Here is a 57,671-nt window from a genome sequence, read left to right as displayed (position 1 = left end):
TAAGTGTGCAAATGAGAGGGTGCCAAAATGTTTGCAATCTTCAAGAAGCAAAATAGCCCGCTCTAAAGCAGGAAGTTTTTTATCAAGAATTTGTTTGCGGCGTAATTGTAAATTTTCAATGGCACTAAAATACAATTTATTATTAGCTAGTGCTTTTTGTGTAAGCTGTTTGAGTGCTTGCTTTAGTTGATTTATTTCATGTGCAGAAAATTGCCCTTGTTGCGTAAGGCGCTTTTCCCAGCGTTTAAAATTAAGATCATAGCAAGTAGGTACCACGTCAAACTCTACTTTATCATGCAAATGTGGATGCAGCTCCAGCCAGTTTAGGTAGAAATCTACTAAACGGGCTGCTAATTCATTATCTAATTCAGCGGGAATAAAGGAATTAAAACTTGCTCGAATATCAACATAAGGATGACCCGCAAAAGTGATGAGCAACGGTTGCGGACGCACGTCCCTATAGCCAAATTGAGCGCGTTGCGTTGCCCACACATCATCCATAATTAAATAGCGATACAGTCCCAGTGCCAAACAGCCAGGATTGGTGCCAATAATTTCTGCCGGGTTCCAGTCAGGCATAATACCGAAAAAGGCTTTTTTGCCTACGATGAATGGAGAGGAAGCTTGTAATGCTTGGAAGCGTTCTTGCGCTACGTTAATGAAACTTTCGACCTCTTTATCTGTGATATTCCATTGGGCATGATTAACGGCGATGGGCCGAACTTGCAGGATATGGACGCAATCTTCTTCACTGATTGCAAATTCAATATCCAACGAATCATATTCAAGCAATTCTTCAATCTCAACAAGTGCCGGTATAAGATTATGCATTTCCGGGGGTAAATTTTCATTTTGATAGGAATAATTGCGATGCAAGATTAAAGTTTTATGCTCTTGGCTGGAGCCGCTGGTGATGGATTCGGTGCTTTTGGAAGAGTCATCATAGTTGATAACAAAATAAGGAGCTCCGTAAGCCAGTGTTCTTGTAAAAGCAACGCCGCTTGCTTTTACGTTTAAAACCATAGGCTGCACCAAAACCTGATTGGCTAAATTGTCATCGGGATAAGAGGCAATAACACTTTCCACTGCTTTCTGCAGCGATCTTGCATCATTTGCACTAACGTTAAGTACGCTGGTATATGCTCCCGCATTCGCCGTGGCGAACCCGTCCTCAGACAAAGCACTACTTCGCACTACCAAATGTTGGTTGGAAAAAGCTGCGTAAATTTGTTCGAGTATTTTCTTTGCCTGTTGCTGCCATTCGACCACCGTGAAGCTAACCTGATCTTCAATACGGCTTTTTGTTACTAAATCACGTAACCGATGCAGGGTTTGTGCTTTGGTACCCAGAACAAAATGGACTAAGTCCTGTCCTTCATTAAGTTCTGCCCAATCTCCGGCTACATCAACGGCGCGGACATTAAAGCCGCGCATGCGCAAGACTTCTATTAATTGTGAGAGATTGGCATGGCGAAAGCGATGGAGTAAATCTTTGCTATTCTCATGTAGATAATGGATGACGCGGGCGGAAAATTTGGCCAAGCCAATAAACTCTGCTTCAGCCAAATCCGGCTCAATATCAGGACCCAAGCGGGTCACGTTATTGCCATGAAGATTTAATTTTTCGCAGCGTATTAAATCCTTGTCGGTGCGGCCAAAAAATCGCTTGCGCCAACGGGTATCAGCTGCCACGACGATGTCGGCATCAATTTCAGCCAATTGGTTTACAGCTGAATCGTGAAATAAAATATCAGCATATGAAACAAAATAATTAAAATGATCATCAAGCGGTGCTTGCAAAAAAGAAGCAGCGGCTCCCGTGTCTTGCCACTCGGGGTTCACTATGTAATGAAAGCCTGGATAGCGTTGCGCAATTTCTTCAATTTGATACCCTCCCACAAAATAGATTTCGGGATGGAGAGGGCGAACCGCATGTAGTATCCAGTCAAGCACTCTGCCTTGTTTGGAGGCACCGCGTAATGCGGTGTGCTGTTCTCCTTGATAGGGCTGGCCTGCGCCTAGCACAATGACCCGGTTTAATAAAGTATTGGTTATTTTTTTACTAAGGGATGAAATTCTTACGTCCTGTTTTGTATCCAGTGTGTCGTCGTGATGCATCATCCGTCTCCTCTCATCACCAGCATGTTGTTAAGGGCAAACCGTAATGGAAAATGGTTTTTTTTGTATTTTTATAGTAATTAATGTCGGGTCTTTTAATTGCAACAACCAGTGGGAGCCTAAGTCCTGAAATTCTTCTATATTTCTTGGCTGACCGGAATAATTTAAAGAAAAACCCAAGAAAGCATTTTTGCCGTGGATCGTTGTTTCTGTGGTGGGGGCTGGTGCCAATTTTAAGTAATCTGTGGCAACCCAACCTTTTAATTGTTCTCCGTTGTACCCACAATATAACTCGGTCTGCATTGGTACAGATGAAAACCATTCACCCCAAGTTTCCTGCCCTGCAATTAGGGATGCAAGTTTTCCCTGTTCAAGGTTAACTTTAAGCTCAGGGCTAAAATGCAAGATACTGGTATAAGTATGTGGCTGTGTTGCTTGCATTACATCGATAACAATAAATTGCTCACGCGGTTTAAGCAGCAAAAGTCTTTTGTGAGCAACCTGAAAATCATGATAAAGCACCGGATTATAAGCACACATGGCTTGCCAGCCTGCCGCTGAAGCCACACCAAGAATACCACTGCCGTAAGCCGAAGCTCGCAGTTTGGTGTTAAAATCCTTGCCATCGACAAGCAATACATTATGTCCCCATACGGATTCCACATAACGCCGTTCGCTATCTCTTTTTTCATAACTATAGCGTCCTGCTTCTGTAAGGATGGTTTGTCCGGATTCAACCAATACAAACGACAAATCGTCCGATTGTTTATGCGCGGGGCTATGGTGCCCTGCGGTTAAAAATAAATACGTTGATTCATCTTTGTAAATCCCATAACCGGCAAGAAATGCTTGTAAGCCATAAGCCGCGTTTTCAGGAGATAACCAAGCCGGCGGGCGCGATTTTTTTGAGTCCCCCACATGCAGAAAAAAGCCCTGCGGGGTAACCAGCCATGGAGAAATTGAAGCTACTTTATTTTTAAATTCTTCAAGTTCTGGAAGGCGTGGTTCATTTGCATGCTTGGCTAAATCAAGCATTTTAAAAATCCATTTTGAAACTAGAAAATGGTAACCAGGCGAGTGTTCCAGATGGATTCCTTCTGGGCTGTACTGGCTTTTTATACCCGTTAAAAAGCGAGTAAATGCAGTATTGCGCCATGCTTGTGCTTCAGGTAGAAAAGAAAGATAAACGCTGCAGACGTAAAGGCCAACGTCTTGCGCAAGGCCATGATTATGGCCGACCCGATAAAATTTGTCTGAGGTCAAATAATCTGCATGCTCGCGTATCGAGTTTAAAAAGGTTTCAGCTTGTGGAACGGAAAGGAGCGATTCGGACGCGAGGATGCGAAAAAGATAAGCAAGGACTTGAATTCTATCTCCGACAATTTTATCCGACCAGGCAAAAACAGGAAGTTTGTTTATCCGGGGGGAATTTTGCGCAATCCAATCCAGGGCAATATTTGCGCACGTGCGCAACAAATTGGTATCTTGGCTTTGTATGCCTACTCCCAAAAATTTCAAGCTGTGTAGGAGGGAGCTCCAGGAACGGTTGGAAAAGGGATCTTGATGCCAATTTATGGGGGGTATTAAGGTAATAAATTCTCCCAAAGTTGGGTATATCAAGAAACGGTTATTTTGGAATTCGTTTCTTAATTCTTTCGTACTTTTATGAATATGACCAGATAACAAGTTGCCGTTAGGCTTATTTCCCTGCAGTGAGGTAAGCAAGGCTTTTGTATCGGCATAAGGAAGTGATTCTTCATTGGGATACACGCTCTTGGCTTGTGAAACGGTGTGTGCTGTAGCTACAGAATACTCTGCCAATTTTTTTTGTATGCGTGCTACTTCATCGGCAAAAATTGGATTTTTGTTAAATAAACACGTATTTTTTTGTGAATCAGACGCTACAAAATATTGCCACGCTTCTTTTTTGTCAGCTAAGCCTGCCCATTGTGCAAACGAGTATCGGTATTCGTTTGAGGAAACAAATTCATTAAAATTAACGATGCGAATGCGTTCCGGGAAGCGCTCAGTATATGTCGCCACATATTCATGCACTTGCCGATAACGCCTGGAGAAGGCTTCAGCAGTACGGGTAAAGTTTTTATTATGCAGCTTATTGTCAATAAACTGATCGCGGGGATCTCGCATGACGGCCGCCACCCTCATATTCGAGAAAAAATTAAGCATTTCCAGGCGGTAAGCCGGTAAAATATTATCCAAAGCCACAATATCTGTAGAATTTGGCATACGTGAATAGCAGCACGCATCGATAAACGCTTCTGCAAAGTCGCCTATGGCTTTACGCTCAAAATTATGGGAAATTACATTTTCAATGAAGTGTCCCACTGCGCATGCGTATTTTTCTCCCCCATTGATAAGAAATAATCGGGCATTTTTAGAATGCTTGATTTGCGTACGATCTTCACAGGCGGTGATGCCAAAAAAGCAATAGCGGAAGGCATTGCGAAGTTCTTGAAGAGTTAGCAGAGGAGAAGTGGTTTCCTGCATAGGCATAAAATTATTGGCTTCGCCAAAAATTAACCCATGCAAGCCATATTTACCATTGATGTGCATGAATTCTCCGTGAATAGCCTGCACATTTTCAAAATTTCTATAATAGTCAAATATAGCGCTGGAACCCGACCAGCCAGCGCCTGCTGCCAACAATTTATGCAATGTTTGCGTGGAACAGGCAGTGGTTTTTGCATCGAGAATTTTTTGCGGGGGATTTGCGGTGTACAAAGATTCAATAAGATGCAGCCAAATTGCAGATTCTGCTCCTATTCCTATTTTTGTCATGATATCTCGAAAGATATGGAGCGCCTCATTTAAATTTCCAGTTTCGGCCATGAGATACGCTTCATTCGCTTTTTTTGCCAATGCCGGAAATCGAATTTGTTTTTCCATTTGTCTTAAAGTCTTGCCATCAATGTTCATCGTTTTGCCCCATTTAAAACCAGACTAATTAAGCAGGCTCAGTGACATTCGTTTTCACCTCTTCCTGGAATGATGGTCCGCTCGTTATAGGGGAAAGAATATTTGCTGCAAGTTCGCCTATGCTTTTCCAGGTCCTATTTTCTTTTACCCAAATTCGCCCCTGTTTGCCCAAGTTTTTGCGTAATTCGGGGGAGTTAATTAAATGAACCAGCGTATCGGCCAAGTGACTAATATTTCCTTTTTCAAAAACCAGTCCGGTTTTTTCATGTTGTATCATTTCAATTAGGGCACGTACGCTGGAGACAACCACTGCTTTCTCCATCGCCAAGGCTTCCAGAGGCTTCATAGGAGAAACCATCTCGCATACAGTCCAAGGTTTCCTGGGGAAGGGGGCAATATCAATCAAGGAGTAGTATTTTTCTACTTCTTCATGCGGAACCCGCCCTGGCATAATCAGCCATTCGCTAAATTCGCCGTCTTCCGCGCTTTGCATGATTTTTTCAGTAATTGGACCGCGGTCGTTTCCTGAAGTATTTTCATTTCCCACCAGCAACAGACGGAATTGCACACCGCGCGACTTAAGGATGCCGCATGCTGCAGCCAAATCTTCCAGTCCCTCATAATCCACAAATGTTCCTACATACCCGATAACTGGCATGCTAGCAGGAATATTAAGCTTCTGCGCTAATTCCGTGTCTTTTTGGCATGGTACAAAACGAGCAGGATCGCAGGAGTTGGGGAGCAAGCCTAATTTTTCAGGAGCGACTCCCTCATTGAGTAATTTTTCCCGCATGGGTTCTGTCAGTGTAAAAACAAAGTCGGCATTTTTTGCGGTTGCGCTTTCCAGGGTGGTTTGCACATGGAAAGAAGCTGTTTCGCTAAATGTGTTCTCGCGCGATAGCCGCGTAATTTCCCACCAGCCGCGCACTTCATAAATAAACGGTATGCCCAAAGTTCTTGCCGCAATCAATGCTGGCAGTGCAACACGGTGATTGGATGCAGCAATGACCACGCTGGGATGATATTTTTTGAATTGTTCAATCAAGACTTCGGCAGACTGAGCAATATAATCAACAAAAGATTTATTTTTCGGACTGGGAGAAAGAGTGCGTACATAGGTGATGGAATCAATCGTATCTATCAAATTTATTTCGTTTGCATCCAGAGTGTTGTTAACATCCAGCGGATAGCCAGGACGTGTTAATACGATGACTTGATAGCCTGCAGCCGCAAGCCCGCCTGCTACCCCGTGCGAACGGGTTGCATACCCTCCTGAGGAATAGGGCAGCGAGTTATGCAAAATATAACAAACCCTATTTTTAATGGGAGTAATCGCCATTGCCCTATGCGCAGGTATTAATTTAAGCGTGGCAAGTTGATAGGAAGGTGATTTTTTTAAGGCTGCAAGTTTTTTTAACTCGCCTTCTTCTGAAGAATTTGCCAATAATTTATCCAGTTGCATAATGGTGTCACATGCTACATCCAATTTCATAGCGCGCTGTGCCGCCCAAAAAAGACCTCTTAAAGAGCTGGCGCCGTAATCCAGTGTAACCGCAAGTGTTGCCAATTCGACTTCTGCCTCTTTCAAATCGGCTTCCCAGAGCACTTTTCCAACTTGTAAGAGTGAAAGTGCAATTTTTTTATTTTCAATTTCCTGCGCACGCAACAAATCCAACATGGCAGTGGAGCCACCTTTTTGATATGTTTCAATTAATGTTTCCGGCGCAAAAGCAGCGGCTGCATTACTTGTTCGCGCATTAGGATTGCCCAAACGTCTTTCTTGCATGAAAATTTCTTCAATTTTCATTTGTTCAGAAGCGGAATATTCAATATCTTCAGGAAGATTTTTTAAAATAGCCGCGGCTTGCATGGTTTCTCCGCAAGCGTGTAAACGAAATGCAAGCCATTTTGCCCGAAATGGCTTAGGATCAAGCTCATAAGCCATTTTTGCTGCTGAAGCTGCATCTGCAGGATGGGCTGCGATTAACTGTTTTGCGAGCCTGGTATAACTGTTTGCCGCCCCAACTGCTGGTAAGTTCAATACGGAAAGTGCTTCTTGAAAACCGCTCAAGCCCGCAAGCTTATATGCATCGAACAATTTTTCCGCATCTAAATCTTGCAGTTTTTGTAATTCAGCTTCGCTGTAATTTGCAGAATTTTTATTTTTTCTGGGGAATAAAAAACTCCTAAATTTGGCTTTAGGAGCTGCTGCTTGAGATTTATGCGTAAGCAAATGTTGCTTTTGTAAAAGAGTAAAATTTAAGCTTTGCTTAATTTGTTCCAGAGCAAGCTGCGCCTGTGTCTTGGCTATTGCTTTCTCAAGCTTGGTCAATTTTATTTTGACCTCATTTGCTTCATTTTGGTTTTGCGTCTGCTGCACATGCAAATTTGCTATCTGCTGCTCCAGTTGTAATATTTTATTGCAATTTTGCGCATGATTTTGCTGATTCTCTTGCTTGATTTTTGCTAACTGCTCTTCAATTTCCGTCTTGATGTCTGCCAATTGATGCTCGGATTCAGCCCATTGCTTTGCAAAGCAGGCGGCATAATCACCAATTGCCTGGCTGTTTTCTTCAACAGTTTGTTTCACAGAAAAAATATCTTGCTGTAACGCTCTTGTGTTTTCTAAAGTAAAACGTTGAGCCGCTGTAGCGACTTCCTCAAGCTCATGGTGGATGTTGGTTTTGAAATTTTGTATATCATCCTGCACGCTTAAAAATTTTTGCGTATTTTGCTCGGCAAGGAGTTGAGTTTGTTGTAATGTATTTTTAACAGTTTGTTTCACAGAAAAAATATCTTGCTGCAACACTTCTGTGTTTTCCAAAGTAAAACGTTGGGCGGCTGCAGTTACTGCAGCAACCTCATTGTGAACGCTGGTTCTAAAATCTTGTATGTCATCCTGCACGCTTAAAAATTTTTGCGTGTTTTGTTCGGCAAGGAGTTGAGTCTGCCGCAATCTGTCCTCAATTTGTTGCATGTTGTTTTTGAGGTTGGTTAGGGCATCGCGTTCCTTTTCCAGGGTGGAAATTTTTAATAAATGTTCTTCATGTTGTTGCTTGGCATTGGCAGCCACATCCGATACATGCTGTTTAAGTTCTGTTATTACCTTAAAGCTTTCCAAGGCTTGTTTGTGGACATGTTCATTGGCTTGACTGAGCTTAAATTCAAGCTGTGTGATATTTTCCTGTAATATTTTTTGCTGGGCTTCAGAAGTTGCTTTTATACCATCGTATTGTTTTTTTATTCTATTTCTTAGGTTATCCAGCAAAAATTTTGTAGCAAAAACGCCAAATGATTTGGCCGAGAATTGTAATTGTGCGATGGATAAGGGACGCGTTAAACTTGTTTTAAGCCAATCAGTGGTTTTTTCTTTTAAAATTTTAATTTCTTCTAGCAAGTTGGTTTGTTGTGCATTGAAAAGCATTTGCTGCACTAGCTCAGCCGCTTTTTCAGGATTGATTAAGGACAGGTTTAAACAGTAGCTAGAAGCTTTAAGCAAGTCGAACAACCCAGGCATCTTGTACCCATGGGTTTCAAAATAAGTCCCATATACTTGCTTCCCAACAACAAGTCCTAAGATAATTGCATGGAATCTCGATGCCAATATTTGATCGGTGCAATTTAATTTGTCTAAATAATCTTGCACGGATAAAGGCCGATACATTTCAATTTGTTCGGCAAAGCCTGCTTTTGCAAGGTTTTCAAAAAGCAGCTCGGCTAACTCCTGATCAGCGATAGTTTGGATAAAAATGATTAATTTATTGTTTTTATTGTTTAAATACAGGCGCCCTACTTGAAATGCAAACTGATAAGCCAGGGTATTCTCCTGTTGCGTAGAATTTTTTGCTGTATTGACTAAGCGAATTCCCCAGTTTTCTGAACGCATGACCAAACCTAATGTTTTACCTTGTTTCTTAGCTGTTGGGTTTGGTGCTGTAAAATTTAGAAAAAAAGCAGGATCCAATAACTCCGGCGTCATTGTTGCATTAAAAGATGAAGTAAGCAGCTTGGTGGAGAATGTGTCTCGTGTTGCGGAGGAATCTGCTAGACTAAGCAGCGATTTCATAACATTTACAGATTCCACATCTTCAAAAGGACCGAATGTGGAAGGCATGATGACGCATTTTTTGCCAGTGGCTTTGGCTGCCAATGCAGGGAATGTTCTACAAAAAAAACTTTTTAAATTATCGATACTTTTATAGCGGAACAAATGTTCACCTGCGCTGAGTACGATCATATCGGCATCTGCGGCTTCACAGTCTTTTAAAAAAGCTTCCGGCTCATACAAATAGGAAAGCCCCTTTTCACTTGAAAAACTGCAGTTCGTGAAACTAACGACACCATTCTGATTAAATGAAGAGCGGGCCAGATTCATAAATTCATTTTTTGCGGCATCAAGGAATACAATATGAAATTTGGCATGAGGATAAATTTCTAACAGCAAGTTAATTTGTCCCTGGTTAATTGCCAAATCACCGATATTACTTGCTACATGACCATATAGAATTGCAATTTTCATAATATCCTCTGCCATTAAGCGTGCTCTGGGATCGAGTTTGCGGGTGCAAGGGTAGAAGCATGGGACCATTCGAGGTGCTGCAGGATGCGTTTGGATGCCAAACCATCCCCATAGGGGTTGCTTGCTTTGCACATGGCCGCATAGGATTCCTCACAATCGAGCAATTTATTAACTTGCTCGATAATTATTTCGGAATTTGTACCCACGAGTTTTGCAAACCCTGAGTGGATGCCTTCCATGCGTTCGGTTTTTTCACGCATGACTAGGACCGGAGTTGAAAACGTACTTGCTTCTTCCTGGATGCCGCCGGAATCCGTTAAAATTAATTTGCTCTTATTCAAAAGATAAACGATAGATAAATAATCCAGCGGTTCTGTTAGCACCACTTGTTTAATGGTTCCCAGGTAGCCAAAAACAGCATTTTTTACCGCGGGATTAAGATGGACTGGAAAAATAAATTGTATATCTTTCCTTGTTTCTGCAAGAAATTTCACGGCACGGCAAATTTGCTGTAACCCGAATTGATGGTTTTCTCTACGGTGTGCGGTTAAAAGGATTATATTTTTGCTTTCATCTAAAAATGCAAGGCGGTCGCTAATTTGTTCGCTGATGCGAATGTCCGTATCAATTTTATTTTTGGCATAGAGGAGCGCATCAATTACCGTATTGCCTGTATTGATGATTTGTTGCGCAGGGATGTTTTCCTTTAACAGATTCTGCTTGGATAGTTCGGTGGGTGCGAAGTGCAATTGCGAAAATGTTGCAATCAATTTGCGGTTCACTTCTTCTGGGAAAGGATGATAATTATCAAAAGAACGTAACCCTGCTTCTACATGCGCTACTTTGACTTGATTATAAAATCCTACCAGCCCTCCGGCAAAAGCGCTTAACGTATCGCCTTGAACCAATATCCAATCTGGTTTTTCACGGGAAATAATCGAATCAAGTTGTGACAAAATAGCTGCGCTAATCTGTGCGAGGTTGCCCTGGCTTTTTTCCATCACATTCAAGTCCACATCACTTTTAATGTCAAAAAGGTCAAAAGCTTGCTGCAGCATTTCCTTATGTTGTCCTGTATTACAGACAAAGACGCTAAAATGTTTGCTTTTTTTCGCCAAATTTATAACCGGGGCTAGCTTAATCGCTTCAGGACGTGTTCCAATGATAAAAAATAGCTTCATAAAATATTCCTTTTTTAGCTGATTCCATGTGCGCTTTTAAAGAAGCGTGGAGCGTTATCTATAGATTTTGGCGCAGGACAATACCCCCTTGGTGAAGAACTTGATTTGTAGGGTAGTCAGGATGTTGGATTTGTTGCCTTGATAATACGACATATTCGCGTTAATCCCTGTACACAATTCGTCCCTGACCGATTATCGTACTATCTTTCGCTAATTTCAATATAAATGAAAGTTAAATCAAGCGATTAGATTTCTCAAGCAAGATGCGGAAATCTTCGCTTAATTTTTGCCCTATATGATTCCATGTATGTTTCTGCAACACATAGGCATAGGCATTTTCCGCAAGGATCTGCCTGAGCGTCGGATTACGGGCGATATTAATTAAACTATCCGCCAGCGAAACAGAGTCTCCTGCTTGGTGTATCAACGCAGTTAAGCCGTGTGTTGCCATTTCCTCCAAGGCGGCAACATTTGAAATGAGCAAAGGGATCTTCATCGCCATTGCTTCCAAAGGCTTAAGAGGTGATACAAGCTGACAGACCTTGTAAGGTTTGCGAGGTAAACAAATTACATCAAACAAGGATAAATAGCGTTGCACTTCATTTGTGTTAACTGCTCCAGTGAAATGGACATAATCTTGCAAAGCCCCGGCTTGAACCTGCAATTTTAACCGAGGTAATGCCTCTCCGTTCCCCACAATGATCAGGCGTATATTTGGAATGGTTTGTTTGGCCAGGTTAATGGCGCTGATTAAATCATCCAATCCTTCATAGCCGACGATGGAGCCTGCATAACCTACTGTAAAATTATTTGTCAATCCTAAATCATGACTTAAGGAGGTATCTCGGGGTAAGGGGGAAAATTTTTGGATATCTACGGCGTTCGGAGCCAGGGAAATTTTATGTGCTGCAACGCCTCTTTCAATTAATTCATTGCATAAAGGACGATTTAGGGTAAGCACCAAATCAGCGTTACTGGCAACCCATGTCTCAAGTTGTTTCATCAAGCTAAAGCGCTCTGACCCTTCCCAGCCGGGTATTTTGGACGCTGCGGTATATTCCCATAATCCACGTACTTCATAGACAAAAGGAAGACCCAATTTTTTCGCTGCTATCAAGGCAGGCAGTGCAGTTTCATAATTCGATGCGGCTTGGATTAGTTGCGGTTTTGTTTTTTTTGCTGCGGCCAAAATTTTTTGCGCAGCTGCAAGGATATATTGACGTAAGGGAGTGGTTCTTCGGTTTGGCCCTGACAAGGCATGATAGGATATGTTATCTACGGTGTGCATTTTATCCTTAATTTTAACACAATCCGTGCGGTCTTTGGGATAGCCCGGGCGGGTTATGCAAACCATGTTCCATCCGGCTGCGGCTAAGCCTTGCACCATTCCGTGTGTTCTTAATGTATAGCCGCTTGTATGATGAGGAAGAGAGCTTGCGGCAACGTAAAGGATGGTTTTTTTGCACGTCATAAATTTAGGCTTGATATTTTTTTTAAATGCGAACCGTGAGGATGATAGACTTTCCCATTCCGCCCTAATTAACATCATTTTTTTGTAATCGATGATGTTTAATTTTGTTTTTATAGCATCTAGCAACTTTAGGGGAGTTGAAAGGTCTCCAATTTGGTAGAGCAGAAACGCCAGCGATTTTATGCGCATCGGTTTCGGGTGCAAAGCCAGTGCTTGCATGATTAACGGTTTAATTTGAACCCCATCGTGAGGCAGGGCAATTCTGCAAAGATAAATCAGCGCAACAATACGCAAATCTTTTTCAATATTTTCCTGTGAGCTTATAAATTTCCCGGCAGTTTTTAATCCTTTAGAGAAGTAAAGCGCAGCCAGCTCAGGTTTTATTTTCTCAAAAGATGCTTTAAGTTGCTGTTTTGCTTTTTTATGATGAAACTTGCTGAACACAACGGAAAAGTGGTGTGGGAACAGCTTAATCAGGAGGCCTAGTTGGCTAAAAATGGCTGAAAAAACAACCCGGGTTGGCGATAATAATGTTATTTTCCAAAAATTTTCTGTATCCATGAGCAGGAGATAAATTTTTAATGGTTAATCTAGCAGAGAATTAACAAATGTAAACGCAATAATTAATTCAGCAGCATATGCTTGTAACTAAGAGGATTTAAGTAATCCAATTTGCAATAACAAGATAAAACTAACCAGGAAAACGCCGCACACCAGCCAGCAATAGCTGACCAACTCTCCCCCGGGAAGCTCTTCTCTAAAAACATTCAATAAAACAGAACCCGCTAAAAATGCCACCATAAAGGCGACGACGACTGCATTGACCGGTTCGAAAATCACCGAGCATAACCAGCCGAGTAACAAAAAAAGAATCAGGATAAAACGACCGACATGATTAAATTCAGTGGCATGCAAGCGGGAAAATTTTTTATCGGTTAATACAAAGTTTAACGCCATGGAAAAGGTGAATAATGCTGTGGCGCTTAAACTGACTTGTGCACGTAATGACATGGTATAAGTGATAAGGAAATTATAAAGGCAAAACATGAATAAGTGTAAGGCATATACAAGGCCGCGGGTTTGCAAGTATTTAGAGCGTTCGGCAGCCAATTCCATACCGTAGTAAATCAAAAAGCCCGCCAATGCCACCAGGTAAATCATCAATTCTGAAAAAGGGGTAAGCCAGTGGCTTTGGATTAAAAATTTGCCCATAGGTTCATTGTACTCAACCAGGTTAGGCAGCATATGCAAGAAAACATAGGCAATGGCTGTTCCTCCGGCAAATGAAATAAAAGCCTTGCCATTGCCGGGCAGATGCCTGGCAAACCAAGGGCTCAGATAATGAAAGAGAACCAAGATTAAGGTAGATAGAAAAGCAACCAGCAGGTGAATTTTAGATATCCAAATCACGAAAAATCCTTGCAAGTTTCCAACTTGTTTATACATTATCATTTGTGTGCAGGATAAAATAGCGTCATGCCCATGTCAGTGGGCATGATGAATGCAATAATAAATATTATGGCTAGGCGGCGTTAGATTTAAGCCATTGCTTCCATGCTGCAATGTCATATTCACCGTATTGCTTGCCGCTGATGCGTTTTAAAAGCTTATATGCCATATCATGATTGTTGGGTTGTTTTAATTGCAACATTTGCAATAATGGTTCACTGGCTTCACGGCGAATAAATTGTTTTGCTGCAGGCAAGTGTGCGGCATGGTAGAGGACGAGTAAAGATTTGTTGCGATCCGTTGTAATGGGCGAAGATAGTAAATTGATAAAGGGAGAGATGTTAATATTATAAATGCGAGCTTTTGCCATAGCGCTGCCAATTACCCGAATGGCATTATTTTTTACCAGACTGTCATTGTCTTCTACATAGGGCATCAATTCGGAAAGAATAAAATAGGGATCGCTCATGTGCCCAACGAGAAAAATCGCTGCGCCTCGCCTTTCTGCATCCGGATCATTTTTGATCGTGGTTAAGATGAAATCCTTTTGCTGCCTGGCTCCCTGGTTAAATTTAGTTAGATAAGCTTTTAGCTGCGGATGCTTGAAGTTTTCAATACAATGAAAAACCGGGCAATTATTGGGCTTAATATCTTCTTTTTGAATCTTTTTATCATTGAATAATGTTGCAAGAATCCGTTGATATTCTATCATTTCTGCAATGACATCTTGGGCTTGTTTGGATCTCGTATACGGTTTTCCTGTTTTTTGCGGCAGGAATTTCATGCGCTCAGGATGAGCTGCAGAAACCACCTCAAGCGTGGTATACAATTCCTTGTTTGGGATATAAAAAATAGTTGTTGCTTCCGCAAAGAGAAGATGTTCGCGCTGTTTAATGTGATTAAGCAATGCGGTGCGTTTTTTCTGCAATTTTTTTAATGCGGGAGGCTCTGGTATTTCTTCCATCACGGAAAAATCTTTACCCTGCGCTCGCACTATGGCTTCAATTTCGGCATTGATTGCTGTTTCAACTTCGCTGATTTGTTTGCCATAGCGCTGTAGTAATAGCTTGCTTCGTTCTACCTCTACTCCATAAACATCGACAATGGCGTGAGCAAAAATATTGAAATTTAGCAGGCAGCCCATAAAAAATAATCCCAATTGCTTCATATTTGTTCCTTCGATAATCCCAAAAGAACCCCGCCAGAAGCGGGGTTTACTGGTTATATATCCCACTTGCCATCCATACTCATGGATGCACTGTTGCTATTTACTATGGCAGTGCCGGATTGGAATAATGTCCAATATAAACCTTGTTCTTGCCTTCCTCCGGCTACTTGCTGCAAATCTTCATATGCCAGCACAGTTGCTGTTTGATATGCCAAAACGCGCTCTTTTTTATTATTGTTCATACTATTTTCCTTTGCTATTCGCAGCGGCACTTTCCATAGGCAGCTAACGAGGTTGGTTTAAATGTTGTCCTTAACGTATTAATCAGTGGTAGGCTTCTTGTTGAAGTTTGGTAAAAAGCCGAGCTTCATTTAAAAAAACATGCTTTTGTGCTTGTTCTGTAAGTTGCTGCTCAATCCCATGTTGGTAATCCATTAAATAGTGTTTGCACTGCGAGGGTGACCAGACAAAATTTTGTTTTTTTGCTAAAAGAAATTGCACAAATACATCCAGCATCGGTATGTAAGGGTTGCATTCCTCCGCCCATAAAAACTGTCCTTGCTCGTTGATTTCTAAAAAAATGTATTGATTATCTTCCGTTACAATAAAATCCATGGAGCCGAAGACCAGCCCCAGGCTTTGCATGAATTGGCGGATCTGCTGAATGAGCTTTTGCGGCAAAACATAATGTTCCGTGCGCATTTCTCCGCTTGGAATAGCCCGCCAATCGTATTGGCCTTTAGGATGTTCTTGTGAAAACAATTTGACGGCCATAATGTAGTGTCCAAAGCAAGTGACGCGTAATTCATACTGCTTACGGATTGCCCGCTGGTATATGCCTGGGGTGCTTCTTAGCACATCTTCAGCAGGTAAAGCTGCAGCATTGATGCGCGTGGTATACGTGGCTTTAAGGGAAGCTTCATCGAACCAAAAATTGGCGCATAAAGGTTTATAAATCACGCCATGACGTGTATGTTCCATTAAAAAAGCATGCACATCTTTAGGGTTATTGGAAAATAAAGTAGGAGGGATGCTCATCCCGCATTGTGCTGCTTTCTTAAGTTGCAGAATTTTAGAATTTGCGGCGGCAGCGGCATCCTTGGGATTTACCCACCAGGCATGGGGAGCAATATGTCGGGTCCAAGCTTCATGAAAAGCAAGGTTTTCTCGACAAATAAACCGGTAATCATCAGGATGGTTCATTTCTTTTGGGACAAAAGGTTTGCGGGCGCGACGCCACCATACTACCTCGTACTCTTCATCCGCTATGGTTTGGTAGGGGTCTGTAACTTTCCAGGAAGATTGCCTGTTATTGATTGAAATGGAGCTGGTTTGCTGGCTGGGTTGATCGGCCGTAAATATTAACCGCACCGCATGCCCCGTGTTTTTTAATGCAAGTTGCACGGCGACGGCATGAGCATCATCCGGCTCTGTAAAAATTAAAATATTCATTTCCATAAATTCCCGTGATTTTGGACTTGTAGGCCTAAACGGCTTTCCTTGTTAAGTACTTAATTTTCCTAATGTTAAGTAATTAACTGCGACATTTTTCAATAAATTAATTTTTTCTGCAATAGCCACCCAAAAAATTGTACGGTTTCACAACTAATTGAAATGAAAAGAATTTTACTTCGTGGATAAGTCATGATCCAATTGTTTCAAATAAATCAATGGTGCTTATTTTAAATTCATAGAATCAATTTTAATGACAGACTGTGTTTAAAAAGATAAAATGCCGCCCCTTTTTGTCATTTTTTGTACAAGTATGACCAGTTTTACCAATAAAAGAATAATAAAATTTTTGCGCAATTGGGGTTATGAAGCAGATGAAGAGCGGGATTTGGAATTTATTCAATCTATTCAGGATGAGGCAGGCAAGGAGAAACGCAAAAAGCTGACAAGGTTTTTTGTGGAAAAGATAATTACACTTTTCTTATCGACCGATAAAGAATTAAAAGTAACTCGTGTGCAAATGGCACGGCCGCGAAGAACGGGAGTTAATTATACTCCGTCTTCTCCCGTGAGCCCTGCAAAAACAAAGTCGCCTGTTGATAAGATTAAAAAGAAACCTACAAGCCAGCTGCTGGCTATTCTGGCCCAACCTGATCAGGGCATAAAGTATGCTGCCATTATCGAGCAGCACGGAAAAAACATGGATTCTCCTGCTGTTGAATTTCTGTTAGAGGAAATACCCGAAGAAAAAATCAGGAAAGCTGAAGAATTGACTTTGACTCCGAAAAGACGGCACGCATCCGGGCCACACGGGACACCTTATAAAAGGGTATTAAAGACTACTGTTGGTGATTTGTATCGACAGCAGGAAGAATCCGAGACAATTGTTCTTACCAATACGCCTGCCAAAACCCATTTGGAAAAAAAATTTCCCGGCTTACATGGCAAACCTAATCATTTCGAATTTATTGTAGAACGTCAGACTATCTTAGAGCGGCTGGATAAAAAAAGAGAATGTTCGCAAAAACAAGTTACTGGCTATTCGGCTGCTGATTTTTTTAAAGAATTAGGGGTAACGATAAAAAAGAAATTATTTGGCAGCCATTATCATTTATGTCACGTGCAGGGTTTTAGCCTGGGAGGCAAGCAAGCCAAAAATAACTTGCACGCAGGTTCGGAGGGAAGTAACTACACTCTTTTATTTTATGGGGAGGATCCGATGCGTAGGATGCTGTTGGATGAAGAATCAGGGATTAACACCATCAAGGTCCATGGCCAGGTGATTTACCATGAAGAGGTAGAAACCCCTAAAGAAATCATTTATACGATAACCTTGGACAATGGGAAAACGATAGAAAAAATTATCGAGCCCCTGAATTATCACAAACCTACCCTTTTTGATAACAAAGCGGCATTTGCTTTGTTTAAAGCCAATGCAAGGCAACTCTTTTCCGATGAGGAGGATACAGAAGATTTTCTGGATGTTGAGATGGAAAAATTAACATTTTCTGAATTCGAAGGGGAAATGAGGCAAAACCTTCCTATGCAATAGTCGATATTGGCTTATTTTGTTCGCAGCGTTTCATGCAGGAGCGGAAGTAAGTATATAATCGTTTTATTTATCAGCGTGAGTTTCCAATGGATGAGCCGAAGAGCAAATCGCAAAAAAAGCGCGAAGCAGATGCTTTACAAAAAGTTGGAGTTAAATTAATTGAATTCAATTTGGATAAATTGGATAAGCTACCTTTAACTCCGCAATTAAAGCAAGCCATCATCGCCGCCAAATCCATCCGTAGCCACGGAGCCAGCAGGCGGCAGGCCCAGCTAATTGGCAAATTGATGCGGGCGGCCGATCACGAAGCCATACTTGCAGCTTATGAAAAGCTGCAAGATGAAGAAAATGCACAAACTGCTTCTTTTCACCAAGCGGAAGAATGGCGTGCGCGTTTAATTGCAGGCGGGAATCAGGCATTAGCCGAATTCATCGACATTTATCATCCCGATGATGTGCAACAATTACGCCAGTTGATTAAAAAGGCAGTCAGTGATCAGGAAAATGAAAAAAATACGGGTGCCAGCAGGGCGTTGTTTCGTTATCTAAGGTTGTATTTACAATGAATTTTTCATTATTTGTCAGTTGCCCCAAAGGTTTGGAATATCTTTTGGAAGATGAATTAAAAGTATTGGGCCTTAAGGTGACGCAAGTCAGTCCGCAAGGGGTTTACGGGCAGGCAAATTTAAGCACAGTTTACCACTTGTGTTTATGGACACGCCTGGCCAACCGTATACAGCTTGTTTTATTTAGTGGACAAGCCCACAATGAGCAAGCTTTATATAAACTTTGTCATGATTTCCCCTGGCAAACGGTGTTTGCCGCGGATAAGACACTGGCAATTGAATTCCACGGTTCTTCTGCGCACATCCGCAATTCCATGTATGGTGCTCAGGTGGTTAAAGATGCCATTGTTGATCATTTCCGCCGCCTGCATGGAGGCCGGCCATCGGTGGATCGCGATAAACCACAAATTTTACTGCATGCCCACCTCAAGCATGACACGCTGACCGTAAGTTTTGATTTGACGGGATATAGTTTGCACCAGCGCGGTTATCGCACTCAAGCGGGAGCTGCCCCACTTAAAGAAAACATCGCGGCAGCCATGCTCATTCGTGCCAAGTGGCCGAAATTGGCTGACGAAGGATTTGCTTTGCATGATCCTTTTTGTGGCTCGGGCACGCTCGTTATAGAAGCTGCCATGATGGCCGCCCACATTGCCCCCGGATTGTTAAGAACGGATCAAGCACTGCAGCATTGGGCCATGCACCAGGCTTCCTTGTGGGAAAAAATGCGATTGCAAGCCCTGCAGCAAGTGAAACCTGTTTCCATAAAATTATTAGGTACAGACAGTAAACCGCAACTCATTGCCATGGCTCGTGCCAATGCAGAGCGGGCGGGGGTGTCCGGTTTGGTGGAATTTGCTGTTGAGCCATTGGCAGAATGCAAAGCTCCTGCCGGCACAGGATTAGTCATTTGCAATCCGCCTTATGGGGAGCGTATGGGGGATGCAACCCAATTAATCCCTTTGTATCAGCAGTTTGGGAAAGTGCTTTTCGAGTCTTACCCAGGTTGGCATGCGGCTTTTCTGACTTCAAATCCATTATTGGCTAAAGCTACCGGTTTGCGTGCAGATAAACAGTACACTTTGTATAACGGTGCACTTGAATGCAAGCTATATTCACTCACATTAACAAACAATCAATTAAAGGGTGCTGCGAGTGGAAAACTGTCGTCGGGTGCGCAAATGTTTGCAAATCGTTTGCAAAAAAATGTCGCTCATCTACAAAAATGGGCTAAACGCAATGAAATCCATTGCTATCGGGTCTATGATGCGGACTTGCCAGAATATGCGTTTGCGATTGATGTGTATGAAGAGCATGTGGTCTTGCAAGAATATGCAGCTCCTGCGTCTATTCCCGGGCATAAGGCAGAGCAGCGCGGTTTGGACGTTTTGCAAGTGGTTCCAGCTGTATTAGGTATAAAACCTGAGCATGTGGTGATTAAAAGACGTCAGCAGCAAAAAGGTGCAAATCAATATCAGAAAATGAATCAAACCGGGCGTAGCATGGTCGTGAGGGAAGGTCGGGCTAGGTTAAAAGTGAATTTATACGATTATCTGGATACGGGTTTATTTTTAGATCATCGCCCCTTGCGTTTGCGTTTTGCAGGGCTGCAGCCTGGAACCCGTTTTCTAAATTGCTTTTGTTATACTGCCACAGCCAGTGTGCATGCAGCCTTGGCTGGCGCTTTTACGACCAATGTGGATTTATCCAAAACTTATTTGCAATGGGCAGAAGATAATTTCAAATTAAATAAGCTGCCACTGGCCAGACATCAGTTTGTACAACAGGATTGTCTAAGCTGGATGAAAATAGCACGGGAGCGCTTCGACGTCATTTTTCTAGATCCGCCCAGTTTTTCCAATTCCAAACGCATGAGCACCACGTTGGACATCCAGCGTGATCATGAGGCATTAATTTCTTCTGCCATGCGCCTTCTACAAGAACGTGGAACATTGTATTTCTCCACTAATTTAAGGCAATTTAAGCTATCGCCGGCCATAAGTGAGCAATATAAAGTACAAGATATCAGTGCGGATACGATCGATGTGGATTTCAAACGCAACAAGCGCATTCATCATTGTTTTATCATCCGGCATCAAGGCAAGGCCCATGAAGGGTAAATTATTTATTTGATTGTTTTATGAGCCGACCTATTTGCCAATATGTTGAGTACAAGTAAAACTTAAGTCTTTTTCGCCAGGTTCGCTGCTATGATTTTTATATCATTTCGGGGATGAGATGATGATTAAAATGATAGGGTCTTGTATTTTTTAAAAAAACAGACAAGAGTTTTACTCTATTCATTCACAAAGTTATCCACAGTACCATACGGAAGAAATTATCCGCAGTAACAAAAAAAATTGTTAAAAAACAATAAGATAATGATGAAACTGTTTTACATCTTAAAAAATTATTAAATTTATTCACAGATTGACAAATTGTTTTTTTTGCTAACAAATTTATAAAAAATAATTTTTTTGCAAACTTTTTGTTTATACTTATTACTTTTTTTAAAGCCAATCCAAAATATTAAGCCATGATGAGTGATATAATTGAGCGGAAATCGCTGACTGAATTTACCGAAAAAGCATATCTGGATTATTCCATGTATGTGATTTTGGACCGTGCGCTGCCGCATATTGCCGATGGTTTTAAACCCGTGCAGCGGCGGATTGTATATGCTATGTCGGAGCTTGGATTAAAAGCCACGGCAAAATATAAAAAATCAGCTCGAACGGTCGGAGATGTATTGGGTAAGTTTCACCCTCATGGCGATTCAGCTTGTTATGAAGCCATGGTTTTAATGGCCCAGCCTTTTTCATATCGCTACCCGCTTGTGGATGGGCAAGGTAACTGGGGGTCAACCGATGATCCCAAATCCTTTGCAGCGATGCGTTACACTGAGGCAAGGTTATCTGCTTATGCCGAGCTTTTACTGGCAGAATTACAGCAAGGTACGGTCGATTGGGTGGATAATTTTGATGCTACCTTGCAAGAGCCGGCATTGTTGCCTGCAAAACTTCCAAACGTTTTGCTCAATGGTGCGACGGGTATTGCGGTGGGAATGGCATCGGATATTTTGCCACATAATTTAACCGAAGTTGCCAATGCCTGCATTCATTTGCTTGAGTATCCGGATGCAGATTTAGCTGCCATCTTGGAATTTATCAAAGGCCCTGATTTCCCTACGCAAGCAGAAATTATTTCCAGCAAGGAAGTATTAGCAAGCATTTATGCCACCGGTGGCGGCTCCATTAAAATGCGCGCCGTGTATCGAGTAGAAAAACAACAGATAGTGATTACCGCACTGCCTTATCAAGTTTCAGGTGCCAAGGTGATGGAGCAAATTGCGCTACAGATGCAGCAGAAAAAATTACCGATGGTTGAAGATTTACGCGATGAATCAGATCACTTGCACCCCACGCGCATTGTCATCATCCCCCGTTCAAACCGGGTTGATGTGGAAGGGTTAATGCTGCACTTGTTTGCTACCACCGATTTGGAACGCAGTTACCGTGTAAATTTTAACATGGTGGGTTTGGATGGTAAGCCTCGGGTTAAAAATTTATTGGATATATTAAATGAATGGCTAACATTTCGCCTGCATACGGTAACCAGACGTTTGCAGCACCGTTTGCAAAAGGTTTTAGATCGTTTGCATGTGTTGCAGGGTTTGTTAATTGCTTATTTAAATCTTGATGAAGTGATTGCCGTGATTCGTGAAGCGGATGAACCCAAGCAGGCATTAATGACGCGCTTTGGCTTAAGCGAGCGGCAAGCAGATGCCATACTCGAGACAAAGCTGCGGCATCTGGCAAAGCTTGAGGAAATAAAATTGCATGCAGAAGCGGATGAACTCAAGGCAGAACAGCTTAGCCTGCAGGAAATTTTAGGCAGCAGTGCACGTTTGCGCCATTTGGTAAAAGAAGAAATTATTGCTGCACGTGAACAATATGGCGATGTGCGCCGTTCTCCCATTATTGAGAGGGAAACCTCACAAGCGTTAAAAGAAGAAGATATTTTACCCAACGAACCCATCACGGTAATCCTTTCGGAAAAAGGTTGGGTGCGTGCAGCCAAGGGCCATGACGTAGCAGGCCATGAGTTGGGGTATAAAGCAGGCGATGCATTTAAAGCGCAAACCAATGCACGTACGAATCAACTGGTATTGTTTTTTGATAGTGAAGGAAAAGTCTATTCATTGCCTGGACATGCGCTGCCTTCTGCACGGGGACAAGGTGAGCCGCTTACCGGCAAATTAAATCCCGCCGATGGTATGGCGTTTACTGCACTCATCAGTGGCGAGCCTGAGGATTGGGTATTGTTGACCAGCGATGCCGGTTATGGGTTTTTAACACAACTGAAAGAATTGTATGTAAAAAACCGTAATGGTAAAGCTTGTTTGAAATTGCCAGCCAACAGCCAGGTATTGCCACCGCGATTATTGGCCAGTAAAGCTGAGGCACACATTGCTTGCGCAACAAATACCGGACGCTTGTTATTGTTTGCGAGCAATGAATTGCCTGAGCTTGCTCGTGGCAAGGGTAATAAATTGATTAATATTCCTGCTGCCAAGTTGGCGCACAGGGAAGAGTTTGTTATCGATGTGCAAGTCCTGACGCTTGAAGAATCTTTGATGGTATGTGCCGGGAAGCGTCATTTCACCCTTAAGAAAGCCGATTTACAGCATTACTTAGGGGAACGTGGGCGGCGTGGGAATCGTTTGCCGCGCGGCTTGCAAAATGTCACCGCGCTTAAGGTAATACAAAATTAAACGTTTTCTTGGCTGACCTGATTTATTTTACTTTCCAGGGAGCTGATGAATTCCGTCAATTGATGGCGCCGCTGTTCCTGTTGCGTTTGACAAGTGATTAATTCATGGCTTACCTGCAACGCGGCTAATAACAGAATTTGATAATCATCAAGCTGCCTGAACTGATTTTTTTTCTCCTGCATGCAAGCATTGAGCTTTATTGCAGCACGTTGCAAACCTTCTGCCTCGTTCTCGGGGCATTTGATTTCATAAGATTTACTTAATAAACGGATTGTACTGGATTTTGTTTTTGTCATAAATTAACCCCATTATCTCTCATCTGCATTTGTTTGCATTTTGCCAGATAATTCCCGCTGAAATTGATTAATTGGATCGCACGTATGAGAGTTGCACCTTGGCAAAGTGTAGCAATTTTGGTTTGTTCGGGCAAATCAGTTATGATTATGGGTTTGTTGACAGAGATTTAAACTACCTATGAGCAGCATGCAATTACATTTGCCGGATTATCAACTTTTTCTCGACGCAATTGCCCCTCTGGCGTTACCCATTTCTCCCAGTGAATTGCATGGCATCATTTGCGGTTTTTTATGCGCAGGCGAGTTGCAAAAAGGGGAAACTTATTTGCGTACTTTGTTGCTGCATAAAAGCAATGAATCTACACGCGCCGCACTTTCCATTATTTTTGAAGTATTTACGATAAGCCAACAACAGATAGGCAATTTTGATTTTGAGTTTCAACTCATGCTTCCCGATGATGAAACCCCGCTAAGGGATCGCGCACAAGCATTTGGCGAGTGGTGCAGTGGCTTTATGCAAGGGTTGAGGATGTCAGGCGTTGACGTGAATCAGTTACAGGAAGAAGATGCGCAGGATGCTCTGCAACATTTGGCTGAATTTTCACAACTCGACTATGAGTCTTTGCATGTAGACGAAGAAGATGAGCAGGCATTGCTGGAAGTAAGCGAATATGCGCGTCTGGCTGTGTTGCGTATTTATAATGACTTGCTGCAAGACAAACTGGATGGCAATTCTGAAATTGCTCATTAAAATTTTCCAAAAAATTAGCGCAAGGGGATGCGATGGATTCGAGAAAAGAATATCAAATCAGACGCCGTGTTTTGGCGGATAAATTGCCGCCGCACTCCCTGGCTATTATTCCTGCTGCCAGCGAGTCATTACGCAATGGCGATGCGCATTACCGTTTTCGCCAAGACAGCGATTTTTATTATTTAACGGGTCTCAACGAGCCGGATGCGCTGTTGTTAATTACTGCAAATCCTGGGAGTGAAAGTTTTTTATTTAACTTACCCAAGGATTTGAGCAAGGAGCAGTGGACAGGTATGCGCCTTGGGCAAGAAGCCGCGCCGGAAATCCTTGGGGTGGATAAAGCTTACCCGCTGGACAGTTTTCCAATGCGCTTGGTTGAATTCATGGCAGGCAGGGCAAGCATTTATTATCCCATCAGCCGTTACCCTGCGCTGGATAATAATATTAAACAGGCATGGCTGCTGGTCAAAGATCAGGTGCGGCGGGGAGCGCTCGCCCCTGAATCTTTCCATGATCTCACCCCGATTTTAAGCGAAATGCGTTTGTTTAAAAGCGGCGCCGAACTCGATCTCATGCGTGAAGCGGCGCGGATTTCTGTAGCCGCGCATCAGCGCGCCATGCGTTTTTGCCGGCAGGCGGAATATGAATATCAACTTGAAGCCGAACTCTTGTATGAATTTACCCGGGAAGGTTGTCGCAGTGTGGCTTATGATCCCATTGTTGCTTCTGGAGATAATGCTTGTATCCTGCATTATACAGCCAATGATAAACCGCTGCGGTCGGGTGATTTATTGTTGATTGATGCTGGCGGTGAATATAAAAATTACGCTGCCGATATCACGCGTACCTATCCGGTAAATGGCCGGTTTAGTGCCGAACAGCGGCAAATTTACGAGTTGGTATTGCGTGCACAGAAGGCGGGTATCGCTTGCATCCGCCCAGGTTGCGCATGGGATAAAATACAAAAAACCATGGTAGAAATATTGACAGCGGGTCTTGTGGATTTGGGAATTTTACAAGGCAATACTGAGGATTTAATAGAAAGCGAAGCATATAAACCTTTTTACATGCATCAATCTGGGCACTGGCTGGGGTTGGACGTGCATGATAGCGGCCGCTACAAGCTCGAGGGAGAATGGCGCACCTTGCAACCTGGCATGGTGTTGACCGTAGAGCCAGGCTTATATTTTCATCCTGATTTAAACTGCATAGATCGCCGTTGGCGGGGCATTGGAGTACGCATCGAAGATGATGTGCATGTCACAGCCGATGGGCATGAGAATCTAACTCATGCATTAGCGGTTGAAGTCGAAGAGCTTGAGGCAATGATCCGTGGTTGAAAAAGAGATCGATATTCTAATAATTGGTGGTGGGTTAACCGGCGCCACCTTGGTGCTGGCATTGGCGGCGATGGATTTGCAAGTCTTATTAGTAGAAGCACGCCCGTTTTCCGACAAAATTAAGGCTGATTTTGATTCCCGCAGTTTGGCCTTGTCGCCTGCCAGCGTGCAAATTCTAACCAAGATAAATGTCTGGCCAAAATTAAAAAACCATGCCATGCCCATTGAAACCATTCACGTGTCGGAAAAATTGCAATTTGGCAGTGCGCGCCTTGAAGGTAACCGCCAGCACCCGCTTGGGCATGTGGTAGAAATGCAGCACATTCAAACAGCGCTGCATGAATTATTGCCTGCGCAGCAGATTTTAGCTCCGGCGTCGTTGTTGGCTTTGGACGCGAAAGCGGGGATTGCCACCATTCATCATGGCGATGCATGCATTAAAGTCAAGGCAAAATTAATCGTTGCCGCGGATGGCTCTGATTCCTGCGTGCGCCAGTTATGCGGTTTATCTGCTGAAATTAAAGATTACAAGCAGCATGCCTTGGTGGCGAATATGGGCTTGTCACGGCCACATCGGCAGTTTGCTTATGAGCGCTTTACCCGCTCAGGACCTATGGCATTGCTTCCCATGACGGATTTGCGTGCTGCTTTGGTTTGGTCTTTAGCTCCTGCTGATGCCGAAAAGATGCATTCGCTCCCCGAGCCGGATTTTTTGGCGATCCTGCACAAGGAGTTTGGCTATCGTTTGGGGCGTTTCACTAAGGTAGGGCAACGTTCTTTATATCCTCTGCGTCAAATCATCATGCCTAAGCAAACGGCTTGGCCGATCATTTTTGTAGGAAATGCGGCTCATACCTTGCATCCGGTGGCGGGGCAGGGATTTAATCTTGGTCTTCGTGATGTCGCTGTATTAGCGCAATGCATTGCCCAAAAAGGGTTAAACCCTGGTATGCTCAACCATTATCAACAGCTTCGCCAGCATGATCAACATTTAATCACCCGTTTAACGGATGGATTGATAAGTTTATTCAGCAGCCGTATTCCAGGCTTTGCCGGAGTGCGCAGCCTAGGGTTAATTGCTTTAAACCATACGTCTTTTTTAAAGAAATTATTAATGCGCTATGCTTCCGGTTACGCCGGCATTGTACCGAATTTGGTATGCGGGATTCCTCTAGAGCAAAGTGCGGAGGCAAGCCATGAGTGAATATTATGACGTGTTGGTGCTCGGCGGCGGCGTTGTAGGTTTAAGCGCTGCAATCGCCATGCGACAGCGGGGGTATTCGGTAGGCATAGTCGATGCAGGCATGCTCGCTGCGGATATTGCCAAACCAGATGCGCGCGTTTATGCAATTAACCAAGCTTCCCAATCTTTATTGCAGGCATTGGCCGTCTGGGAGCAGATTATAAAAAGCCGTATTTCACCTTATACCAATATGTATATTTGGGATGCGGCCAATCAGGCGCATATTGAGTTTGATGCGCGTATGGTGGGTACGGATAGGTTAGGAACTATTATTGAAGAATCGGTGTTAAAGCAAGCCTTGCTGGCCAGAGCTGCCGAGCTTGGCGTATCTTTTTTTGCAAATAATAAAGTGCACGCTGTAGCTCCTGATAGCGAAGAAATCCGTGTGGCTGCAGGCGCCAATGCATGGCGTGCCAAATTGCTGATGATTGCTGATGGGGCGAATTCAGCAACCCGGGATTTATTGGGGGTTGAGCTCACCAGTTGGCCTTATCACCAGCAAGCCATAGTAGTTAATGTGCGTACAGAATATGCGCATCAATACACGGCTTATCAAGTGTTCAATGCTGATGGCCCACTGGCTTTTTTGCCGCTTGCCGATGCTCATGAATGCTCTATCGTTTGGTCAACCACGCAGCAGCGTGCCCAATTTCTAATGGGTTTGAGTGAAGAAAAATTTAACCAGGAACTAACCCGCGCTTTTGCAGCAAAACTGGGACGTGTGCAGATAGCAAGTACACGATACCAATTTCCCTTACACATGCGGCATGTCAAACAATACCAGGGGATGCGTTGGATGCTGATGGGAGATGCGGCGCATACCATCCACCCTTTAGCAGGCTTAGGGCTTAACTTAGGTTTGGAAGATATTAGCGCATGGTTATCCATATTGGATGCACAATTGGCCTGGTCTCCCAAGGAGCTTCGTGCTTATCAGCGACAACGTAAATATGCAGTGTGGCAAATGATTGCTGCCATGCAGGGCTTGAAAACGCTGTTTGCCAATCCGTTAAGGCCGGTAATCCACTTACGTGGCTTGGGATTGAATGCCTGCAATCAGCTGCCTATATTAAAGCGTTTCTTCATTGAGCAAGCTGCTGGCAGTCGCATGGGTGCGCAATTTTAAAACATGTGGTATACTATTCGGCCTTGATTTGTCCGATGGAGAAAACCTCATGAAGTTATCCCGATGGGTCTTTGCGGTCTTATTGCTCAGTGGCGGCGCAATTGCTGCACCCGATGTTGAAATTGTGGGAGAAATTACGCAGCCTGTAACATTGCCTGCAAATCCTGGCAATATTGTAGGTCGATCTGTACCGCAAGCCCCTGTCAGCAAGCAAATTACTTTATTAAAAATGCAACTGTCTGAGCGCGCCATGCAAACCATCGTGCAGCGTGCGGGACGAATCGGCTTAGGCTATCAATCTGTATCCATGTCTGCGAAGCTTCCTGCCGCAGTTCAATTAGGCATGAATAATGTACCCGTGTTGGATCAAGGTGTGCATGGTACTTGCGTAACATTTGCCAATACCGCAGCCATCAATGCGGCTTTGAATAAGGGCGATTATATTAGCCAGTTATGTCAATTGCAGTTAGGCCTTCATTTTGCAAATAATGGTTACAATGCCAGTGGTTGGGAAGGCACCTTTGGACCTTATGTATTAAATCAAATGGATGCATTCGGGATTGTAAGCAAAACGCAACAACGTACTTATGGTTGCGGCGGACTCACCGAATATCCTCTAGCAGATGCAGCTCCGGTAACGGAAATGCCGCTTCCTGACTACCACCCTTTGAGCGAGCCTATTCACAAGAGAGTGGCTTGGTCGCCAATTCTCAACGTATATCAAGCCATGCTGGATGGCAGCGAGCCGGACAGGGTAATCAATGATATAAAGGTAGCGCTTAATCATGGCGACCGCGCTACATTTGGTGTCTTATTGGCTGATGTAGAGCTTGGCGTTGCGGGTGCCGTGGGTAAGCATGCAGCGACTAACGATACTTGGATTTTAACGCCGCAAATTGTTCGTGATATCAAAGAGGGTTCAGCCAGCTTTGGCGGCCATGAAATGATCATTACTGGTTATGATGACAATGCCGTTGCTGTCGATAATGAAGGCAATCAGTACCGGGGGTTGTTTACCGTCAGAAATTCCTGGGGTAGCCGCATCGGTAATAAGGGAGATTTTTATATTTCCTATGATTACTTGAAAGTCTTAGCATTGGAAGCGCAGCGCATTCGCCGTCTTTTTTAAGATAGTATTTCTGGCACCTGCTCACGGCAGGTGCTTTATTCTCCGCGCGCAAATTGTTGTTTGCTAAATTCTACTCTGGCTTGTACCGGTTCTTTTCCTTGGGCTGCGCGCGCCTCAATGGTACGATATCGGCGCAATACGCCTTCACGGTTAGCAATTTGTATGTTTAAACCTGGTCTTGCATTCAGTTCCAGCATCAACGGGCCGTGATCTTTATCGAGAACAATATCTACGCCAAGATAGCCAAGACCGGTTAATTCATAAGAACTTGCAGCAATTTCCAAAATTTTATCCCAATAAGGAATTTTTATGCCAACGATGGCATTTAATGTATCTGGATGATAATCAATGGCATCGTTATGAAAGACACCGCCTAAGGTAACCCCATCTGCCAGATTAACCCCTGTGCCAATAGCACCCTGATGAAGGTTTGCCTTGCCTCCCGACAAGCGGGTGGGTAAACGCAGCATGGCCATGGCGGGATAACCCAAAAGGGAAATGACGCGGACATCCGGGATCCCTTCATAACTAACTGGAGCAAATACCGGATCCACCACTACCCGATGTTCGATAATCGCATAATCGGCATAACCCCCGAGGCTATATGCCCCAGACAATAAACAAGAAAGATGATAGCTTAATTCTTGCGTGGTTAATAATTTTCCATTTATTTGCCGGTAGCGGCCAAATACCCTATCAGTGATCACTAATATTCCATCACCGCCTGCGCCGCGGGCAGGTTTTATGACGAAATCGGAATATGGTTTTAATATTTCATCTATTTTTTTTATCTGCGGCTCAGATTCGATGGTTGTATACAAGGGCGGGACGGCAATGCCTGCCTCAATAGCCAGGCGTTTGGTTTTCAATTTGTCGTCAACCAACGGATAAAATTTGCGTTGGTTATAACGCAACACATAATCGCTGTTGCGTTGGTTGATGCTTAAAACGCCTTGTTTACGCAGGCGTCGGTAAGTACCTAACATTATTTAGCTCCTGCCAACGCGCTAAAGCGTACCAATTCCAGCAGGCGATAGCCGCGGTATTGTCCAAATAGGAGAATAAGAGCCAATAATGCCAGCAATAATTCAGGAAAAGCAAAGATGAGATATTGCATGGGAGCATAACTCATTGCCCAGTAACAAATAATAGCGGCAACCAGACTTCCTGTGCCGGATTTAATGGCTTCATAAGCCCCGCGCTCATCCCAGGTAATACACATACGCTCGATGATCATGGTCAAGATAACCATTGGGAAAAGAGCTACAGAGAGGCCGGCATCAAGACCTAGATGCAAGCTGATGACGCTGATAAAAATCATTAAAAGAATAACCACCGTTAAGATTGCTGCCAATCTCGGGACCAGAAGCAAGCGCAGCTGATCTAAGTAAAACCGTGCCAGCAAGCCGAATGAGATGATGATGGTAAACAGCATAACACCCCATACGACTTGCGTTTCCCGAAACGCAAGTGCAATGAGGACTGGCATAAAAGTGCCAAATGTGCTGAATCCTATAAAATTGCGCAGCAGCAAGATGATGAACGCACCAATGGGTACGGTGAGTAAAATTTTGTAAGTTTCTTGCACATTGACCGGTAATTGCAATAATGAAAAGCGCAGCAATTCAGATTCAGTTTGCAACCCGCGGGCTTTGGCAATACTGAGCGCATTGATAGGCGTTGGGGATACGGTAAGGGTAAACGCAGGTTTTTTCCCTCCGGATACCTGAAACATAGGCTCATTACCGTATTGCCAAATCAGGAAATTTTTGGGTAAACCTGCGGCTCCGGTGCGTGGATTGATATAACTCCACTCTTTTTCATTGTATACAGCCAGAAAAAGATTAAAGCTTGCATCTTTATTTAAAGAATTGAGGTAAATGCCCTGTACCGGCATGGCATATATGCGGGCTTGGTTCAAAATGGTGATCGCGGCTGAAACAACTTTCTCATCGCTAAACTGGTTACCCACCAGTAATTTGGCATTGCCATCTTGTTTGTTTAATTCTTTAACCGTGCTTTGTGCAAAAGTTTGGATGTCAGCAGAAGATTGCCTGGCTTTTTCAATGATGGTATTCACTGCGGTTTTTTGATCATCAGGCAACGTTAAAATCTTAAGCGTATGCGGTTTGGTTAAATGCACCTCGCTATTATCCGTTTCGCGGAAAATGGCCCGATAGTAAAGTGATTGTGGTCCATTGCTGCGGCGTAAAGTCCAAACCACCTTGCGGTTAAGGCCGTTGAGATTCGTCGTGACGCCGTAATTTTGCGAAATGAAATACTCATCCAAAATGGTAAAATAAGACGGCATATAAGGGATAGTAAAGCTTGCCTTCACCGGCATGTTGCGTTCTGAATCAAAGCGCAGTTTGGCTTCCACCATCCAACTATTCACATCTTCACTATCATTAAGCGGTACATCGAGCACGAAATGCCGATATAAAAAAATACCCATGCCTAATAAAAACAAGGTAATGATTAAGCCATATACATGACGTCTATTTGAATTCATTGTTTATCCGTTCGCGATTTAACTGTAAACTTCAAACTCGGGTCTACGATGCCGCCAAAGGCAATAATAGCTTCCCGGCCTAGCAAAAGAGGGTAAATAAAACGCTTGCGATTGGTCAGGTTCACACGAATGGTGCGTTCTTTATCAGCAATTTTTAAGCGCATCAATACCACGGGTCTGGTAAATGAAGAGCGACGCAGCAGCGGATTGGCACGGATTTCTCCTGAGCGGACTTTAATGTTAACATCCCCCACGTATTCCGATTCAAATAAAATATCGCCTTCCTTGCTGGGTACGATAAAACTTATATAAGGCTTCCCATCGATAGTTTTTTGGGTGATATGCGTTGCATTTAGCGAGGCTGATTTTGCTCCGGTGTCTAATTTGGCTGATAAAGTTAAATTTTTATCCACCAGCGTCACTTTTTCAATAAAGCCATATATTACTTTCTCATTGTCTGCCATGGCCTGCCCAACTAATAATAACCAGGAAAAAAACAACAGCCACAATAACCGCATCAAATCTCCAAAACCAATTAAAATTGTGATCCTATCAGGTTTGGCTCTTTGCGCACAGTATGCCGATCATATGGAATAAATGGAAGAATGTAATGGCGGACGATAGCATTGTAAGAAAAATTAACCAAGACATAGCTTTTATTTTTTTCACTTTTTTATGATATAATTACTGATGGGCCAAACCTTTTGGCGTAAATTTGAACCATATTGAAAAGTTACTTGCCATTTAGCATAGTAAGCTGTACAATTTGCACCATCTTAGCCACCGCCTTGTGATGACGCATGACGACTGAGGTAAAACCGCCCCAATCTGCAAAAAATAGTGACCCAGCTTCCATGACTTTTTGGGAGCGCGTAGATGCGGAAAATCGTGCATTTGCTAAAAAATTAAACGATGCGCAGGTGGTTTATGCATTATATGGTTGTCTTGATGGTTTCAGTCTCTCCTACAGTTTCTTCGCCTATTGTGTAAAAGCCTTTTTCGATTCTGAAAATTCTTCCGATAAGATGCATGAAATACTGACCAGCCCGGCGGGCATGGCAGTTATGATCACAGAATCGATTGCTATGGTTGGCTTTTCACTGTTTGCCAATGTGTTTAAAGACGATGATAAAAATCCACTCAAGCGTTACATTGCTGTACTCTGGCCTTATTTTCGCGATGCGATTAAAGGATTAAAAAATGCTTACAAGGGTGTGCAAAGTTTTACCCAAATATTGTCAGTGGTCAGCGGCGAGAATATGAATTTCTTGCTTCTGCCAACGGCTTTGGTGGCGGGGGCGTTTTCTATATTTAATCGGATTTGGTACCGTTATTTATTATCGCAACGCAAGGGAATGATGAAGCACAACCGCAAAGCTTTGGAAGCCTTGCAGAAAATGGACTGGCAGCTTTTGGATCAGGAAAAAATTGCATCTTATCGCGAGGAATTGCAAAAGCAGGAAGAATTTTTAAGCCATATTCGTTATCGCGGTTTAATTTCGCAAGCCTACAGCGGAATCATCGATGGTTTGTATTTGTACATGGGAGTAATGAGCGTTTCAGTGTTTGCGGCTCCTGTGTTTATTACGCTGGCTGTTTTCAGTTCCCTTTATGTGGCGCTTTGTATTGCGACGCGCATGTATGAAGAGCATGATTACCAGCGTAAATTACGCATCAGTAAAACCAAAGTGGAGTTGGCTTTGTGTGGCAGGGAATTAGAAGCCATGGTTGAGAATTTTTGCAGGCAAAATGCTCAAGTTGTCGTTGAGGGTTATGAACAGTTTAAGGAAGATTTAAGCCGGCAGTTAATATTGTTTAATAATCACCGCCAGTTTTTATATGACAATTTAAAATTAGGCTATTCTTCTGCCGCATTGGCCGGTTTGAAGAATGGTTTGGCGGCTTATGGTGTAATAGCAAGTTTACTTTTTGCTGCAGCGACGGTCAGTACCATGTGCGGGGTGATGCTTTCGCCTGTCGTGGTCATTGTTGCGGTGGCAAGCGGAATAGCATGTCTGCTGGGATTTTTAATCCATGCCCTAGTTAAAAATTATTTTCATGCTTCGGCCCAGGAATCATATATTGCCGAACATCCGGCTAACTCCAAGCAGTTGTTAAAACAGCTCAAGGAAAATGAAAGCATCGTTAGAAAATTGGCGCAAGAACCGGAAAAAGACAAATTTAAGCAGGAAATTCTGGATGATTTGGTCATTGATTTGGCAGTTCTGCAATTTAATATCCAGGAATGGACTGAAGTTGGGCGTTCGGGAATTTCCGGCTTATCCAAAGCGCAAAAAGCATTTTCGATTTTAATGGTGGCATGGCAGAAACAAGATGAAAAAGGCCATTATCAGGATACTGCCCCCATGTTTTGGGCCACAGCCCTGGGTGCTGTCCTTTATTGTACGGGATTTGCACTCAGGGCGTATGCGCGGGGGTTTGGCAAACCTCCATTAGACGATGTGGGTGTATTCCCGAAACATAGCAATTCTTCTAAATGGACTTCCTCAGAAGACGACACTTATGTAACACCACAAGATTCCGCTTCCCCAATTTCTGAACCAAATGATGTTGTTACCTCTGAATTGACGCCTTCGTGCGATAAAACATCTTTCTCCGTCAGCCGATCCCCTTCTCTCTTTTTTAACGCCAATTCTATTGCCCGTTCTCGCAGCGAAAATTACATGAAACTTAAATCCGGTGAACAGGACGAAACATTGGATGGAGGAAAAAAGAGTTACACATCCTACACTTTTGGCTATGCGACAGAAATTTTGGTATAGCTACTCTGTTATTTTGTATAACTGAGGATTTAAATTTGGGTCATTATACATTTTAAATTGATGATATATTTTAAAAGTGCGGGTCTTTGCAAGAATTTCGTGCAGTAATTCCGTTAAGCAACCCTGCAGCTGCTGTTGCTGCAAATGGATGACGTGTAACTTTTCCAGGCAAGTTTGCCGGTGTGTTTCGTCTACATCCTGGCGCTGCGTTTGGGCGTTCATGTGGTAAGCCTTGAGTGCCAAAATAGATAGGCGATCGATCATCATGCCGGGAGTTTCCGAGTGTACAGGACAAATCCCGGCTTGTGCCGGCTGTAGTAGTTTAAATAACCATGTATCCATTTCTTCCATGCGGTTATTACGTTGTTGATTGTATTGATCAATTTCACGCTTGGCTCGATAAACAAATTCATAACCCTGATCATCACGGCGGGCTCTATCTTCTGCATGCCATAACTGATAATTAAAGGCATGATTTTCCTCTACCAATCTTAAAAAGCCTTCTTGCTTAAATTGAATGTTGTCTTTTTTCCAATTTATGATGGAATCTTGCTGCAGTTTTGTAATTTCAGGTACAAAGGTTTCGGGTTTCATAGTATGTCCTACAATAAATTGCGTTATGGTAGCATGTATTAATGGCAGGACCGAATAAAGATGGCTAAATCATATTTCCGAATTTTAGTTCGTGCTAAGCTTCCCAAACGCAGTTAATAATGAGATTTTAGGATTGGAGAGAAAAATATGAAGCTTTTATTTGCAATTTTTTCACTCTTCTGGGCATTGAATGCTTATGCTGATGAAATATTTCCTGCAGGTTGCAGACCCATTACAGTCAAGGATGAATCTGTAAAACTTGCTGCGGATAAACCGGCGCTTATTATGATTCACAATCTTTCTGATACGGAACTTTGGATCACGCATCCTGTCGATGAGCCTAATGCCAGTGCTGGCTGGAGCAGCCGTTTGCAGGGTGGAAACTGGTCAGCGCTTGTATTGAACAATAAGTCCTTCGAACTTTTTTGTGTAGAAACAAAGCCTGGGCATGAGCAACAAGTTCCTTGCGTCGGTGTGTTGGGTGTTTGTGAGTGGGTCGGAATGAGTATTGCCAAAGAAGATACGGGCACATTTTGGGCAGGGGAAAATATGAAATTATCCGCATTGACAGCCTATATTGGGCGCCGCGGATTTGTAGTGCCTGCGACACCGGCTCCATAATGGTTTAAACTAAAAAATAAAAATTGGTGCACATGTGAGTAAAAAAAGAAAGACTCCTTTTTATAAAAATGATCCTTTTTATAAGAGAGAGAGCGAAAAATACGACGAGCCTATTCCTAGCCGCGAACTAATCCTGCAAGTTTTGGAAGATTATGGCCGCCCTATGTCGCGTAACCAGCTGTTTAACAAACTAGAGCTGGAAGAAGACAAGCAGGAAGTGGTGGGTTTTCGTCTGCGCGCCATGCTGCGCGACGGGCAAATCATGCAAGATAGGCGTGGACGCTATTGTTTGCTGCGTCATATCAATCTGCAGCGCGGTACCATTCAGGGACATCCCGACGGCTATGGATTTTTTATCCCAGATAGCGGCGGTGATGACATGGTGTTGCCTGCCATTGAAATGCGTGCCGTCATGCACGGTGATACCGTGCTTGCCTACCAAACCGGTTTAGACCGCCGCAATCGACCGGAAGGTAAAATTCACGAAGTCATTGAGCATGCAAATACAAACGTGGTTGGCCGTTTTTTTTCTGAGCGGGGAGTATGTTTTGTTGTCCCCGATAATAAAAGGCTCACCCTGGATATCTCTATTCCACCTGAAATGACGCTGGGCGCCAAAGATGGACAAATTGTTTTAGTCGAATTGTTGTCTTATCCAAGCAAGCGCACTCAGGCTGTAGGTAAAATTGTCCATATTTTAGGCGAGCACATGGCGCCTGGGATGGAAACCGAAGTCGCCATTTTAGCTCATGGCATCCCGGCAGAGTGGCCCGATGAGGTTATCGCTGAGGTAGGCAAGGTTCCAATGCAAGTGCGTGTAGAAGAGCTTGCTGGCCGTCTCGATCTCCGCAACCTTCCATTTGTAACGATTGATGGCGAAGATGCAAAAGATTTTGATGATGCTGTTTATTGTTATAAAAAAGCCAAGGGTGGTTACCAATTGTATGTTGCTATCGCCGATGTAAGCCATTACGTGCCTTCACACTCGGCTTTAGACAGAGAAGCTGCCCGCCGGGGAAATTCGGTTTATTTTCCGAGTAAAGTGGTTCCCATGCTTCCGGAAGCTTTATCAAATGGCATTTGCTCGCTAAACCCCAAAGTGGATCGCTTAAGTATGGTGGTTGAAATGTCCATCAGCAGCACCGGGAAAATAGGCCGGGCGAGATTTTACAGAGCTGTTATCCATTCACATGCCCGGCTAACTTATACGCAGGTAAACCAGTGGCTGACTAAAGGCTTTATCGATAAAGAGTACGAAGCATTATGGCCGGCGCTGGAAGCGCTCTACAGCTTGTATCAAGTTTTATACGACATGCGCAGGATTCGCGGGGCTATGGATTTTGAAACCACAGAAACGCGCATCGAATTTGATGAAAACAGAAAGATCCAGCGCGTGGTGCCTGTACTTCGCAACGATGCCCATCGTTTAATTGAAGAATGCATGCTCGCTGCAAATATGGCGACAGCCCGCTTTTTGCAAAAAGCAAAAATTCCCGCCCTATATCGTGTGCACTTGACGCCTGATGAAGACAAGATCATGGCATTGCGTCAATTTTTAAACGAGTTGGGCGTGCAATTGGGAGGAGGTAAAAAGCCGCATCCCAAAGATTTTCAACGTACCCTGACTTCTATTGAAGACCGACCTGAGAAACATTTAATTGAAACAGTCATGCTGCGCTCACAAAAGCAAGCCCAATACATGGAAGTAAACGATGGGCATTTTGGGCTTGCGTATGCAGCATACACTCACTTCACCTCTCCGATTCGCCGCTACCCCGACCTTTTGATTCATCGGGCGGTGGGACATTTGCTGGATAAGCAGCCGGTGGACGAATTTATGTATAACGAAGACGATATGAGTTTACTGGGAAAACATTGTTCCGCCACCGAACGGCGAGCCGATGAAGCCACACGTGAAGTAATAGCATGGCTTAAGTGCGAATACATGCAGGATAAATTGGGGCAAATATTTCGTGGCCGGATTTCTGCAGTAACCGGCTTTGGAATTTTTGTCGAACTGGATGAAATTTACGTCGAGGGTTTGGTGCATGTTACCTCCCTGAAAAACGATTACTACACGTTTGATCCGATTAAACATCGCTTGGTTGGTGAGCGTGGGGGGAAAATCTATCGGTTGGGGGATAAAATGATGGTCTTGGTTGCCCGGGTAGATTTGGATGAGCGCAAAATTGATTTTGAACCTGCAGAAGATGGTAATGAGTAATGACTGAACAATATGTGTATGGAATGCATGCGGTGCAAGCTCTGCTTACCCGTAAGCTTCGTCCGGTGAAAGCTTTATTTGTGAATGAAGAGCGAGCCGATCAGCGCATGCATGCGTTACTTGAGCTTGCCAAGCAAAGGCAAATTCCAGTGGAGCGCTTATCGCTTGCGAAAATGCAGCAACAGTTTGCGGATTATACGCATCAAGGGATAGTGGCTAAAGCGGGCGCATTGCCGGAATATACCGAACAGGATGTTTTACGGCTTGTGCAGGATAATGTCCAACCTTGCCTTATTCTCATCTTGGATGGCGTGACCGATCCGCATAATCTAGGGGCGTGTTTACGCAGCGCTGATGGCGCTGGGGCAAATTTTGTAATCATTCCAAAAGATAAAAATGCAAGTTTGACGCCTGCAGTCAGCAAAGTTGCCTGTGGGGCTGCGGAATCAGTGCCTTTAATTCGTGTTACTAATTTAGTACGCATTATGGAGCTCCTTAAACAAGAAGGCGTGTGGATTTATGGGGCAGCCGGGGAAGCGGAAAACACTATTTATGATTTGGATTATACTGGCTCAATAGCCATGGTGATGGGAGCAGAAGATAAAGGGATGCGGCGATTAACCCGCGAACATTGTGATGCATTGTTTTCTTTACCCATGCTGGGATCGGTTTCCAGTCTGAATGTATCCGTTGCTACAGGAATTTCTTTGTATGAAGTGGTGCGGCAGCGGCAAGGCGCTGCACGCTAAAACAACTTAAGCGGTGGCTGCTGTGCCTGTAAACTGATTGATGCTTTTGAGCAGGCGCTGCACTAACTCATCAATTTCTTGTTCATTGATGATTAAAGCTGGCAGTAAGCGAATGACGCTTTCAGCCGTCACATTCAACACGATGCCGTTTTCAAGTCCTGCAAGTCTTATGTCGCTTGCAGATCTGTCCAATTCCACGCCAAGCATGTAACCCTTGCCGCGAATAGCGCGCACATGGGGGTGTTCGCTTAAAGTTTGCAAAAGTTTGTTTTTGAGGAGTATGCTGCGGCTTGCCACTTTTTCGCATAATTGTTCGCGTTCGATTACCTCAAGCACCGTCAGTGCGGTAGCACAAGCCAGGGGATTGCCGCCAAATGTAGAGCCATGATTTCCCGGTTTAAACAAATTGCCAGCTTTTGCACCGATTAATGTAGCACCAATGGGTACGCCATTGCCCAAACCTTTTGCAGTCGTCAAGATGTCAGGTTTTATTCCAATATCCATGTAGGCAAATAATTTCCCGGTGCGGCCATTACCCGTTTGGATTTCGTCAAGAATAAGCAGCCAATCCCGTTCATGGCAAAGTTTTTCCAAAGCTTGCAAATAGTTAGGCTCGGCAACGACAATGCCTCCCTCGCCTTGGATCGGTTCGAGCATGATGGCGACTACATCAGCACGATTGGCAGCAATTTTATGGATCGCCTCAATATCATTAAATGGGGCGCGGATGAAACCGGGTACCAATGGTTCGTACCCTGCCTGGACTTTACGACTGCCGGAAGCAGTCAACGTGGCCATGGTGCGGCCATGGAAGGCGCCTTCCATGACGATAATTGAAGGCGTTTCAATATTTTTTTTATGTCCGTAAAGACGCGTCAATTTAATCGCTGCTTCGTTGGCTTCGCCACCTGAATTGCTGAAAAAAGCTTGTTCCATGCCAGTTAAACTGATTAACTTTTCTGCTAAATGCTGTTGCTGGGGAATTTGTACCATGTTCGAGGTATGAATCAGCTGTGCCGCTTGTTGCTGGATAGTTTTGGTCACGTCAGGGTGCGCATGACCAAGTCCACAAACCGCAATACCGCTAAAGGCATCGAGATAAGCCTTCCCTTGTTCATCAAATAACCAGACGCCTTCACCATGGCTAAATGCCAATGGTAATGGATTGTAGGTAGTGATTAACGACATCGAAACTCCTGAGTGGTGTGAATCCCTTACAATAGTGGGCAGAATAATGGCTTTTGCCCACTACGCACTGCAAGCAATTATAGTGTTCAACCTAGATTTTTATTGACAAAATCCCAGTTTACAACGTTCCAGAATGCATCTACATAATTGGGGCGAGCATTTCTGTAGTCAATGTAGTAAGCATGTTCCCATACATCGCAAGTTAAGAGTGCAGTTAAACCTTCTGTCATCGGCGTGCCTGCATTGCTGGTGCTGATAATTTTTAGCTGATTGTCTTTATCTTTAACCAGCCAGGCCCAACCTGAACCGAAAGTAGCAATAGCCGCTTGCGAGAATTGCTCCTTGAATTTGGCAAAAGAACCAAAGCATTTGTTAATTGCGTCGGCGAGTTGCCCTTGCGGTTCACCGCCACCATTAGGGCTCATGCAATGCCAGTAAAAAGTATGGTTCCAAACTTGGGCTGCATTGTTGAAAACTCCGCCTGAAGATTGCTTGATAATATCTTCCAGGTTCATGGTTGCAAAATTGGTGTTTTCGGTAAGTTTATTTAAATTATTGACATAAGCCTGGTGGTGTTTTCCATAATGATATTCTAAAGTTTCCTCAGAAATATGAGGGGCCAAAGCGTTTTTTTCATAAGGTAATTTTGGCAGCGTGAACGTCATTTGTTTTTCTCCTGCAATTGCTGAATCAGTAAGTGTAGCAGGATAAATAACAGTTTCAATCGTGCTTATAGAGAAAGCGAACAAGTTGCCCGGCGAAAAAAGCGAGCCCATGCTCACGATAGTTCTGCACAAGCGTTGCTCGTGATCGTATGCTGTCATAATAATAAATGATGTGGCGTGACTTGCAATAGATTATCTGGGAGCGACTGCTTTAAGTGTTGAGGTGTTGCGGCGTGGTCTGGTTTTCGCCATAATAGTCTATTATTAATGAATGACAAAAAATAGGTGTAGTAGTGGATACAATAGAAAAAATTAAAAAACAAATTGCTGAAAATGCAATATTATTATACATGAAAGGCAGTCCCAAGATGCCGCAATGCGGTTTTTCCGCGCGTGCTGTGCAATGCATTGACGCCTGCGGCGTAGACTTTGCCTATGTGGATGTGCTTGCCAATCCTGACATTCGCCAGACGTTGCCGCAATATGCCGATTGGCCGACTTTTCCGCAATTATACGTGAAGGGCGAGCTTATTGGCGGCTCAGATATCATTGCCGAAATGTATGAGCAAGGCGAGTTAGAGGTATTGCTGCGAGAAGCAGCCACTGCTTAATTAAGTCTGGGCAAGCAAGTGAAATTAACCTTATTAATTTATGGGAGAACGGCATGAGTGTTTTAGTAGGGCGTAAGGCTCCTGATTTTACAGTTCCTGCGGTATTAGGCACTGGAGAAATCATTGAAAAATATAATTTGCACGAGGCACTGAAAGATAAATACGGTTTGATATTTTTCTATCCATTAGATTTTACGTTCGTGTGCCCTTCCGAATTGATTGCTCTCGATCATCGCATGAAAGAATTTATTGAGCGTGGCGTAGAGGTTATTGCTGTATCGATTGATTCGCAATTCACACATAATGCTTATCGCAATACTTCCGTTGAAGATGGTGGTATTGGCCCCGTGAAATATACTATGGCCGCCGACGTAACCCATTCAATTTGTCAATCCTACGGAGTTGAACATCCCGTAGCCGGCGTTGCTTTCCGCGGCGCTTTCGTGATTGATAAAAATGGCGTGGTCCGTTCGCAAATTGTGAATGATTTGCCAATTGGCCGTAATATTGATGAATTACTGCGCATTATTGACGCCGTGCAGTTCTTTGAAACCAATGGCGAAGTTTGCCCAGCAGGTTGGCAAAAAGGCAAGCCAGGAATGAAAGCCTCTCCACAAGGAGTCGCTGATTATCTTTCCGCCCATTCTGAATCATTGTGATTGTGTCGCAGTTAGCATAAAAATAATAAAAATTTCCCGGCAGCAGCCGGGAAATTTTTATCTGCAATAACCTAAGGAATAGGTTTAATTGTATGCAAATACTTACTACAGATATTATTTTTGTAGCAGGCGAGCTGGTTCTAATCTTATCTTTCCTATGCCGCGACATGCTGCTGTTGCGCGTGATCAATGCTCTCGGACAAGTAATTTATATCACAGGAGCAATTATTGGCGGCCTCGATTCGCCTGGAATGAAAGTCATTCTTTTATTTGGCAGCATTATTATTTTGATTCATGTGAAAGAGAGTATTTACCTGATACGTGAGCGCAGTCCCATTTCTTTGCCAGCCGCAGTTAAACAAACGTATCAATCCCACTTTTATATGATGTCTGCCTATGATTTTTTAAAAATTTATAAATTAGGTAAACTCCAGTTTTTTAAAATGGATGACGTCATCGCCTGGCAAGGCACACCCCTTGTCAAACTTTGCTTTTTAAATACAGGCGAGGTGGAAATTATCAAAGACAACCGCGTGGTAGCGCATTTGCAGTCCGGTTTTTTCATTGGTGAAATGAGTTTCCTAAAAGGTGGTGTTGCCAATGCAACGGTAAGAGTGGCGACTGTAACTGCAGAGTGTTTAGAATGGGATAGGGAAGCGTTGAACAAATTAAAAAAACAAAACCACAATCTTTATGTTAAATTTGAACAAGCCATTGCATTTAACTTAATTCGGAAGTTGGATGAAGGGTCTGCTGTGGTAGGGAAATAATTTTTTCTCCCCAAAGATTCATCATCTTACAAAAAAGCTCGGCTGTCTTTTGTGCATCGTAAATCGCTGAATGCGCTTCGTTTACATCAAATGAAATGTGGGCAGCTTGCAACGCCTTGGCAAGTACCGTTTGGCCATAAATGAAACCAGCCAAAGTGGCTGTATCAAAGCAGGTAAAGGCGTGAAAAGGTGATGAAAGCCCGGTGCGGTTTATGGCTTCTTTTATAAACAGCAAATCAAACCAGGCATTATGTCCTACCAACACGGCACGCTGGCACTTATGTTTTTGCAATGCAACTTGTATAGGGGTGAATAAACGCTGTAACGCTATCTTTTCCTCTACGGCAAAACGCAAGGGCTGGAACGGATCAATACCGTTAAAAGCTAATGATTCAGCATCAAGTTCTGCATCTTCGAATGGTAGAACATGCTCAAAAAAATGAGTGGTAGGGAAAAATTTGCCTGCAGCATCCATTTCAATCAATACAATGCACACTTCTAACAAAGCATTTTTTTGCGGATTAATGCCTGCTGTTTCAACGTCTACCACAACAGGCAAAAAGCCGCGAAACCTTTCTCTGATGAGTTTAACAGGTATGGACTTATGCAAGCTCATGCACGCTCCAGTCAATTTGTTCTCCAGCTGCAACGGGAATCACGTAATCGTCGCCTAAGGGCAAACGTTCAGGAATAATTTGCGGTTTTTTAATTAATTCAAGTCGTCCTGAATTCAATGGCAATTGGTAAAAATTAGCACCGAAGTGACTCATGAATGCCTCAAGCTTATCCAATTTGCCCAAATCTGCAAACACTTGTGCATACAAGCTCACTGCATAAGGGGCAGAGTAAATACCGGCACACCCGCAAGCACTTTCTTTTAGTTTTTGCGGATGGGGTGCAGAGTCAGTGCCTGCAAAAAATTTAGGATTGCCGCTGGTGGCAGCTTTTTGCAGAGCTTTTTGATCTTGCTCATGCTTTAAAATGGGCAGGCAATAATAATGTGGCTTGATGCCTCCGGCGAGTAAATGGTTGCGGTTATATAATAAATGGTGCGGAGTTATGGTAGCAGCCACATTAGCAGGTGCCTGGCTTATAAATTCTACGGCCGCTGCAGTGGAAATGTGTTCCAATATCACGCGTAATTTAGGAAAAGCATGGATAATGGGTTTCAGACATTCATCCAAAAATGCAGCTTCCCGCTGGAAAATATCTCCTGAGGTAACTTCACCATGGATTTGCAAGGCAAAGTTATTAGCTTGCATGATTTCAAAAAAAGGATATAACGCTTCTAGCGAGCGGACACCTTGCTCTGAATTGGTTGTAGCTCCCGCAGGATACAGTTTTGCCCCCAATATATAAGGATATTGTGTTGCTTGCTGCAAATCTTCTATATTAACCGCTTCATTAAGATAAAAAGTCATGAAAGGGGAGAATTCTTGTCCTTTTTTTAGCGAAGCGAGAATGCGTTCCCTATAAGAAAGAAGATTGGCTAAAGAAGTTAAGGCGGGTTTTAAGTTAGGCATGACTAGAGCACGCGAAAAATGCCTGGCAGTTGCTGGCACGGTATTCACCAGCATATCCTCATCACGGAAATGAACATGCCAGTCATCGGGACGCGTAATGGCTACGGTTTGCACCATGATTCCTAACCTATAAATAAAAGCACATAGAATAACATCTTTTTTAAATTTATTAGATGGGTGAATAAATTGCCCAGACCAGTATGCATTTCCTCTGCTTTAACGCTTAAAACCTGAGAAGGCGTGTTACCGTGCAATTTAATTTCATCTGGTTAATTCAATGGAAGGATATTGACAGTGCCTGCACTTATCTAAAATAATGGACAAATTATATCCCGCCGACTTATAAATTTCCAATTTGATTTTATTTGCTACATTATGCGGAGACAATGGATGCTCACTTTCAAAAAAACAATAATAACAATTATTTTTCTCGGCCATAGCACGGCAGCGCTTTATGCAGGCGATATGGGAACCTTGTGCACTATGGGGAATGTCACTATGCCTTGTGACCGCTCTGAATGGGATTTTGGCATACAAGCCTTATACTTAAAACCCAGTTATGGGAGCAATTTCCATCTAACTTCATTTGTTGATGCAGCAGGCAGTGTGCATTTAAATGAATTGGATCCCAAGTGGGCGTTTGGGTTTCGCGTTGAGGGTGCATACCGTTTCGGTTCAGGAAATGATTTGGGGGTAAACTGGACGCACTACAGCAGATCAACCACAGGGACTGTATTAAGCGGAACAGCTGCCTTGCCAGTTAATACCATGTTGCAATTAAAGCCAAAATTAGATGCAGTCAATGCCGAGTTTGGGCAGCAGCTTAATTTTGGCAAAGTGAATAACGTTCGTTTTCATGCCGGTGCGCAATATGCGCGCATTGCCACAGATTTTTATGGGAATATTGCGGGCTTTCCCATCCCTGCCGATGGCTTGCATACCAAATTTATAGGGGTCGGGCCACGCTTGGGTGGTGATTTTGTCTTTACTTTGGGCCATGGGTTGGGTGTGTATGCAAATGGCGCGGGTGCTGTTTTAACAGGCCGCCGCAGTTTTAATACCGTAACGAATGGCGTCATTGATACTCCCGGGGTAACAAATGGGTCTAAAATCACCATGGTCCCGGAATTGGAAGCCAAACTTGGCATAACTTATTCCTATGCTATGGCACAAAGCGATCTCACCCTGGATATTGGCTACATGTGGCAAAATTATTTTAACAGCCAGATATTTTTAACCATTAATGACATCGGCGGGGAAAGCGGTTTTGCATTACAAGGTCCATATATCGGCTTAAAATATTTAGGTTATGTATAAATTTATACCCAGAGTATAATTTTTTATTGAATTTCTTGAATTTCTTGAATTTCAGCTCATGTTGTATAACAATTTTAAACGTTGATTATTTGAATTATTGCTGTATTATCAATGAGACATGATGTTTAGTTTGTTAATCGCAAGCTATTGATTGTAATGTAGTGTCTTTGTCTAAATAGGAAACAATTGACTTGGAAAAAATAAGTTAATTTGTTGGAATATGGTTGACAATGGGAAATTGTCGCTGGATAATCGTCCCATGTACGTTTTCGGATTAGAGCGATGATGGCGTACTGTAGTCAATACAAAGTTGTGGCTTGACGAAAAAAACGGAAATTAATAATAAAAAAGTGGAGAAAAGTATGTTAAATCTGAAAAAAACAGCCGTAGCTGTTCTCGCTTTTGGTAGCAGTGCTGTATTTGCTGGTACCATGGGTCCTGTTTGCACCCCTGGTAATGTTACTGTTCCTTGTGAAAATACCGGCTGGGCAGTTGGCATCCAAGCACTGTACTTGAAACCTTCTTACAGCAATGACTTGGCTTGGTTAGGTGACGTTACTTCAGCTACAGGTACAACTGCAACATTGGTTGAAAACGATCCAGATTGGAGCTGGGGCTTCAAGCTTGAAGCTGCTTACCTGTTCGGCACAGGAAATGATCTGAACCTGAACTGGTACCACTTGGGTGGCAAGAGCACAACCACAACGTTTACCACAGATTCTGCATTGGTATTCGGTTCTGTTGACACCAACAGCGTTACCATTAAGCCAAGATGGGATGCTGTTAACTTAGAATTCGGTCAACACGTTGATTTCGGTGAGTTCAAAAACATCCGCTTCCATGGTGGTGTACAATATGCTCGCATCAATACACCAGTCACCAGCGTTACAACTTCAACAGCAGGTGGCGTTGTTACAGCTGTTGGTAACGAAGGCTACACAGCTCGTTACACCGGTTTCGGTCCTCGTGTAGGCGCTGACATGTCTTATGACTTGGGCAACGGCCTGGCCATGTACGGTAATGCCGCTACAGCAGTTCTGGCTGGAACCAGCAAGTTCAGCTCCGCTTCTGCTAGCACAGTAGTAGGATTGCCTACAACAACCTTCTCTGCTTCTGGCAGCAGAACAGCGATTGTTCCTGAAGTAGAAGCTAAGTTAGGCTTGATGTACACCTACGCTATGGCTCAAGGCGATCTGAGTCTGGACGTTGGTTACATGTGGGTTAACTACTTCAACGCTCTGCAAGCAGACAGCGTATTCGAAGCTGGCGATTCTGACTTCGGAGTTCAAGGACCTTACATCGGTCTGAAGTGGGTCGGCACTGTTGTCTAATCCGCTACAACCTGATTTACAAAACCCATCCCTTCGGTGATGGGTTTTTTTTTATCAAAATGGAGTAATCATGTTGAGAAAACTAACCTTAGCTCTCTTAGGTTTGACTGCCAGCAGTTTGGTCTCTGCAGGTACAGCCGGTTCAGTTGTGGGTTGTACAGCAGATAACGTAACCGTTCCTTGTCCCCTTGCAGGCTGGGATATAGGTATACAGGCGCTTTACTTAAAACCCATTCTCACTGGTGAAAGAGTTTATTTCCCCTTGGGAACTTCTTTTCGTGAAGCTGAGAACGATTGGGGTTGGGGATTTGCCTTAGAAGGTTCTTATCATTTTAATACCGGAAATAATCTCAATATCAGTTGGCTGCATTACGATGTAAGTACGGATGCAGGAGCTTTTACTGGGGGAACTCCTTTTGGAGTAGCCAATTATAACTTAAATATTCTAAACCGCTTTGATCAAGTCAATTTGGTCATGGGGCAACATGTCGATTTTGGACTTGTAAAAAATGCCCAATTTTACGGTGGCTTGCAGTATGCCAGCATCCGCAACGATCATAACCATGCTTACACTCTTCCAGCTGCTGCCATACCAGCAGGCGTTACCGCTATTAGCGAATTCAACCGTAGCGATTTTAACGGGGTGGGGCCGGTTATTGGTATTAATTATGCTTATGATGTAGCCTCCGGCTTTAGCCTTACAGCAAATACCGAAAGCTCAATTTTATATGGCACAACCCGGGTGGACAGGGGGCTTGTGTTTTCCCCTGGTAGTGTGGTGCCGGCGTCACGCTATGGCAGCCGCAAAACCGTGGTGCCGAGTGTTGAAGCAAAATTAGGCTTAAATTATGCCCACACTTTAGCCCAAGGTATGTTTAATTTATCGGGCGGTTATCAGATTGTTAATTACTTCAATGCCTTAACCATGACCTCGCTGGGAGGTGATACCCTGAACAGCGATTTCGGTCTTTATGGTCCATATTTAGGGATAAATTGGCTCGGCAATATTTAATTTTTTAGCTGTAAGTTAATTGATATTTAAAATTAACTTACAGCTTTAAGCTCTTTAATAGTTCTCCTTCCCATAAATATCACTTTGTCAAATTTATTGCTAGTCAGTTTTTTATACGCACGTTATAATCGCCGCGAAGTAAAAAAAATAAACAGGAGTACCCGCACGTGAAACACAAAGCTTTTATTGTGCTCATGGCTATTTGCTCTTTTCAGGCTAGCGGCGCCAACGAGAATGAGCAACTACAGCGTGAAGTGCAACGCTTACAGCAGCAAACGCAAGTTCTACAATCGCAGTTGCATCGATTAGAAAATCAATTGGCTGCCAAGAAAAGTGATTCAGCAAAGAATGCTAAGGCAAAAGCTGCACCAAGCCAAAAGAATCCACCAGCAAGCACATCCACGACATCGGAAGAAACAAAGGCATTCCATGCTGCGCAAGTGACAGTACATGCTCTTGATGAACATCCGGAATCGCTCGGTTTTTATCCGGCGGCTTTAATTGCCAATGAACAAGTTATCACTTACATTGCGGGAACCCCTGTAGTGGCTTCTCCCTATTTAGGTAGCCGCCCTGCATTTGACGGTTCCGATTACATCGTCAACATTTCAAGTATTAACCGTGATATTCGTTTAATGCAGCAAAGGCGACGTTTGTTCAGAGCTTACCGTTCTGTTGGTTATCCTGTGCCGAATGTGCCAATTATCGCATTAAGCGGTAAAGTCGAACCTATAGGCGTCATAGGAAAAACTTATTTTGATGAAACGACTACGGATATTTCTTTAGGATCCGGTGAGTTGGACATTGCCGCAGCACTTAATGAAAAAGTGGAAGCCTACTTAGGGTTGGCTTATGATGATTCTCCGCCTATAAACAGTGGGCAGCGTGTTGAAAATTCTGCATTGTTTTTAAACATGGGGTTTATCAACATCGGTAATCTGGATGAATCTCCATTTTACTTCACCGCAGGCCAATTATTCGTGCCATTCGGACGTTATTCTTCTGCAATGATCAGTTCCCCGTTGCCTTTACAAATGTCGCGCACCATGTCAAGGCCATTTATCCTTGGCTATAAATCCCAACAAGATACAGGGCCTTTTGCAGCTGTATATGCGTTTAAAAGCGATACTACCTTGGGGAATTCTGGTGTAGGGGGAGTCAATTTAGGGTATGTGTTTGGCCATAACGAGACGCATGGAGAAATAGGGGCAAGCTTCATCAGCTCCATCACTAATGCTACAGGCATGCAATATACAGGCTCTGTACCCGGCACCACATCAGGTACTTCAACCGGTGGTACGTTTGGTGGTTTTGCATCTTATACCAATGGTAATGAGGCAGTACGCAGCGTGCCTGCGCTCGGCGTGCACGGGAATATTAATTTTGATCGCTTTAACCTGGCAGCAGAATGGGTAGGCACAACGGAATCATTCCGTGCACAAGATTTAAGCTTTAATGGCAAAGGCGCTCGTCCGCAAGCCGCACAATTTGAGGCGGGAATGACATTTATGGCTTTTGAGAAACCTGCTTCTGTGGCTTTGGGGTATCAACTTTCCCGCGATGCATTAGCCTTAAATTTACCAGCACAACGCATTAGCGGCGTGTTTAATATTTCTTTATGGAAGGATACGGTAGAAAGCCTTGAATTCCGTCATGATATTGACTATAAAAACAGCCAATATGCAAATGGTGCTGCACCCACAGGCCTTAGCAATGTCAATACTGTAGGCACTGGTAAATCCGCCAATACCTTGTTGGCCCAGATTGGTGTGTATTTCTGATTCATTTTCCTGCTGACACATTGTTATAAGCCATGCAAGTTTTCCATGCATGGCTTTTATGCATGGGTAACCGAACTGCATAAATGTGCTATCTTTTAGAAGTGGATAAAATATTAACAGGATGTTATGTACCGCAGCGCTTCAAATAAAACAATCTTCCTGGCAATGGCTTTGCTATGGATCTCACTCACTTCTGCTGCCCAAGCTTCCCGCATTATTGAATTATCCATCCAAGGCGGGATTGGTCCAGCTACCGCAGATTATTTATTAAGAGGCATCGAAAAAGGGCAAAATGCCGAGCTCATCCTCATACAAATTGATACTCCTGGCGGGCTAGATAAGTCCATGCGCCAAATCGTCCAGGCGATTTTAATGTCTGATACGCCGGTGGTAATTTACGTCGCACCTAATGGCGCACGGGCAGCAAGTGCAGGTACTTTTTTATTATATGCAAGCACCATAGCGGTAATGGCACCCGGGACGCACTTAGGCGCTGCAAGCCCTGTCAGTTTGACAGGAGATGCGCCGGAAAATGATGAACGCGGCAAGCCGCAGGGAAATATGGCCAAGAAAACTACGAATGATGCGATTGCATACATTCGTTCCCTCGCACAATTACGCGGGCGTGATGTCAGTTTTGCAGAAAAAGCGGTGATGAATGCTGCCACTTTAACCGCACCAGAGGCGTTAAAATCGGGAGTCATCAATCTAATTGCTAAAAATAAAGAAGATTTATTCCGGCAGCTTGATGGCATGACGGTGGTGCAAAATGATCGGGAAATTAAATTAAATGTAAAAAATTATACCATCGCCACTATCCAGCCTGATTGGCGCATGCGTTTGCTCCTCATTATTACTGATCCAACCCTGGCTTATTTATTATTGCTCTTGGGTATTTACGGTATTTTTTTCGAATTGATGAATCCAGGATTTGTAGCACCAGGCGTAATTGGCGCTTTGGCCATGGTGCTCGCTTTATATGCCTTGCAATTGTTACCAATCAATTATGCAGGGTTGGTACTGATTTTATTGGGAATAATGTTCATTATTGGCGAAGCATTTTCTCCAAGTTTTGGTGCCTTGGGTTTGGGTGGCACGGCGGCATTTGTGCTCGGTTCCATTTTTTTAATCGATACGGAGCAAAACCATTATCAAATAGCGTGGTCGGCCATCATAGCCATGGCGGCGGTCAATATCATTTTTTTCCTGGTGGTTACCGGTATGGCGGTCAGATCGCGGAGAAAGCCTGTGCAACATGGTGTAGTCGCTTTAGTCGGGGCTACAGGGAAAACGATAAGTACTGTCGCACCGGAAGGACAAGCGCTAATTGGCGGGGAGATTTGGCACGTATCTGCAAAACAGCCAATTGCTGCACATAAAACAATTAAGGTAGTGGCCGCGCTTGGTTTAAAGTTGCAAGTAGAAGAAATACAAGGAGAGTCATGATGACAACTTTTATAGGTTTTTTTGTATTTATCTTATTTTTATTGTGGGTATCGATGGTTCGTGTCTTGCGTGAATATGAGCGTGGGGTGGTATTTATGCTTGGGCGATTTTGGCGGGTGAAAGGCCCTGGTTTGGTCATTTTAATTCCAGCTTTACAACAAATGGTGCGGGTTGACCTGCGCACGGTGGTGATGGATGTGCCCAGTCAGGATGTTATTTCACGCGATAACGTATCCGTACGCGTTAATGCCGTGGTGTATTTCCGGGTTGTGGAGCCTGAAAAGGCAATCATTCAAGTGGAAAATTATTTTGAGGCGACCAGTCAATTGGCGCAAACGACGTTGCGTTCGGTATTGGGTCAACACGAATTGGATGAAATGTTGGCAGAGCGTGAGCGTTTAAACAGCGATGTGCAAAAAATATTGGATGCACAAACGGATAGTTGGGGTATAAAAGTATCAAATGTTGAAATCAAACACGTCGATTTGGATGAAAGTATGATCCGGGCAATTGCAAAACAAGCTGAGGCAGAACGCGACCGCAGGGCAAAGGTAATTCATGCTGAGGGAGAATTGCAAGCTTCGGAAAAGCTGTTACAAGCCGCAGAAGTTTTGGCCAGAGCACCGCAAGCGATGCAGCTTCGTTATTTGCAAACGTTAACCGGGATTGCTACGGGCGGCCATGCCTCTACCATTGTATTTCCCGTCCCAATGGAATTAGGGGAATTATTGCATAAATTCACGACGAAGTAGCCACTTTCATTCAGGTATTGAATGTGATAAAAGGTTGTTTCAGTTCGTTCCCTGAGGTAGATATGTCTATTAAATCCGATCATTGGATAGAAATGATGGCGTTGGAACATGGGATGATTTCACCATTTCAACGCGGGCAGGTACGCAACAGCGACAAGGGCCCGATTATTTCTTATGGTGTTTCCAGTTATGGCTATGATGTCCGCTGTGCCAATGAATTCAAGATTTTTACCAATATTAATTCGGCAATCGTTGATCCAAAGTCATTTGATGCCAACAGCTTCGTTAATGTAGAATCTGACGTTTGCATTATTCCACCTAATTCCTTTGCCTTGGCGAGAACCGTGGAATATTTTCGCATTCCGCGCAATATTTTAACCATTTGTCTTGGCAAGTCCACCTATGCACGCTGCGGCATCATCGTCAATGTCACGCCTCTGGAGCCGGAATGGGAAGGCCATGTAACTTTAGAATTTTCCAACACAACACCCCTGCCGGCAAAAATTTATGCAAATGAGGGAGTGGCGCAGATGATTTTTTTAGAAGCCAATGAAGTTTGTGAAGTATCTTATAAAGATCGCAGTGGTAAATATCAGGGACAAAAAGGGGTTACATTGCCACGCACTTAATATAATCACTCTTTGCTGATTGGGCGATGATGCCGGGAAGCATCCACCCGTTCGCGCAAGGCTTTTCCAGGTTTAAAATGCGGGCTGTATTTGGCTTCCGTGACCACTTTTTCGCCGGTTTTAGGATTATGAGCATTGCGAGGCGGGCGATAATGTAAAGAAAAGCTGCCAAAGCCACGAATTTCAATACGCTTGCCTTCAATAAGCGCATCGCTCATTAATTCTAAAATTTGGTTAACACTCTGTGTGACTTGCTTTTCTGGCAGATGTGTCATTTTTGCAGCAAGGTTTGCAATGAGTTCTGATTTAATCATATCCCACCTCAGTTGGCCGCTGATTCCAAACACCTTCGTCTCAACTTGAAGCTTGAGCATTTACATGGCTCAACGCATCAAGAACACATCTGAGTCTTGGTCGTGTTTTTAATATATGCTATTAGTATAGACTGCCAAGGGAATTATTCAATGTTATCAATGCGATGATTGGCAGGATTTAGCTGCAGCAAGTTCTTCCGCTGCTGGATATAGGCAGTCACCAAGCCCCAGCTCATGGTTACCGTCGTGGTTTTAGTCATGACAAAAGCATCCGTCAGCAGTTTTTTGCCAATGGTAATCACGGTAGGGCAAGCTGTTCTTGCCAAACGCTGATTCAACATTACCCATGTTTCGCCAATGAAAGCTACGGCATTGATAAAAATAAGCGTGGCATCCGCAAAATCTTCATGTAAAAAATTATTATTTATGAAAAAAATTTTTTCTGCTTGCCGTGCATATTCGGGAAGGGATTGTAAACGTTTGCATTGTTTTACCGCCGTTTTATGCAAGAGAGTAAATAATTCAATCCCTATACTTTTTTGCACATCAAATACCATCGCACAGGCTAACACAGCTTTACCAGTACCGCTGCCAAGATCATAAAATACAGTGTCTTTTTTAGGATTTGCCAGCGAAAGCAAGGCAATGAATGATACAAAATCAATTTCGCCATAAAGATATTCAATAGCATCTTGGTGCTGTCGTGCCGTCTGCGATAAGGTAAAGCCATTTACCCCGCAATAAATTTGCTTAAAGCATGCTTCGTGTTTTTTTAATTGCAAAATTTTATACCAGCGTTTTACCTTATTCTTTTTACGAAGGGAAAAAACATAGAAGGCGAGAATGCTCGCCAGAGAAATTACCACGAATATTAGCAGCATGAAACAGGATGCCTTAAGTTAACTTTTCTGATAAGCCTGTTCCCCTAAAATTTTTGTTCTTTCCTGGTATGATAATTTAGACCAGGCATTAATCAACATTCTGCCGGCATTGCGTTCATTCATGGCATTTTGGTGAATTTCCCAAGGATATTCATCGTTTATATACAAACTAATAAAAAATGAAGACACGATGGTAGTTAAAAAGGCCAGGAAGATCGTGCGCCACTGAAACCTGTGCAGTAATCTGCCGCTCTTGATAATTGCATTTTGCGCGGCTCTATCCACTTGCTCGCAACTCTCATTGGCGATTCGATAAAAGTGTTGTACATCATAATGAGCCAATTGGGTGTCAATGCGCTCGAGCGCATTGTCCGTATGTGCATTGATTTGTTCAGCCATTTGTTTGCTATGTTGTATAAAAGCCATGTGCGCAGCAGCAATTTTTTGCAAAAAGTCTTCTTCAATTTTTTGCATGGAATGCATGCGTTCTTCACCTAGGGTTAAGGTTTGCTCCATTAAAAGACGCAGGCGGGCGAGGCCCGCTTGCGAAAGTGTTTCTTGAAAAGCATTCAGTTCGGTTTGCAGGGTATGCACTTGTTGTTGGAATTGCTGCTGCTGATTGGCTGCGCGTGTTTCCATATCTTGACGCCACTCCAGCATTTTCGCTTCAGCAAGTTCAAAATAAGCAATAAATTCTCCGGTCCGTCTTAATAATTCCCTGAGCTTGATAAGATCTTGCTCTCCAATATGCTCCATTTTGATCTCCTTATGCTCTGCTGCGAAAGAAGTTACAGATGCACCAAAGACTGAAAATCCAGGTGAATGCGTATGGTGCGCTTGGCAAAAAAACGTGCGCGTCAGCTACTCTTATTATACTGCTTTTCCTGGATACGTGGCGAGGAATCAACGCGGCGTGCAGGAAGGGTGTTTTACTCCTAAAACGCATTCTCTGCTGAATATTGCAGCTTATGCTAATCTTTTTAATAAATTTTGTTGTGAATTTTCCATGCACATCCTGCTCGTCATCAAACAAGTTATCATTACAAGTTGTATGATTTTAGGCTTGAGCTTGCTTTTTTTGTACTTGTGGCAACGCCATTTAATTTATCTGCCGGCACGCACCAAGCCACATCCGCAAGATTTTCGCGCGCAAGACATGCATGTCGTGACTTTAAAAACAGAAGACGGTTTGTTTTTGCAATCTTGGTATAAACCTGCGCCACGAAATAACCCGACGATTTTATATTTTCATGGCAATGCAGGACATATTGGTTATCGCATGCCCCTGGTTCGCCAATTTATTAGCGCAGGTTTTGGGGTGTTATTACTGGAATACCGAGGTTATGGCGGCAATGCCGGAACTCTATCAGAAAACAATTTATATAAAGATGGCCGGGCGGGAGTAAAATTTTTACTGCAAGAAAAAATACCTTTAAGCCGAATTGTATTCTATGGAGAGTCATTGGGCAGCGGTGTAGCTGTGCAAATGGCTGTTGAATATCACGTTTGTGCTTTGCTGTTGCAATCACCATTTACTTCACTGTCCGATGTGGCACGGCATCATTATCCATGGTTTCCTATCAAATTATGGGATCGCTTTGAATCACTGCAAAAGATTAAAAACTTGCATATGCCGTTATTAATTTTACATGGCAAACAGGATCAAATTGTGCCATTCATGCAGGCAAAATCTTTGTTTAAGGCTGCCAACCAACCCAAACATCTGGCCGCTTTCATGCACCGTGGCCATAATGATTTATGGGGTGCTAACACGTTTGCTGCAACCATTATTGATTTTATACGCACACATTGTTGCTAAGGTATTCACATGCATGGAAATTTCATCACTGCAATGTAAAGAAGATATTAATATTTCCTTAATATTTATTGATTAAAATGAAATTATCCGTTTAAACCTTGAGAAGAATGCCATGGCTACACCGCAACACATCGCAGGACAAGGATTTTTCCAACCGGTCAAATCTTCCGAACAAACTGCTGTTCGTAAAGAGTATGTGAATGTAGGCGGGAATGGTGATTGTGGGTTGCGTGCGGTAATGGCATGTGTCTTGGATAATTTTTTAAGCAACAAACGCTTTAAAATGAATGCGTTTAATGAATTTCTTTCCCAACATTTTATTTATTTCCCGCAACATAAGCCTTCTCTTGCCGGCTTGGTTACCGGTTCTGAACGACTGCAGCAAGTGATAAAACAAGTGGGCATGCCAGAATTGCTCCCTGCTATGGCTTACACGCTGCGGCAAATGATGGTAAAAGAAATCATGGCAAACCCGGAAAAATACCGCGGTGCATTCGTGCGCATCCCTGATGGGGCGTATGTGGATGCAGATACCTCTCCTGTGAAAATGCGCCAGCCTTCCACCTATGTAGATGAGACAGGAATTGCCGCGATTGCTCAAGTTTTGGATATTCCCGTCAAGGTTAATGTCGTTGCCGATGGAAAGGAATTGCCCATGAAGTTACGTTATAACGAAACTTCGGTAAATCCTGAAGCCATTATACAATTGGATAGTCAACACAAACATTACATGCCAATGGTGATGGAAAAACAGCGTTTTGCTTCCGTCTTGCATTCTGCACGTGTCATAAAGCCGGTAGAACAGGAAGCTGAAGATTTACCCATGCCGGAAATTATGGCAAGAATTGAGGCAGAGGATAAACGCTTGCTGGAAGAATACGATTCTATGGTTCACCGTTTGCAAGCTATGGTGGCCGCGAAAGAATTGACCAAGCAGGATTTACTGCAAATTTATGTGAAAAGCATGCCTAGCAGTGATTATTTACGTGGCCGTATCCAGCATGTGGGTACTGAACACGGCCATGCACACTTTTTTGACGCTATTACGCAGGCGCAAGCAACTAATGCCGCAAAACCCATTGTTTTGCCTGAAAGTAATGAGCAGCAAATTGTCAACGAACTCATCCATGCCCTTGCCAGGGCTTACACGATAAACCATATTTCCAAGAATGTATTTTCTGCTCAACTTGAAAATACACAGCCAAGCGCTCGTATTTAATTGCAAGGCTTCCTAGAGGAAGCCTTGGCTTTTCATCCATTCATCATGAGCAAATTTAGACATGTAGTTGCGGATGGAATCTGGCAAGATAACCAAGCATTTCTGCCCAGCTTCCAAGGTTTGGGCAGCTTGCAGTGCTGCCCACATGGCAGCGCCGCTGGAGCCGCCTACTAATAATCCTTCTTCCTGAATCAAACGTCGGGCCATATGGAAAGAATCGCTATCGTTTGTTTTAATGTACTGATTCACTAACGTGTTATCCAAAACTTCAGGGAAGAAATCATAGCCAATTCCCTCAACTTCATAAGCTTTAACTTCATCGCCGCCACCCAGGATGGAACCTATCGGATCGGCACCCACAATTTGTATGGAATGTTTATGTTCTTTTAAACGCCGGGCGAGTCCCGTGATTGTGCCGCCTGTACCGACGCCTGCCACGACCATGTGCAAGTCATAGCCGAAATCATCAATGATTTCTTGCGCAGTCCCGTAATAATGTGCATTCGGATTATCCGGATTGGCATATTGATCCAAAATGTGTGAATTCGGGATTTCCTGATGCAATTGTTGGGCAAGGGAAATATGGCTGTCTGCATCGTTCCATGCTGCTTCGGTGCGTGTACGGTAAATGGTGGCACCCAGGCGCTCCAAAATGGATTGTTTTTCCTGGCTCATTTTATTAGGCATGGTAATTATGACTTTATAGCCTAAAACCGCGCCTGCCAAGGCAATACCAATCCCGGTATTTCCCGAGGTAGGCTCAATCAACGTATCGCCAGGTCTAATGCGACCGCTTTCTTGAGCATGCTTGACCATGGCATAGCCGATTCGGTCTTTTACCGAACCACCTGGATTTAAAAACTCGCATTTTGCGTATAACTCGCAATTTAGTTCTTTGCCAACACGGTTGATTTTTACTACAGGAGTACGGCCAATGGCGCCCAAGATATTAGGATAAATCATAGCTGTCCTTAATGTCGTATCTAATCGTTAGAGAAATGATTCCATATCCAATTTAAATCCGAGCTTTTTTCTAAGCAATAGCTTCTCCAAAATAAAAGAAAATTTGGGGCTTGGATAAATTATGGGTAAACTATTTTTTTCCCGATTGAGTGTGTGCAATGAATGAGTTAAAAGCCAAGGCGGCCAAAGCGGCATTAGCTTATGTTGATGACAATATGATAGTGGGCGTTGGAACC

General features: G+C 43.4%; 48 protein-coding genes (2 of these 48 cut by a window edge). 26 read left to right on the top strand and 22 right to left on the bottom strand.

Annotation, left to right across the window (positions count from 1 at the left end; translation table 11 throughout):
- From ELY11_RS00510 to ELY11_RS00470, 9 genes are all read right to left on the bottom strand, one after another.
- Positions 1 to 2,121: the 5' portion of a PEP/pyruvate-binding domain-containing protein gene (locus ELY11_RS00510; RefSeq protein ID WP_199739152.1), read on the bottom strand. 1,026 nt of this gene lie to the left of the window's left edge; the window shows 2,121 of its 3,147 coding nt (coding positions 1-2,121); the start codon lies at positions 2,119 to 2,121; its stop codon lies beyond the left edge, outside the window.
- Positions 2,122 to 2,148: 27 nt separating this feature from the next.
- Positions 2,149 to 5,055 carry a heparinase II/III family protein gene (locus ELY11_RS00505; RefSeq protein WP_127032299.1) on the bottom strand — a complete coding sequence of 969 codons (2,907 nt, stop codon included), beginning with the start codon at positions 5,053 to 5,055 and terminating at the stop codon, positions 2,149 to 2,151.
- Positions 5,056 to 5,083: 28 nt separating this feature from the next.
- The gene (locus ELY11_RS00500) at positions 5,084 to 9,574 is read right to left on the bottom strand and encodes a glycosyltransferase (RefSeq protein WP_158614955.1); all 4,491 of its coding nucleotides are present in this window, start codon (positions 9,572 to 9,574) and stop codon (positions 5,084 to 5,086) included.
- A 14-nt stretch (positions 9,575 to 9,588) separates the two neighbouring features.
- The gene (wecB, locus tag ELY11_RS00495; RefSeq protein ID WP_126953221.1) at positions 9,589 to 10,755 is read right to left on the bottom strand and encodes a non-hydrolyzing UDP-N-acetylglucosamine 2-epimerase; all 1,167 of its coding nucleotides are present in this window, start codon (positions 10,753 to 10,755) and stop codon (positions 9,589 to 9,591) included.
- 232 nt (positions 10,756 to 10,987) lie between these two features.
- Entirely contained in the window at positions 10,988 to 12,787 is a 1,800-nt protein-coding gene (locus tag ELY11_RS00490) for a glycosyltransferase family 4 protein (RefSeq protein WP_126953220.1), read from the bottom strand.
- An 87-nt stretch (positions 12,788 to 12,874) separates the two neighbouring features.
- On the bottom strand, positions 12,875 to 13,636 hold the full coding sequence (locus ELY11_RS00485; protein ID WP_126953219.1) for a ZIP family transporter: 762 nt from the start codon (positions 13,634 to 13,636) through the stop codon (positions 12,875 to 12,877).
- Positions 13,637 to 13,748: 112 nt separating this feature from the next.
- Positions 13,749 to 14,909, bottom strand: a complete 1,161-nt coding sequence (locus tag ELY11_RS00480) for a HEAT repeat domain-containing protein (protein WP_126953218.1) — start codon at positions 14,907 to 14,909, stop codon at positions 13,749 to 13,751.
- A complete protein-coding gene (locus ELY11_RS00475; protein ID WP_126953217.1) occupies positions 14,897 to 15,085 on the bottom strand; it encodes a hypothetical protein in 189 nt (62 codons plus the stop codon). Before ELY11_RS00475 ends, ELY11_RS00480 begins: the two co-directional genes overlap by 13 nt.
- An 82-nt stretch (positions 15,086 to 15,167) precedes the next feature.
- Positions 15,168 to 16,295: an ATP-grasp domain-containing protein gene (locus ELY11_RS00470; protein ID WP_126953216.1), complete on the bottom strand. Its 1,128-nt coding sequence runs from the start codon at positions 16,293 to 16,295 to the stop codon at positions 15,168 to 15,170.
- Positions 16,296 to 16,608: 313 nt separating this feature from the next.
- On the opposite strand from ELY11_RS00470, the gene ELY11_RS00465 reads away from it, so the two are divergent.
- From ELY11_RS00465 to parC, 4 genes are all read left to right on the top strand, one after another.
- Positions 16,609 to 17,847 carry a hypothetical protein gene (locus ELY11_RS00465; RefSeq protein ID WP_126953215.1) on the top strand — a complete coding sequence of 413 codons (1,239 nt, stop codon included), beginning with the start codon at positions 16,609 to 16,611 and terminating at the stop codon, positions 17,845 to 17,847.
- 86 nt (positions 17,848 to 17,933) lie between these two features.
- The gene (yjgA, locus tag ELY11_RS00460; protein WP_126953214.1) at positions 17,934 to 18,413 is read left to right on the top strand and encodes a ribosome biogenesis factor YjgA; all 480 of its coding nucleotides are present in this window, start codon (positions 17,934 to 17,936) and stop codon (positions 18,411 to 18,413) included.
- Entirely contained in the window at positions 18,410 to 20,533 is a 2,124-nt protein-coding gene (gene rlmKL, locus ELY11_RS00455; protein ID WP_126953213.1) for a bifunctional 23S rRNA (guanine(2069)-N(7))-methyltransferase RlmK/23S rRNA (guanine(2445)-N(2))-methyltransferase RlmL, read from the top strand. Before yjgA ends, rlmKL begins: the two co-directional genes overlap by 4 nt.
- Before the next feature lie 419 nt (positions 20,534 to 20,952).
- Positions 20,953 to 23,187: a DNA topoisomerase IV subunit A gene (gene parC / locus ELY11_RS00450; protein WP_127032338.1), complete on the top strand. Its 2,235-nt coding sequence runs from the start codon at positions 20,953 to 20,955 to the stop codon at positions 23,185 to 23,187.
- On the opposite strand, the gene ELY11_RS00445 is transcribed toward parC, so the two are convergent.
- Entirely contained in the window at positions 23,184 to 23,483 is a 300-nt protein-coding gene (locus tag ELY11_RS00445) for a cell division protein ZapA (RefSeq protein WP_126953212.1), read from the bottom strand. The two genes, parC and ELY11_RS00445, sit on opposite strands and share 4 nt — an antisense overlap.
- A gap of 187 nt (positions 23,484 to 23,670) precedes the next feature.
- Here ELY11_RS00445 and ELY11_RS00440 point away from each other — a divergent pair, with 187 nt between their 5' ends.
- From ELY11_RS00440 to ELY11_RS00420, 5 genes are read left to right on the top strand one after another with little or no spacing between them, the layout of a single operon-like run.
- Positions 23,671 to 24,234 (top strand): UPF0149 family protein, encoded by a 564-nt coding sequence (locus ELY11_RS00440; protein ID WP_407656416.1) that lies wholly within the window; start codon positions 23,671 to 23,673, stop codon positions 24,232 to 24,234.
- Between the two features lie 32 nt (positions 24,235 to 24,266).
- Positions 24,267 to 25,574 (top strand): Xaa-Pro aminopeptidase, encoded by a 1,308-nt coding sequence (pepP, locus tag ELY11_RS00435; protein ID WP_127032298.1) that lies wholly within the window; start codon positions 24,267 to 24,269, stop codon positions 25,572 to 25,574.
- Positions 25,567 to 26,778 carry an FAD-dependent monooxygenase gene (locus ELY11_RS00430; RefSeq protein ID WP_126953209.1) on the top strand — a complete coding sequence of 404 codons (1,212 nt, stop codon included), beginning with the start codon at positions 25,567 to 25,569 and terminating at the stop codon, positions 26,776 to 26,778. The genes pepP and ELY11_RS00430 overlap by 8 nt, the downstream gene beginning before the upstream one ends.
- Positions 26,771 to 27,943 (top strand): FAD-dependent monooxygenase, encoded by a 1,173-nt coding sequence (locus ELY11_RS00425; RefSeq protein ID WP_126953208.1) that lies wholly within the window; start codon positions 26,771 to 26,773, stop codon positions 27,941 to 27,943. The genes ELY11_RS00430 and ELY11_RS00425 overlap by 8 nt, the downstream gene beginning before the upstream one ends.
- A 49-nt stretch (positions 27,944 to 27,992) precedes the next feature.
- Positions 27,993 to 29,072 carry a C1 family peptidase gene (locus ELY11_RS00420; RefSeq protein WP_126953207.1) on the top strand — a complete coding sequence of 360 codons (1,080 nt, stop codon included), beginning with the start codon at positions 27,993 to 27,995 and terminating at the stop codon, positions 29,070 to 29,072.
- A gap of 35 nt (positions 29,073 to 29,107) precedes the next feature.
- Here the strand turns inward: ELY11_RS00420 and ELY11_RS00415 are convergent, their stop codons facing one another.
- Genes ELY11_RS00415 through ELY11_RS00405 form a run of 3 tightly spaced genes read right to left on the bottom strand, consistent with a single transcriptional unit; the run spans position 29,108 to position 32,102 of the window.
- A complete protein-coding gene (locus tag ELY11_RS00415; protein ID WP_126953206.1) occupies positions 29,108 to 30,058 on the bottom strand; it encodes an alpha-L-glutamate ligase-like protein in 951 nt (316 codons plus the stop codon).
- Positions 30,058 to 31,584 (bottom strand): inactive transglutaminase family protein, encoded by a 1,527-nt coding sequence (locus tag ELY11_RS00410; protein WP_126953205.1) that lies wholly within the window; start codon positions 31,582 to 31,584, stop codon positions 30,058 to 30,060. The genes ELY11_RS00415 and ELY11_RS00410 overlap by 1 nt, the downstream gene beginning before the upstream one ends.
- A complete protein-coding gene (locus tag ELY11_RS00405) occupies positions 31,581 to 32,102 on the bottom strand; it encodes an ATP-dependent zinc protease family protein (RefSeq protein ID WP_126953204.1) in 522 nt (173 codons plus the stop codon). The genes ELY11_RS00410 and ELY11_RS00405 overlap by 4 nt, the downstream gene beginning before the upstream one ends.
- Positions 32,103 to 32,384: 282 nt before the next feature.
- Here ELY11_RS00405 and ELY11_RS00400 point away from each other — a divergent pair, with 282 nt between their 5' ends.
- Positions 32,385 to 34,367 carry a hypothetical protein gene (locus ELY11_RS00400; protein ID WP_126953203.1) on the top strand — a complete coding sequence of 661 codons (1,983 nt, stop codon included), beginning with the start codon at positions 32,385 to 32,387 and terminating at the stop codon, positions 34,365 to 34,367.
- On the opposite strand, the gene ELY11_RS00395 is transcribed toward ELY11_RS00400, so the two are convergent.
- Positions 34,368 to 34,961: a DUF4254 domain-containing protein gene (locus ELY11_RS00395; protein WP_127032297.1), complete on the bottom strand. Its 594-nt coding sequence runs from the start codon at positions 34,959 to 34,961 to the stop codon at positions 34,368 to 34,370. It abuts the gene before it with no gap.
- A gap of 147 nt (positions 34,962 to 35,108) precedes the next feature.
- On the opposite strand from ELY11_RS00395, the gene ELY11_RS00390 reads away from it, so the two are divergent.
- From ELY11_RS00390 to rlmB, 3 genes are read left to right on the top strand one after another with little or no spacing between them, the layout of a single operon-like run.
- A complete protein-coding gene (locus ELY11_RS00390; protein WP_127032296.1) occupies positions 35,109 to 35,582 on the top strand; it encodes a hypothetical protein in 474 nt (157 codons plus the stop codon).
- 34 nt (positions 35,583 to 35,616) lie between these two features.
- Complete coding sequence (rnr, locus tag ELY11_RS00385; protein ID WP_126953200.1) at positions 35,617 to 37,806, top strand: ribonuclease R; 2,190 nt, start codon at positions 35,617 to 35,619, stop codon at positions 37,804 to 37,806.
- Positions 37,806 to 38,555: a 23S rRNA (guanosine(2251)-2'-O)-methyltransferase RlmB gene (rlmB, locus tag ELY11_RS00380; RefSeq protein ID WP_126953199.1), complete on the top strand. Its 750-nt coding sequence runs from the start codon at positions 37,806 to 37,808 to the stop codon at positions 38,553 to 38,555. The genes rnr and rlmB overlap by 1 nt, the downstream gene beginning before the upstream one ends.
- 6 nt (positions 38,556 to 38,561) lie before the next feature.
- On the opposite strand, the gene ELY11_RS00375 is transcribed toward rlmB, so the two are convergent.
- Positions 38,562 to 39,743, bottom strand: a complete 1,182-nt coding sequence (locus ELY11_RS00375) for an aspartate aminotransferase family protein (protein WP_127032295.1) — start codon at positions 39,741 to 39,743, stop codon at positions 38,562 to 38,564.
- An 86-nt stretch (positions 39,744 to 39,829) separates the two neighbouring features.
- The gene (locus ELY11_RS00370) at positions 39,830 to 40,408 is read right to left on the bottom strand and encodes a superoxide dismutase (RefSeq protein ID WP_127032337.1); all 579 of its coding nucleotides are present in this window, start codon (positions 40,406 to 40,408) and stop codon (positions 39,830 to 39,832) included.
- Between the two features lie 293 nt (positions 40,409 to 40,701).
- On the opposite strand from ELY11_RS00370, the gene grxD reads away from it, so the two are divergent.
- From grxD to ELY11_RS00355, 3 genes are all read left to right on the top strand, one after another.
- Positions 40,702 to 41,019, top strand: a complete 318-nt coding sequence (grxD, locus tag ELY11_RS00365; RefSeq protein WP_126953197.1) for a Grx4 family monothiol glutaredoxin — start codon at positions 40,702 to 40,704, stop codon at positions 41,017 to 41,019.
- A gap of 53 nt (positions 41,020 to 41,072) precedes the next feature.
- A complete protein-coding gene (locus ELY11_RS00360) occupies positions 41,073 to 41,678 on the top strand; it encodes a peroxiredoxin (protein WP_126953196.1) in 606 nt (201 codons plus the stop codon).
- A 92-nt stretch (positions 41,679 to 41,770) separates the two neighbouring features.
- Positions 41,771 to 42,448: a cyclic nucleotide-binding domain-containing protein gene (locus tag ELY11_RS00355; protein WP_127032294.1), complete on the top strand. Its 678-nt coding sequence runs from the start codon at positions 41,771 to 41,773 to the stop codon at positions 42,446 to 42,448.
- Here the strand turns inward: ELY11_RS00355 and rnt are convergent.
- Together rnt and pyrC are read right to left on the bottom strand one after the other, a co-directional pair.
- The gene (gene rnt, locus ELY11_RS00350) at positions 42,399 to 43,064 is read right to left on the bottom strand and encodes a ribonuclease T (RefSeq protein ID WP_126953194.1); all 666 of its coding nucleotides are present in this window, start codon (positions 43,062 to 43,064) and stop codon (positions 42,399 to 42,401) included. The two genes, ELY11_RS00355 and rnt, sit on opposite strands and share 50 nt — an antisense overlap.
- Complete coding sequence (gene pyrC / locus ELY11_RS00345) at positions 43,051 to 44,085, bottom strand: dihydroorotase (protein WP_199740767.1); 1,035 nt, start codon at positions 44,083 to 44,085, stop codon at positions 43,051 to 43,053. Before pyrC ends, rnt begins: the two co-directional genes overlap by 14 nt.
- A gap of 276 nt (positions 44,086 to 44,361) precedes the next feature.
- Between pyrC and ELY11_RS00340 the strand changes: the two genes are divergently transcribed.
- From ELY11_RS00340 to dcd, 7 genes are all read left to right on the top strand, one after another.
- Entirely contained in the window at positions 44,362 to 45,288 is a 927-nt protein-coding gene (locus ELY11_RS00340; RefSeq protein ID WP_158614954.1) for an Lpg1974 family pore-forming outer membrane protein, read from the top strand.
- Positions 45,289 to 45,650: 362 nt separating this feature from the next.
- Entirely contained in the window at positions 45,651 to 46,619 is a 969-nt protein-coding gene (locus ELY11_RS00335) for an Lpg1974 family pore-forming outer membrane protein (RefSeq protein ID WP_126953334.1), read from the top strand.
- Between the two features lie 70 nt (positions 46,620 to 46,689).
- Positions 46,690 to 47,631 carry an Lpg1974 family pore-forming outer membrane protein gene (locus ELY11_RS00330; RefSeq protein WP_126953191.1) on the top strand — a complete coding sequence of 314 codons (942 nt, stop codon included), beginning with the start codon at positions 46,690 to 46,692 and terminating at the stop codon, positions 47,629 to 47,631.
- A 167-nt stretch (positions 47,632 to 47,798) separates the two neighbouring features.
- Complete coding sequence (locus ELY11_RS00325; RefSeq protein ID WP_371923196.1) at positions 47,799 to 49,412, top strand: LbtU family siderophore porin; 1,614 nt, start codon at positions 47,799 to 47,801, stop codon at positions 49,410 to 49,412.
- A 126-nt stretch (positions 49,413 to 49,538) separates the two neighbouring features.
- Positions 49,539 to 50,858, top strand: coding sequence for an NfeD family protein (locus ELY11_RS00320; protein WP_233579532.1), 1,320 nt, complete (start codon positions 49,539 to 49,541; stop codon positions 50,856 to 50,858).
- Entirely contained in the window at positions 50,855 to 51,610 is a 756-nt protein-coding gene (locus ELY11_RS00315) for a slipin family protein (RefSeq protein WP_371923195.1), read from the top strand. The genes ELY11_RS00320 and ELY11_RS00315 overlap by 4 nt, the downstream gene beginning before the upstream one ends.
- 62 nt (positions 51,611 to 51,672) lie before the next feature.
- Complete coding sequence (gene dcd / locus ELY11_RS00310; protein ID WP_126953190.1) at positions 51,673 to 52,239, top strand: dCTP deaminase; 567 nt, start codon at positions 51,673 to 51,675, stop codon at positions 52,237 to 52,239.
- 5 nt (positions 52,240 to 52,244) lie between these two features.
- Here the strand turns inward: dcd and ELY11_RS00305 are convergent, their stop codons facing one another.
- The 3 genes from ELY11_RS00305 to ELY11_RS00295 form a co-directional block, all read right to left on the bottom strand.
- A complete protein-coding gene (locus ELY11_RS00305) occupies positions 52,245 to 52,553 on the bottom strand; it encodes an integration host factor subunit beta (RefSeq protein ID WP_126953189.1) in 309 nt (102 codons plus the stop codon).
- Between the two features lie 143 nt (positions 52,554 to 52,696).
- The gene (locus ELY11_RS00300) at positions 52,697 to 53,434 is read right to left on the bottom strand and encodes a class I SAM-dependent methyltransferase (protein ID WP_126953188.1); all 738 of its coding nucleotides are present in this window, start codon (positions 53,432 to 53,434) and stop codon (positions 52,697 to 52,699) included.
- Between the two features lie 18 nt (positions 53,435 to 53,452).
- A complete protein-coding gene (locus tag ELY11_RS00295) occupies positions 53,453 to 54,190 on the bottom strand; it encodes a hypothetical protein (protein WP_126953187.1) in 738 nt (245 codons plus the stop codon).
- A 94-nt stretch (positions 54,191 to 54,284) separates the two neighbouring features.
- On the opposite strand from ELY11_RS00295, the gene ELY11_RS00290 reads away from it, so the two are divergent.
- Positions 54,285 to 55,253, top strand: a complete 969-nt coding sequence (locus tag ELY11_RS00290; RefSeq protein ID WP_325049355.1) for an alpha/beta hydrolase — start codon at positions 54,285 to 54,287, stop codon at positions 55,251 to 55,253.
- 112 nt (positions 55,254 to 55,365) lie between these two features.
- A complete protein-coding gene (locus ELY11_RS00285) occupies positions 55,366 to 56,472 on the top strand; it encodes an OTU domain-containing protein (RefSeq protein WP_126953186.1) in 1,107 nt (368 codons plus the stop codon).
- A 12-nt stretch (positions 56,473 to 56,484) separates the two neighbouring features.
- Here ELY11_RS00285 and ELY11_RS00280 read toward each other — a convergent pair whose 3' ends face one another.
- Complete coding sequence (locus ELY11_RS00280; RefSeq protein ID WP_126953185.1) at positions 56,485 to 57,435, bottom strand: pyridoxal-phosphate dependent enzyme; 951 nt, start codon at positions 57,433 to 57,435, stop codon at positions 56,485 to 56,487.
- A 158-nt stretch (positions 57,436 to 57,593) separates the two neighbouring features.
- Here ELY11_RS00280 and rpiA point away from each other — a divergent pair, with 158 nt between their 5' ends.
- Positions 57,594 to 57,671, top strand: the beginning of a protein-coding gene (gene rpiA / locus ELY11_RS00275) for a ribose-5-phosphate isomerase RpiA (RefSeq protein WP_127032292.1). It continues 570 nt past the right edge of the window; 78 of the gene's 648 nt are visible here — the first part of the coding sequence; the start codon lies at positions 57,594 to 57,596; the stop codon falls past the right edge of the window.

Origin of the sequence: Legionella septentrionalis, assembly GCF_003989745.1 — a bacterium.
Classification (GTDB): domain Bacteria; phylum Pseudomonadota; class Gammaproteobacteria; order Legionellales; family Legionellaceae; genus Legionella_A; species Legionella_A septentrionalis.
This window is presented reverse-complemented; position numbering and strand designations above follow the sequence as displayed.

What these genes read in the sequence shown, in the direction of transcription:
- ELY11_RS00505 (WP_127032299.1), bottom strand. Translation starts at nt 5,055, where the DNA reads ATGAACATTGATGGCAAGACTTTAAGACAAATGGAAAAACAAATTCGA.
- ELY11_RS00500 (WP_158614955.1), bottom strand. Translation starts at nt 9,574, where the DNA reads ATGAAAATTGCAATTCTATATGGTCATGTAGCAAGTAATATCGGTGAT.
- wecB (WP_126953221.1), bottom strand. Translation starts at nt 10,755, where the DNA reads ATGAAGCTATTTTTTATCATTGGAACACGTCCTGAAGCGATTAAGCTA.
- ELY11_RS00490 (WP_126953220.1), bottom strand. Translation starts at nt 12,787, where the DNA reads ATGGATACAGAAAATTTTTGGAAAATAACATTATTATCGCCAACCCGG.
- ELY11_RS00475 (WP_126953217.1), bottom strand. Translation starts at nt 15,085, where the DNA reads ATGAACAATAATAAAAAAGAGCGCGTTTTGGCATATCAAACAGCAACT.
- ELY11_RS00470 (WP_126953216.1), bottom strand. Translation starts at nt 16,295, where the DNA reads ATGAATATTTTAATTTTTACAGAGCCGGATGATGCTCATGCCGTCGCC.
- ELY11_RS00465 (WP_126953215.1), top strand. Translation starts at nt 16,609, where the DNA reads ATGACCAGTTTTACCAATAAAAGAATAATAAAATTTTTGCGCAATTGG.
- yjgA (WP_126953214.1), top strand. Translation starts at nt 17,934, where the DNA reads ATGGATGAGCCGAAGAGCAAATCGCAAAAAAAGCGCGAAGCAGATGCT.
- rlmKL (WP_126953213.1), top strand. Translation starts at nt 18,410, where the DNA reads ATGAATTTTTCATTATTTGTCAGTTGCCCCAAAGGTTTGGAATATCTT.
- parC (WP_127032338.1), top strand. Translation starts at nt 20,953, where the DNA reads ATGAGTGATATAATTGAGCGGAAATCGCTGACTGAATTTACCGAAAAA.
- ELY11_RS00445 (WP_126953212.1), bottom strand. Translation starts at nt 23,483, where the DNA reads ATGACAAAAACAAAATCCAGTACAATCCGTTTATTAAGTAAATCTTAT.
- ELY11_RS00440 (WP_407656416.1), top strand. Translation starts at nt 23,671, where the DNA reads ATGCAATTACATTTGCCGGATTATCAACTTTTTCTCGACGCAATTGCC.
- pepP (WP_127032298.1), top strand. Translation starts at nt 24,267, where the DNA reads ATGGATTCGAGAAAAGAATATCAAATCAGACGCCGTGTTTTGGCGGAT.
- ELY11_RS00425 (WP_126953208.1), top strand. Translation starts at nt 26,771, where the DNA reads ATGAGTGAATATTATGACGTGTTGGTGCTCGGCGGCGGCGTTGTAGGT.
- ELY11_RS00420 (WP_126953207.1), top strand. Translation starts at nt 27,993, where the DNA reads ATGAAGTTATCCCGATGGGTCTTTGCGGTCTTATTGCTCAGTGGCGGC.
- ELY11_RS00415 (WP_126953206.1), bottom strand. Translation starts at nt 30,058, where the DNA reads ATGTTAGGTACTTACCGACGCCTGCGTAAACAAGGCGTTTTAAGCATC.
- ELY11_RS00410 (WP_126953205.1), bottom strand. Translation starts at nt 31,584, where the DNA reads ATGAATTCAAATAGACGTCATGTATATGGCTTAATCATTACCTTGTTT.
- ELY11_RS00405 (WP_126953204.1), bottom strand. Translation starts at nt 32,102, where the DNA reads ATGCGGTTATTGTGGCTGTTGTTTTTTTCCTGGTTATTATTAGTTGGG.
- ELY11_RS00400 (WP_126953203.1), top strand. Translation starts at nt 32,385, where the DNA reads ATGACGACTGAGGTAAAACCGCCCCAATCTGCAAAAAATAGTGACCCA.
- ELY11_RS00395 (WP_127032297.1), bottom strand. Translation starts at nt 34,961, where the DNA reads ATGAAACCCGAAACCTTTGTACCTGAAATTACAAAACTGCAGCAAGAT.
- ELY11_RS00390 (WP_127032296.1), top strand. Translation starts at nt 35,109, where the DNA reads ATGAAGCTTTTATTTGCAATTTTTTCACTCTTCTGGGCATTGAATGCT.
- rlmB (WP_126953199.1), top strand. Translation starts at nt 37,806, where the DNA reads ATGACTGAACAATATGTGTATGGAATGCATGCGGTGCAAGCTCTGCTT.
- ELY11_RS00375 (WP_127032295.1), bottom strand. Translation starts at nt 39,743, where the DNA reads ATGTCGTTAATCACTACCTACAATCCATTACCATTGGCATTTAGCCAT.
- ELY11_RS00370 (WP_127032337.1), bottom strand. Translation starts at nt 40,408, where the DNA reads ATGACGTTCACGCTGCCAAAATTACCTTATGAAAAAAACGCTTTGGCC.
- ELY11_RS00360 (WP_126953196.1), top strand. Translation starts at nt 41,073, where the DNA reads ATGAGTGTTTTAGTAGGGCGTAAGGCTCCTGATTTTACAGTTCCTGCG.
- ELY11_RS00355 (WP_127032294.1), top strand. Translation starts at nt 41,771, where the DNA reads ATGCAAATACTTACTACAGATATTATTTTTGTAGCAGGCGAGCTGGTT.
- rnt (WP_126953194.1), bottom strand. Translation starts at nt 43,064, where the DNA reads ATGAGCTTGCATAAGTCCATACCTGTTAAACTCATCAGAGAAAGGTTT.
- ELY11_RS00340 (WP_158614954.1), top strand. Translation starts at nt 44,362, where the DNA reads ATGCTCACTTTCAAAAAAACAATAATAACAATTATTTTTCTCGGCCAT.
- ELY11_RS00335 (WP_126953334.1), top strand. Translation starts at nt 45,651, where the DNA reads ATGTTAAATCTGAAAAAAACAGCCGTAGCTGTTCTCGCTTTTGGTAGC.
- ELY11_RS00330 (WP_126953191.1), top strand. Translation starts at nt 46,690, where the DNA reads ATGTTGAGAAAACTAACCTTAGCTCTCTTAGGTTTGACTGCCAGCAGT.
- ELY11_RS00320 (WP_233579532.1), top strand. Translation starts at nt 49,539, where the DNA reads ATGTACCGCAGCGCTTCAAATAAAACAATCTTCCTGGCAATGGCTTTG.
- ELY11_RS00315 (WP_371923195.1), top strand. Translation starts at nt 50,855, where the DNA reads ATGATGACAACTTTTATAGGTTTTTTTGTATTTATCTTATTTTTATTG.
- dcd (WP_126953190.1), top strand. Translation starts at nt 51,673, where the DNA reads ATGTCTATTAAATCCGATCATTGGATAGAAATGATGGCGTTGGAACAT.
- ELY11_RS00305 (WP_126953189.1), bottom strand. Translation starts at nt 52,553, where the DNA reads ATGATTAAATCAGAACTCATTGCAAACCTTGCTGCAAAAATGACACAT.
- ELY11_RS00300 (WP_126953188.1), bottom strand. Translation starts at nt 53,434, where the DNA reads ATGCTGCTAATATTCGTGGTAATTTCTCTGGCGAGCATTCTCGCCTTC.
- ELY11_RS00295 (WP_126953187.1), bottom strand. Translation starts at nt 54,190, where the DNA reads ATGGAGCATATTGGAGAGCAAGATCTTATCAAGCTCAGGGAATTATTA.
- ELY11_RS00285 (WP_126953186.1), top strand. Translation starts at nt 55,366, where the DNA reads ATGGCTACACCGCAACACATCGCAGGACAAGGATTTTTCCAACCGGTC.
- ELY11_RS00280 (WP_126953185.1), bottom strand. Translation starts at nt 57,435, where the DNA reads ATGATTTATCCTAATATCTTGGGCGCCATTGGCCGTACTCCTGTAGTA.